55 protein-coding genes (1 of these 55 only partly in view) are annotated in these 57,671 nt (G+C 35.2%); 45 read left to right on the forward strand and 10 right to left on the reverse strand.

The features are described 5' to 3' along the window. Positions 1-48 precede the first annotated feature (48 nt). Positions 49-1,818 carry a sigma-54-dependent Fis family transcriptional regulator gene (locus BTHG_RS00855; protein WP_010280938.1) on the reverse strand — a complete coding sequence of 590 codons (1,770 nt, stop codon included), beginning with the start codon at positions 1,816-1,818 and terminating at the stop codon, positions 49-51. Positions 1,819-2,092: 274 nt separating this feature from the next. On the opposite strand from BTHG_RS00855, the gene fdhA reads away from it, so the two are divergent. Further along, positions 2,093-3,307, forward strand: a complete 1,215-nt coding sequence (gene fdhA, locus BTHG_RS00860; protein ID WP_010280941.1) for a formaldehyde dehydrogenase, glutathione-independent — start codon at positions 2,093-2,095, stop codon at positions 3,305-3,307. Between the two features lie 12 nt (positions 3,308-3,319). Next, positions 3,320-4,084, forward strand: a complete 765-nt coding sequence (locus BTHG_RS00865; protein ID WP_010280944.1) for an MIP/aquaporin family protein — start codon at positions 3,320-3,322, stop codon at positions 4,082-4,084. A 207-nt stretch (positions 4,085-4,291) separates the two neighbouring features. Here BTHG_RS00865 and BTHG_RS00870 read toward each other — a convergent pair whose 3' ends face one another. Further along, complete coding sequence (locus tag BTHG_RS00870) at positions 4,292-4,540, reverse strand: hypothetical protein (protein WP_010280946.1); 249 nt, start codon at positions 4,538-4,540, stop codon at positions 4,292-4,294. A 331-nt stretch (positions 4,541-4,871) separates the two neighbouring features. Between BTHG_RS00870 and BTHG_RS00875 the strand changes: the two genes are divergently transcribed. From BTHG_RS00875 to gucD, 25 genes are all read left to right on the forward strand, one after another. Then, positions 4,872-5,846: a Gfo/Idh/MocA family protein gene (locus BTHG_RS00875; RefSeq protein WP_010280948.1), complete on the forward strand. Its 975-nt coding sequence runs from the start codon at positions 4,872-4,874 to the stop codon at positions 5,844-5,846. A gap of 400 nt (positions 5,847-6,246) precedes the next feature. Next, on the forward strand, positions 6,247-6,963 hold the full coding sequence (locus tag BTHG_RS00880) for a ferredoxin reductase domain-containing protein (protein WP_010280950.1): 717 nt from the start codon (positions 6,247-6,249) through the stop codon (positions 6,961-6,963). A 114-nt stretch (positions 6,964-7,077) separates the two neighbouring features. Beyond that, positions 7,078-7,533, forward strand: a complete 456-nt coding sequence (locus BTHG_RS00885) for a GNAT family N-acetyltransferase (RefSeq protein WP_010280952.1) — start codon at positions 7,078-7,080, stop codon at positions 7,531-7,533. A 478-nt stretch (positions 7,534-8,011) separates the two neighbouring features. Continuing rightward, complete coding sequence (locus BTHG_RS00890; protein WP_010280954.1) at positions 8,012-9,331, forward strand: ABC transporter substrate-binding protein; 1,320 nt, start codon at positions 8,012-8,014, stop codon at positions 9,329-9,331. 60 nt (positions 9,332-9,391) lie between these two features. Then, a complete protein-coding gene (locus tag BTHG_RS00895; RefSeq protein ID WP_010280957.1) occupies positions 9,392-10,312 on the forward strand; it encodes a carbohydrate ABC transporter permease in 921 nt (306 codons plus the stop codon). Beyond that, positions 10,312-11,130: a carbohydrate ABC transporter permease gene (locus tag BTHG_RS00900; protein ID WP_010280963.1), complete on the forward strand. Its 819-nt coding sequence runs from the start codon at positions 10,312-10,314 to the stop codon at positions 11,128-11,130. Before BTHG_RS00895 ends, BTHG_RS00900 begins: the two co-directional genes overlap by 1 nt. 29 nt (positions 11,131-11,159) lie before the next feature. Then, positions 11,160-13,349 carry an ADP-ribosylglycohydrolase family protein gene (locus BTHG_RS00905; RefSeq protein ID WP_010280965.1) on the forward strand — a complete coding sequence of 730 codons (2,190 nt, stop codon included), beginning with the start codon at positions 11,160-11,162 and terminating at the stop codon, positions 13,347-13,349. A 156-nt stretch (positions 13,350-13,505) separates the two neighbouring features. Beyond that, a complete protein-coding gene (locus BTHG_RS00910; protein WP_010280968.1) occupies positions 13,506-14,588 on the forward strand; it encodes a response regulator transcription factor in 1,083 nt (360 codons plus the stop codon). After that, the gene (locus tag BTHG_RS00915) at positions 14,589-16,382 is read left to right on the forward strand and encodes a sensor histidine kinase (protein WP_010280971.1); all 1,794 of its coding nucleotides are present in this window, start codon (positions 14,589-14,591) and stop codon (positions 16,380-16,382) included. Further along, entirely contained in the window at positions 16,379-17,302 is a 924-nt protein-coding gene (gene rbsK, locus BTHG_RS00920; protein ID WP_010280975.1) for a ribokinase, read from the forward strand. Before BTHG_RS00915 ends, rbsK begins: the two co-directional genes overlap by 4 nt. Before the next feature lie 748 nt (positions 17,303-18,050). After that, positions 18,051-18,995: a DNA/RNA non-specific endonuclease gene (locus BTHG_RS00930; RefSeq protein ID WP_010280978.1), complete on the forward strand. Its 945-nt coding sequence runs from the start codon at positions 18,051-18,053 to the stop codon at positions 18,993-18,995. A gap of 152 nt (positions 18,996-19,147) precedes the next feature. Then, complete coding sequence (locus tag BTHG_RS00935) at positions 19,148-19,726, forward strand: hypothetical protein (RefSeq protein WP_010280981.1); 579 nt, start codon at positions 19,148-19,150, stop codon at positions 19,724-19,726. 90 nt (positions 19,727-19,816) lie between these two features. Beyond that, the gene (locus BTHG_RS00940; RefSeq protein WP_010280985.1) at positions 19,817-20,515 is read left to right on the forward strand and encodes a nucleotidyltransferase domain-containing protein; all 699 of its coding nucleotides are present in this window, start codon (positions 19,817-19,819) and stop codon (positions 20,513-20,515) included. Positions 20,516-20,844: 329 nt separating this feature from the next. Beyond that, positions 20,845-22,077 carry a Zn-dependent hydrolase gene (locus tag BTHG_RS00945; protein ID WP_010280987.1) on the forward strand — a complete coding sequence of 411 codons (1,233 nt, stop codon included), beginning with the start codon at positions 20,845-20,847 and terminating at the stop codon, positions 22,075-22,077. A gap of 367 nt (positions 22,078-22,444) precedes the next feature. Then, positions 22,445-23,203: an SDR family NAD(P)-dependent oxidoreductase gene (locus BTHG_RS00950; RefSeq protein WP_010280989.1), complete on the forward strand. Its 759-nt coding sequence runs from the start codon at positions 22,445-22,447 to the stop codon at positions 23,201-23,203. 24 nt (positions 23,204-23,227) lie between these two features. Further along, positions 23,228-24,391 (forward strand): mandelate racemase/muconate lactonizing enzyme family protein, encoded by a 1,164-nt coding sequence (locus tag BTHG_RS00955; RefSeq protein ID WP_010280990.1) that lies wholly within the window; start codon positions 23,228-23,230, stop codon positions 24,389-24,391. 160 nt (positions 24,392-24,551) lie between these two features. Beyond that, positions 24,552-25,220 (forward strand): GntR family transcriptional regulator, encoded by a 669-nt coding sequence (locus BTHG_RS00960; RefSeq protein ID WP_010280993.1) that lies wholly within the window; start codon positions 24,552-24,554, stop codon positions 25,218-25,220. Positions 25,221-25,248: 28 nt separating this feature from the next. Continuing rightward, the gene (locus tag BTHG_RS00965; protein WP_010280996.1) at positions 25,249-26,157 is read left to right on the forward strand and encodes a dihydrodipicolinate synthase family protein; all 909 of its coding nucleotides are present in this window, start codon (positions 25,249-25,251) and stop codon (positions 26,155-26,157) included. 42 nt (positions 26,158-26,199) lie between these two features. Beyond that, the gene (locus BTHG_RS00970; protein WP_010280999.1) at positions 26,200-27,366 is read left to right on the forward strand and encodes a mandelate racemase/muconate lactonizing enzyme family protein; all 1,167 of its coding nucleotides are present in this window, start codon (positions 26,200-26,202) and stop codon (positions 27,364-27,366) included. A 30-nt stretch (positions 27,367-27,396) separates the two neighbouring features. After that, a complete protein-coding gene (locus BTHG_RS23950) occupies positions 27,397-27,786 on the forward strand; it encodes a cupin domain-containing protein (RefSeq protein ID WP_010281001.1) in 390 nt (129 codons plus the stop codon). Between the two features lie 72 nt (positions 27,787-27,858). Then, a complete protein-coding gene (locus BTHG_RS23955) occupies positions 27,859-29,175 on the forward strand; it encodes an ABC transporter substrate-binding protein (protein WP_010281004.1) in 1,317 nt (438 codons plus the stop codon). A 65-nt stretch (positions 29,176-29,240) separates the two neighbouring features. Continuing rightward, the gene (locus BTHG_RS00985) at positions 29,241-30,188 is read left to right on the forward strand and encodes a carbohydrate ABC transporter permease (protein ID WP_010281006.1); all 948 of its coding nucleotides are present in this window, start codon (positions 29,241-29,243) and stop codon (positions 30,186-30,188) included. A 22-nt stretch (positions 30,189-30,210) separates the two neighbouring features. Continuing rightward, positions 30,211-31,041 (forward strand): carbohydrate ABC transporter permease, encoded by an 831-nt coding sequence (locus BTHG_RS00990; RefSeq protein WP_010281009.1) that lies wholly within the window; start codon positions 30,211-30,213, stop codon positions 31,039-31,041. 20 nt (positions 31,042-31,061) lie between these two features. Then, positions 31,062-32,021, forward strand: coding sequence for an MBL fold metallo-hydrolase (locus BTHG_RS00995; RefSeq protein WP_010281011.1), 960 nt, complete (start codon positions 31,062-31,064; stop codon positions 32,019-32,021). A gap of 19 nt (positions 32,022-32,040) precedes the next feature. After that, positions 32,041-33,504, forward strand: coding sequence for an alpha-ketoglutaric semialdehyde dehydrogenase GucD (gene gucD / locus BTHG_RS01000; RefSeq protein ID WP_010281014.1), 1,464 nt, complete (start codon positions 32,041-32,043; stop codon positions 33,502-33,504). A 157-nt stretch (positions 33,505-33,661) separates the two neighbouring features. Here gucD and BTHG_RS01005 read toward each other — a convergent pair whose 3' ends face one another. Then, the gene (locus BTHG_RS01005) at positions 33,662-34,006 is read right to left on the reverse strand and encodes a hypothetical protein (protein WP_010281017.1); all 345 of its coding nucleotides are present in this window, start codon (positions 34,004-34,006) and stop codon (positions 33,662-33,664) included. 341 nt (positions 34,007-34,347) lie between these two features. On the opposite strand from BTHG_RS01005, the gene BTHG_RS01010 reads away from it, so the two are divergent. From BTHG_RS01010 to BTHG_RS01020, 3 genes are all read left to right on the forward strand, one after another. Then, the gene (locus BTHG_RS01010; protein WP_010281019.1) at positions 34,348-34,587 is read left to right on the forward strand and encodes a helix-turn-helix transcriptional regulator; all 240 of its coding nucleotides are present in this window, start codon (positions 34,348-34,350) and stop codon (positions 34,585-34,587) included. Continuing rightward, positions 34,577-34,930, forward strand: coding sequence for a hypothetical protein (locus BTHG_RS01015; RefSeq protein WP_010281021.1), 354 nt, complete (start codon positions 34,577-34,579; stop codon positions 34,928-34,930). Before BTHG_RS01010 ends, BTHG_RS01015 begins: the two co-directional genes overlap by 11 nt. 205 nt (positions 34,931-35,135) lie before the next feature. Next, positions 35,136-35,909 (forward strand): hypothetical protein, encoded by a 774-nt coding sequence (locus BTHG_RS01020; protein ID WP_010281024.1) that lies wholly within the window; start codon positions 35,136-35,138, stop codon positions 35,907-35,909. Positions 35,910-36,032: 123 nt separating this feature from the next. On the opposite strand, the gene BTHG_RS01025 is transcribed toward BTHG_RS01020, so the two are convergent. Both BTHG_RS01025 and BTHG_RS01030 read right to left on the reverse strand, forming a co-directional pair. Beyond that, positions 36,033-37,217 carry an NAD(P)/FAD-dependent oxidoreductase gene (locus BTHG_RS01025; RefSeq protein ID WP_010281027.1) on the reverse strand — a complete coding sequence of 395 codons (1,185 nt, stop codon included), beginning with the start codon at positions 37,215-37,217 and terminating at the stop codon, positions 36,033-36,035. A 42-nt stretch (positions 37,218-37,259) separates the two neighbouring features. Continuing rightward, positions 37,260-37,679, reverse strand: coding sequence for a DUF1641 domain-containing protein (locus BTHG_RS01030; RefSeq protein WP_010281029.1), 420 nt, complete (start codon positions 37,677-37,679; stop codon positions 37,260-37,262). Positions 37,680-38,177: 498 nt separating this feature from the next. Between BTHG_RS01030 and BTHG_RS01035 the strand changes: the two genes are divergently transcribed. Together BTHG_RS01035 and BTHG_RS01040 are read left to right on the forward strand one after the other, a co-directional pair. Beyond that, positions 38,178-39,089: a DUF4349 domain-containing protein gene (locus tag BTHG_RS01035; RefSeq protein WP_010281032.1), complete on the forward strand. Its 912-nt coding sequence runs from the start codon at positions 38,178-38,180 to the stop codon at positions 39,087-39,089. A gap of 253 nt (positions 39,090-39,342) precedes the next feature. After that, on the forward strand, positions 39,343-39,663 hold the full coding sequence (locus BTHG_RS01040; protein ID WP_010281033.1) for a hypothetical protein: 321 nt from the start codon (positions 39,343-39,345) through the stop codon (positions 39,661-39,663). A gap of 218 nt (positions 39,664-39,881) precedes the next feature. Here BTHG_RS01040 and BTHG_RS01045 read toward each other — a convergent pair whose 3' ends face one another. Further along, a complete protein-coding gene (locus BTHG_RS01045) occupies positions 39,882-40,184 on the reverse strand; it encodes an EthD family reductase (RefSeq protein ID WP_010281035.1) in 303 nt (100 codons plus the stop codon). Positions 40,185-40,364: 180 nt separating this feature from the next. Here BTHG_RS01045 and BTHG_RS01050 point away from each other — a divergent pair, with 180 nt between their 5' ends. The 4 genes from BTHG_RS01050 (at position 40,365) to BTHG_RS01065 (ending at position 45,535) form a co-directional block, all read left to right on the forward strand. After that, complete coding sequence (locus BTHG_RS01050) at positions 40,365-41,291, forward strand: restriction endonuclease (protein WP_010281039.1); 927 nt, start codon at positions 40,365-40,367, stop codon at positions 41,289-41,291. A gap of 246 nt (positions 41,292-41,537) precedes the next feature. Next, positions 41,538-42,020, forward strand: a complete 483-nt coding sequence (locus BTHG_RS01055; RefSeq protein ID WP_010281041.1) for a hypothetical protein — start codon at positions 41,538-41,540, stop codon at positions 42,018-42,020. A gap of 425 nt (positions 42,021-42,445) precedes the next feature. Next, positions 42,446-43,747, forward strand: a complete 1,302-nt coding sequence (locus BTHG_RS01060) for a DUF262 domain-containing protein (RefSeq protein ID WP_010281044.1) — start codon at positions 42,446-42,448, stop codon at positions 43,745-43,747. A gap of 3 nt (positions 43,748-43,750) precedes the next feature. Then, the gene (locus BTHG_RS01065; RefSeq protein ID WP_010281045.1) at positions 43,751-45,535 is read left to right on the forward strand and encodes a DUF262 domain-containing protein; all 1,785 of its coding nucleotides are present in this window, start codon (positions 43,751-43,753) and stop codon (positions 45,533-45,535) included. 110 nt (positions 45,536-45,645) lie between these two features. On the opposite strand, the gene BTHG_RS01070 is transcribed toward BTHG_RS01065, so the two are convergent. Continuing rightward, entirely contained in the window at positions 45,646-46,659 is a 1,014-nt protein-coding gene (locus tag BTHG_RS01070; RefSeq protein ID WP_010281048.1) for an alpha/beta hydrolase, read from the reverse strand. A gap of 471 nt (positions 46,660-47,130) precedes the next feature. On the opposite strand from BTHG_RS01070, the gene BTHG_RS01075 reads away from it, so the two are divergent. The 4 genes from BTHG_RS01075 to BTHG_RS26575 all read left to right on the forward strand — a co-directional run bounded on the left by BTHG_RS01075 (position 47,131) and on the right by BTHG_RS26575 (position 49,962). Next, the gene (locus BTHG_RS01075; RefSeq protein ID WP_010281051.1) at positions 47,131-48,432 is read left to right on the forward strand and encodes a DEAD/DEAH box helicase; all 1,302 of its coding nucleotides are present in this window, start codon (positions 47,131-47,133) and stop codon (positions 48,430-48,432) included. Between the two features lie 75 nt (positions 48,433-48,507). After that, positions 48,508-49,119 carry a hypothetical protein gene (locus tag BTHG_RS01080; RefSeq protein WP_010281053.1) on the forward strand — a complete coding sequence of 204 codons (612 nt, stop codon included), beginning with the start codon at positions 48,508-48,510 and terminating at the stop codon, positions 49,117-49,119. 70 nt (positions 49,120-49,189) lie between these two features. Beyond that, a complete protein-coding gene (locus BTHG_RS01085) occupies positions 49,190-49,561 on the forward strand; it encodes a nucleotide excision repair endonuclease (protein ID WP_042341379.1) in 372 nt (123 codons plus the stop codon). Positions 49,562-49,806: 245 nt separating this feature from the next. Next, positions 49,807-49,962: a hypothetical protein gene (locus BTHG_RS26575; protein ID WP_010281055.1), complete on the forward strand. Its 156-nt coding sequence runs from the start codon at positions 49,807-49,809 to the stop codon at positions 49,960-49,962. 123 nt (positions 49,963-50,085) lie between these two features. Here the strand turns inward: BTHG_RS26575 and BTHG_RS26455 are convergent, their stop codons facing one another. From BTHG_RS26455 to BTHG_RS01105, 3 genes are all read right to left on the reverse strand, one after another. Beyond that, the gene (locus BTHG_RS26455) at positions 50,086-50,910 is read right to left on the reverse strand and encodes a carbohydrate ABC transporter permease (RefSeq protein WP_010281056.1); all 825 of its coding nucleotides are present in this window, start codon (positions 50,908-50,910) and stop codon (positions 50,086-50,088) included. Beyond that, on the reverse strand, positions 50,911-51,849 hold the full coding sequence (locus BTHG_RS26460; RefSeq protein WP_010281057.1) for a carbohydrate ABC transporter permease: 939 nt from the start codon (positions 51,847-51,849) through the stop codon (positions 50,911-50,913). A gap of 67 nt (positions 51,850-51,916) precedes the next feature. Continuing rightward, positions 51,917-53,278 carry an extracellular solute-binding protein gene (locus tag BTHG_RS01105; RefSeq protein ID WP_010281058.1) on the reverse strand — a complete coding sequence of 454 codons (1,362 nt, stop codon included), beginning with the start codon at positions 53,276-53,278 and terminating at the stop codon, positions 51,917-51,919. Positions 53,279-53,645: 367 nt separating this feature from the next. Here BTHG_RS01105 and BTHG_RS27565 point away from each other — a divergent pair, with 367 nt between their 5' ends. From BTHG_RS27565 to BTHG_RS01125, 5 genes are all read left to right on the forward strand, one after another. Beyond that, positions 53,646-54,437: an ROK family transcriptional regulator gene (locus BTHG_RS27565; RefSeq protein WP_026021638.1), complete on the forward strand. Its 792-nt coding sequence runs from the start codon at positions 53,646-53,648 to the stop codon at positions 54,435-54,437. Continuing rightward, positions 54,326-54,868, forward strand: a complete 543-nt coding sequence (locus BTHG_RS27570) for an ROK family protein (protein ID WP_269719486.1) — start codon at positions 54,326-54,328, stop codon at positions 54,866-54,868. Before BTHG_RS27565 ends, BTHG_RS27570 begins: the two co-directional genes overlap by 112 nt. A gap of 267 nt (positions 54,869-55,135) precedes the next feature. Next, positions 55,136-56,656, forward strand: coding sequence for a glycoside hydrolase family 38 N-terminal domain-containing protein (locus tag BTHG_RS26965; protein WP_198420967.1), 1,521 nt, complete (start codon positions 55,136-55,138; stop codon positions 56,654-56,656). Further along, the gene (locus BTHG_RS26970) at positions 56,653-57,603 is read left to right on the forward strand and encodes a glycoside hydrolase family 38 C-terminal domain-containing protein (protein ID WP_232284423.1); all 951 of its coding nucleotides are present in this window, start codon (positions 56,653-56,655) and stop codon (positions 57,601-57,603) included. The genes BTHG_RS26965 and BTHG_RS26970 overlap by 4 nt, the downstream gene beginning before the upstream one ends. Before the next feature lie 28 nt (positions 57,604-57,631). After that, positions 57,632-57,671, forward strand: partial view of a D-sedoheptulose-7-phosphate isomerase gene (locus BTHG_RS01125; protein WP_042341489.1) — the beginning only. 590 nt of this gene lie beyond the right edge of the window; the window shows 40 of its 630 coding nt (coding positions 1-40); the start codon lies at positions 57,632-57,634; its stop codon lies off the right edge, out of view.

Here is a 57,671-nt window from a genome sequence, read left to right on the forward strand (position 1 = left end):
GAGCGGTATTCCTTTACTGTATTGGGGTCAGGCCCTTTTTAATAAGAGTTATTTCTGTAATTCATATTTTTTAATTTTGAGATATAGCGTATTTCGACTAATCTGTAAGATGTTGGCTGCTTTCGTAATATTCCATTCTACAGAATTTAATGCTTGTAAGATAGCCGTTTTTTCAGTGTTGGTCAGAGAATGTGGAGAGTTTCCTTCAGTATGCTCATGAGTAGGTTTACGCTCAAACTCATTTTCGAAATGTAAATCCTCACCGTTAATGATTTTATCTTCTGCAAAGAATGAGGCTTGCATAAGAACACTTTTTAGCTCCCGTACATTACCAGGCCAATGGTATGAAATTAGTTTTTCCTTCGCATCATCAGATAACGTAATAGAGGGGGTATCTAGTTTTGTCATTAAATGTTGTGCTAGTTCGATAATGTCAGTCCTATTTCTTAAAGGAGGAAGCGTGATAAAAATCCCTCTCAACCGATAGTATAAATCCTCTCTAAACCTTCCGGCTAGTACTTCCTCGCGTAAATTCTTATTGGTTGCAGCGATTACTCTTGTATCAATGACTTTAACCGTATCTCCGCCGATTCGGGTTACTGTTTTTTCTTGTAACACACGTAGTAAGGCTGCTTGTGCCTTCAAAGACATATCTCCAATTTCATCTAAGAATATCGTTCCGCCGTCAGCAGCCTCGAATTTACCAGGAGCACCTTCCCGCCTTGCACCTGTAAAAGCTCCACGTTCGTAGCCAAATAATTCACTCTCAATCAGACTATCGGGGATGGCACTGCAATTAACCGCAATAAATGGTTTCATTTTTCGTGTACCTGAAGTATGTAAGGATTGTGCGATTAATTCCTTACCTGTTCCGGTTTCTCCATAAATGATAATAGGATATTCAGATAAGGCAGCTTTTTTAACAACTTTCCTTACATTTGCTATTTTTGCACAAGAGCCAATAATATCAGAGGTTGTATAAAGCTTTTTTTCCTGGGAGGATTTAGTGTTAGTTCTATGTAAAGAAACAACAGAACGAAAAACTTTATTTGAGTAATCGTCTATGATATCGACCGAATAGCCACCCTTCATATGAAACTCCTGTCCTATACAATCACTGCCTAATACTTGCTGGGCAGGTTTGTTTGCGCGAATAATTCTTCTTTCATGATTGAGTGTAAGATGGGGAGTTGAGCTTAGATTTGCTGTAATTTCTATTTCTTTTAACGCTAGTAGCTTTTCTCGCTGTACATGATCCATAAGCAATCGATTTTGGACAGCTTCTACAATCATACTTGCTAAGGAAACCATGGAAGGATGAAATAATTCTTTCCTTGCACTTATATTAACTGCTCCGATAAATTCGCCACTTGGTGAAAAAATGGGGCTTGCTGCACATGTGAGAAAGTGATTCTTAACATGGAAATGGTGTTCTGCGTGGGTGATGATGTTCTTTTTCTCATAAATGGCAAGTCCAATTGCATTTGTCCCTTTCACTTCCTCAGACCAATTTGTGCCAATTGAAAAATAGTCAATGGATGCATCAATATCGAGATTGCCTATTTTATGAATGATGGTCCCATTACCGTCAGCGACCACTGTAACAATGCCACTTGAATGAATGGTAGGATAAAGTTTTTCTAAAATGGCCGTAGTATGGTTGATCAAATTCTCATTCTCTGTTAGAACCTCTTGCAATTTCTTGCCCGTAAATTTTATATCCTGAATTGGGCCGGTGGGTGAAAGTCCAAACATTTGACAACGCTTCCAAGAAAGATCAATAATGTTCCTCTGATTGAAAAGATCGACGGATGACATGAATATACCTATCCCCCTTAAATACTTTCCTTCCATATTACGCGTAAAAAATAATATCTAGTTATTATTATACTATTAATTAACTATTTTGAAAGTAATGAATACTTGTATTGCAATTATGTATCAAAATAGGACAGTTGGTGCTCAAGTTCTGAACAGCATTTTTATTTATCACTCTTAAAAAGGCCAATTTTAAAAGAATTTAAGATTGGCACGATACTTGCAAGTATATAAGTTGTCTGAATCATATTCATTTTAATGGAGGGGAAAAACGATGGTAGGAAACAGAGCGGTAGCTTATATGGGACCTGGTAGGGTAGAGGTAATGGATATTGGTTATCCAGATTTAGTTTTAAGAGATGGGCCTGGAGTAAATCCTTTGAACGTAGGCCGTAAATGTGAACACGGTGTTATCTTAAAGGTAGTTACAACCAATATTTGTGGAAGTGACCAGCATATGGTTAGAGGGAGAACAACCGCTCCCGAAGGACTTGTGCTGGGGCATGAAATAACCGGAGAAGTAATTGAAGTTGGGCGCGATGTGGAATTTATCAAAAAAGGGGACTTGGTATCTGTTCCGTTTAACATTGCGTGCGGACGATGCCGAAGCTGTAAAGAGCGTAACACACATATTTGTGAAAATGTAAATCCTGATCGTCCTGGTTCAGCCTATGGTTATGTAGATATGGGTGGATGGGTAGGAGGTCAGTCCGAATATGTGATGGTACCATATGCCGATTTCCAATTATTGAAATTTCCGGATAAAGATCAAGCGATGGAAAAAATTAAAGATTTAACAATGCTCTCTGATATTTTTCCAACAGGTTATCATGGGGCAGTAAGCGCAGGTGTTAAGCCAGGATCTACTGTCTATATTGCGGGAGCAGGTCCAGTTGGGCTAGCTGCTGCACATTCGGCACAACTATTAGGGGCATCTGTTGTTATTGTAGGAGACTTGAATGAAGAAAGGCTTGCTCAAGCAAGAAGCTTTGGCTGTGAAACTGTAAATCTACGTAAACATCCTGATTTGGGAGAGCAAATTGACCAAATTCTTGGTGTTCCTGAAGTTGATTGTGCTGTCGATTGTGTTGGTTTTGAAGCATCTGCACATGGTGCAAATGCGATTGAAGCACCAGCAACGGTTTTAAATACAATTATGCAGGTCACACGTGCTGGAGGACGATTAGGGATTCCAGGACTATATGTAACGGGAGATCCCGGTGGAATTGATGAAGATGCTAAAATTGGTACATTGAGAGTTCGTCTAGGATTAGGTTGGGCGAAAGCACATACGTTCGTAACAGGGCAAACCCCAGTCATGCAATACCACCGTGACTTAATGCAAGCAATCTTAAGTGGAAAAGCGCAGATTGCAAAAGCTGTTAATGCAACTGTTATATCTTTAGACGAAGCACCAAGGGGCTACGCTGAGTTTGATAAAGGTGCATCAAGAAAATATGTAATAGACCCTCATGGACTTGTGAAATAATGGTGTCTGCCGATGGAGACACCCAGCCTGTTCAAACGGTGTTTTGGTGAAGGTATTGGTACTGCTTTATTAGTTCTTATAGGTCCTGGAACAGCTGCTTTTAATGGAATTATTACGGCTACTAACAACGAATCAACAACATTGGCAGATATTGGGGTTATCAGTTTTGCCTTTGCAATCATTGTAATGGCCATGATTTATACAATCGGTAGATTAACAGGGTGTCACATAAACCCAGCGGTTACAATCGCATTAGCTTCGACGGGTCACTTTCCATGGAAAGAAGTAGGACCCTATATATTTGCCCAATGTGTAGGCGGTACCATTGGGGCGTTTGGAATTGTAACGGTTTTAGGTATGGACGGAGTCTTGTTAGGTAATTTAGGGGCTACTGTACTTGCGCCATCTACCGGATATTTACAGGGGATGATTATTGAAGCCATTGCAGCGTTTATACTAATGTTTGTGATTATGGGAATTGCAGTGGACTCTAAGGCTCCACAAAATTGGGGAGGATTAGTAATTGGTTTAACAGTCGGAGGGATTATCATGATGACGGCCGGTAGTACAGGAGCATCTTTTAATCCCGCAAGAACCTTTGGTCCCTATATTGTAGATAGTTTATTAGGTGGCAATATTAACTGGATCCAATTCCCTATTTATGTTATTGGTCCAATCATAGGTGCAATAGCAGCTGCGGTTATTTATAGTTATATGACTAGTTCGAAAAAACTACCGGTAACAAATGAAACGTCTCATCATGAAATAGTTAAATAGTTTATTCCGAAGCCTGACCCTCAGCGCAGTAATGCTTTACTGTGTTGGGGGTCAAACCTTTTTTATATAACCTTAATACCTATAAAAAAGAGTACTACGACAATGAATAAAGCCAGTATGACGGTCCACCATTTCATTTTCACTTTTGATAGTAAACGGTCAACGATAAAAAAGAGATGGCTGAAACAAGACTAAGAATTAGAAACACTAAACCGAAAAACAATGGAATAAAAAGGAACTAATTTCACGAGAGTATGTTGATGTAAACATCTTTTTACTCATCCAGTCACTCAATATGGATGTAATAACCCCATATGAAATAACGATCATTAAGTTTAAATAATACAAGTTCGCAAATCCATTCAGGTTAAATCCACCTGGTACCATAAAAATGATTGCAACTATCAAGCTACTAATGATGGCCGTTAAAATTTTTCTTCTTATTATAATAGACATGGGCCGCTCCCTTATTAAAATACAAAAATATACATACTGAACAAAACTCATAGTTTTGAAGATTACTTGCACGGCAAAGCATTCAAATTTGAAAGTAATGTTGGTTTCTCTGTTAAATTGTACAATACTCATTAAGCAACTTAAATAACTTTGTTAAATCTTATTTAATATATGTAACATAAAGTATCTATAACAGTTCTTCTTTTGTTTGAAGATAAACAAAACGCCCATCGTAAAAGCAAAAGATGACTTTAGTCATGGAGGTCGTTACTCTTCAATAATTAAAAACAAGGGTATCTGTAAAAATAGTTGATGAAAGGGGAGATGTGATATGAAAATAGGAATCATCAGTTTTGCCCATCTGCATGCATATGGTTATGCAACTGCACTAAAGGGGATGAAAGATGTCACATTAGTAGGAATTGCCGATGACAACGAAGAACGGGGGAAGAAGTATTCAAACCATTTTGGTACAATGTTTTATAAAAACTATCAAGATTTATTGGATACAGATATTGATGCAGTTGTGGTAACATCAGAAAATTACTTACACCATAAGCATGTCTTGGCTGCAGCTTATGCAGGAAAACATATTCTATGTGAAAAACCATTAGCTACGACTTTAGCTGACGCGCAAGAAATGATTCGAATATGTGAAGAAAAACAAGTTCTATTAGGAACGGCTTTCCGTATTCGCTTCAATACACCGATTCAACAAGCTAAAAGAATAATGGACCAAGGAGCTTTAGGCGAAATACTTGCCATTAAAGGAACCAACCGTGGTACGAATCCTGGAGGATGGTTTATTGACAAAGAAAAATCAGGTGGCGGAGCGATTATTGACAATACTGTTCATGTTGTCGATCTTATGAGATGGTTTACAGGTGCTGAAGTAACAGAAGTGTATGCGGAAATTGGAAGTGTCTATACAGGTAAACCAATAGATGACTGTGGAATCATTACGATGGAATTTAATAATGGAATGTTTGCGACACTTGATTGCAGTTGGTCACGGAATAGTTTTTATCCTACATGGGGCGATATAACAATGGAGATTATTGGGACGAAAGGGACATTAAAGGTGGATGCTTTCACCCAGAAAATTGATGTATATTCAAAACAAAACGGTTTCAAATGGGTTGGTTGGGGTGATAGCGTGGACCCAGGATTTATTGAAGATTTTATTACGAGTGTAAGAGCAGGAAAATCTCCACTTGCAACAGGGCATTCGGGAATGAAAGCGGTGGAAGTCGCACTAGCAGCCTATCAATCTTTTGAGAAAAAGACACCTGTAAAACTGCAATAATAAAGAAGGGAACCAAGAATTCACTTGGTTCCTTGATTGTCTTCATGGATAATGAGCAAGTGAAAATGGCAAGGTGGAGTTCATAGGGATATCTTAAAGTCACAAGAACTGTTACCCTTCCTAAAAGAATGGCTTTGAAGACTTCCCTTTACGTTCGTAAAATCATCTCTTACGTTAGAGCATGCTGACATGGTTTTCCGTGAATCCAATGGCATTCATTGTTTGATAGATCATAACGATACTGAAAACCGTCTCCATTTTCTTACTGAAGAGGGGAACAAAGAAAAAACTACGTTTCAAACTAAAGTTGAAAATAACAAACCTTTTAATTGAGAATTATTATCACTTATTGTATATTAGGTAGTAATGATCCATAATCCATTGAGAAGGAGATTACTACATGCGAATATATTGGACAAAAATAAAGAAGATTATTGAGGAAACTCCTGAGGTTAAAACGTACCTGCTCGACTGCCCGGAAGACTTTACTTGGGAGGAAGGCTCTCATACACACTTTGCACTTGAAGGTTTCAATGCTGGAGATAAACCAAATAAGAGTCTGGTTCGTCATATGTCCATCTCTACTTTGCCTGACGAAAATGCAATCGGTATCACAACGCGGATCAGAGAGAAGTGCTCTGAGTTTAAAGCGATTTTAAGAAATCTTGAAGTCGGTAATGAAGTTGCACTATTTAAAACACATTCGAATGTACCGCTGAAAAGGGAAGACAAAAATATATACCTGCTGTCATCAGGTGTCGGCCTGGCAACTTTTAGACCGCTTGTACTTGAATATTTCGAGCGTGCTACCAACGTCAACCAAATCCATTCCCTAAACATCGATTCATCAAAAGAATTCCTATTCACAAATCTTTTTAAATCTACACCTGACAAGAAGTTCACGGCACGATTCGTAGATAACCGTAAAGACTATTATGAAGCAGTACGAAATCTTGCTGCAGATAAGAATGGACTCTTCTATGTTGTTGGTAGCGACGCGTTCGTTGTCCAGAACATTGAAGTACTTCGTGAGCAGGACATCAAGCCAGAACAAATTATACTCGATAAGCGCGAAAAAGAATTGCCTAAGTTTTTTTCATCTAATGTATCAATTTAAGAAAGACAAAAAATGATCCAGGGAAATATCAATTGCTAATTCGGTATATTCTATCTGGACTTTGGGATACGCCGAATTTAAATACCAGATTTAAAAATGGGAAGGGAATTAGATATGTGGATTTCTAACGGATTTTCAATTTCTACGAATAAAGAACATTTAGATATATCATTCATACATAACTTCTTGAGTAAAGAAGCATATTGGTCAAAGGGGATACCCGAGCAAATAGTAAAAAAGGCAATTAAAAATTCACCTTTATGTTTTGGTATATATAAAGGTGATGTAGGTAATGATGATTTTGAACAAGTTGGTTTTGCAAGAGTAATTACTGATACGGTGACGTTCGCTTATCTTTGTGATGTATTTATATTACCAGACTATCGAAAATTAGGACTATCAAAATGGTTAATGAATATTATTACAAACCATACTGACCTAAAGGGAGTTCGTAGATTTATGTTGGCTACTAATGATGCACATTCATTATATAGCCAATATGGCTTTGAACAGAATGTTAATCCCGAACTATTTATGCAAAAGGTACTTAAAAACCCCTATCAACAGTAGAGTTTCTTCGAATAAATGCGGCAACGTGAAGGAAGCATTGCCTTCTAAAATTCATGAAAAAGATTGTGAAGGAATGTACTTAAATTAATATTCTAAAGAAATTGCTTTACACTTTGTTAAATTACAAGTTATACAGAAAAGGATAGATGTAAACAGGTTTCATCTCTGTTCATCTATCCTTTTTTCTTTGCTATAAAATGTGTTATGACTAATTAAGTTCCCAAAGGTAATATGAAATTCACTTAAACTTTTATAAAAAGTCTGGAACCATGACCTATGCCTGCGAAATCGAATCTAGTAAAATCTGAAATCAATATGTACGATTCAGAGATAGAATTATATAAAATGAAAAAAACAGAATTTCCAATATGTCATTTTTGTACATGAAATTGTGCAGATTTGTGTGGTGTACAAACTATTAGAAAAGATTGATAATTTAAATAGTAAACGTTTTCATAAATGATTAAGGGGGAAGAGTATGAAGAAGTCAAAGTTTTTAGCTATGAGTCTTATCTTGTTATTTTCTATTCTATTAACTGCTTGTAATAGTGACTCAAGTAATGGGACAAGCGATAGCGATGCAGTTGAGCTTGTTTATATGAGTCATACTCCAGAGAATGATGTTCAAAAGAAAGTGATTGAAGAGGATGTGATTGGATCGTTTGAAAAAGAACATCCAAATATCAAAATTAAATGGGTACAAAATGAAGATCCTGTTTCATTAGTAAGGCAACAATTAGCTGCTGGTGCGGGACCAGATATCGTGCTTGTGGACGGTCCAACACAAGTCGTTCAATTTGCTAAATCCGATTATTTATTGCCACTTGATGATTATGCTGCAGAATATGGCTGGTCCGATCGCTATTTTGATTGGGCATATGATACAGGGTTTGTTGAGGACAAACTGTATAGTTTACCTGGTCAATATGAATCATTAGTAGTTTGGTATAACAAAGATCAATTTAAAGAGCATGGTTGGGAAGAACCAAAAAATTTAGATGAATTCTTACAGTTAAATGAAGATATCGCAAACGCTGGGTTAATCCCATTTGCATTTGGAACAACGGACTTTAGACCAGCAAATGAATGGTGGCTTTCAGTTGTCTATAACTCATATTTAGGTAAAGAGGAATTTAAGAAAGTGTTAAGTAATGAGGTTCCATGGACAAGTGACCTCGTTCAAGAAGCGACAACGATTTGGAAGGATATTTGGCAAAAAGGCTATATCAATGAGAAAAAATCACACGCTATTTCTGGTGACGATGCTTGGACATTATTCCGAAACCAAAAAGCAGCAATGAAAATGGAAGGAACCTGGGCGAATGCAAACTTTACGACAGACCCGGTTGACTTCGAGGTTGATTTCTTTGTCATGCCAGGTTGGAGAGATGGCGTTGAACCAACTTTACCATTAGCGTTGGGTGAGAATGTTGGTATTAATGCAGATACGAAACATCCTGATGAAGCTGCGGAATTTATTGACTGGTTATTTAGTGATGAAGTTGGAACCATTATGTTCAAACAAGGCTACTTCTATCCTAACAAGGGCATTGAAGCGGTTGAAGGTGTAGATCCAATCGTTACTAGTGTTCATAAAGAACTAGATGCCTCACTTGAAAAAGGAAATGCTGGATTTGCATCTTGGACATATTGGGGTCCAAATGTTGAGTACTATTTATGGGACAACATTGATAGCGTGTTCCTTGATCAATTATCTGTTGAAGAGTACTTAAAAAATGCTCAGAAACAAGCTGAGAAAGATGAAGAAGAAGGTCTGCTCTTTAATTTTAATGAGTAAATAAAATGATAAGGGGACTATATTTTCATTGTCCCCTTTGTGCAAGGAGTGTGAGGATCAATGGAGGTTTCAACCGTCACATCTACAAAGACCATAACGAAAAATAACAAGAGAAAATGGAAACAAACGATTCTACCTTGGATTCTATTATCTCCTACTCTCGTACTTTTACTTCTTGTTGTAGGAGGACCACTCGTTGGAACCTTATGGTTAGCGTTCACCGATTGGAATGGTATCGCGAATCCTGAATTTATTGGGTTTGAGAACTTTATTCGCCTATTTTCCGATCATGTTTTCTTTGCTGCCCTGTTAAACAATGTGAAATGGATGGGATTCTTTTTAACTGTCCCAGTAATCCTTTCATTAAGTGTAGCGCTCTTAATTAGTAAAGTGAAATTCGGAAAAATGTTTTATCGAATGATTGTATTTATTCCTTATATTGTTGCAACTGTTGTAACAGCGAAAATATGGTTATGGATGTACAACCCATACGTTGGCTTGAATGTGAAATTTGAGGAGTGGGGGCTTGATTGGCTTGCATTACCATGGCTGGAAGACGGGAAATATGCACTATTCTCCGTTGCCCTAGCGGATGGTTGGCATTTCTATGGCTTTCTAGTTGTATTATTCTTAGTCGCTTTACAACAAATTGATAAAAGTTTGGAAGAGGCGGCACTTGTTGAAGGCGCTAATAAAATTCAAATCTTTTTCCATGTTGTTTTACCACAATTACGACCAACACTTGTTTTAATTTATATGTTGCTAATTATTTGGTCATTTGCTGCCTTTGATTATGTATTTGTCATGACACAAGGTGGACCTGGTAATGCATCTGAATTAATTGCCACGTATATGTATGACCTAGCAATCTACGGCCAACAACCAGGGTATGCGAGTGCCGTTGCTTTAACTATGGGTCTCTTTAGTATTCTAGTTATCGTTGGATTTGGTTATTTGAAGAAAAAGGGGTGGGATGTGTAATGAAAAAGTTCTTAGACTGGAGGCATATCCCTCTAATTATTATAGCTGCTCTAACCGCTGCACCACTTTTTCTTTTATTTAGTAATGCATTAAAACCAAAAGATGAGTTTCAAGTAAACCCATTTGGAATCCCGTCTAGATTAGAGTTCCAAAATATCGTGGATGCTTGGGAGAGGGGTGGTTACGGGGAAGCGTTCATCAATAGTCTTATTGTAGGTGTAACCTGTATTGTGATTATTTCATTGAGTGCTGGCTTTGCTGCCTATGCATTATCAAAGCTCCAATTTAAAGGATCAAATGCAATTATGGGAATCCTTTTATTCATTCTATCTGTTCCTGTCGGTTTGTTCCTTGTCCCATTATTTTTCATTTGGAAACAGCTAAATTTAATGGATAGTTTGTTAGGGCTCATTCTAATCTATTCAGCTATTTTTCTACCATTTAATATTTTCTTATTACGTTCCTTCTTTGTAGCGATTCCTAATGAGTTATTGGATAGCGCTCGAATTGATGGATGTAATGAATTTCAGGTGATTTATCGGATCATGCTTCCATTAGCCAGTCCTGCATTTTTAACGGTTGTTCTTCTTGTTGGATTATGGACGTGGAATGAGTTTTTCTTTGCCAATGCGTTTATTCAATCAGAGGAGTTAAAAACAGTTGCTACAAAGTATTTAGCCTTTACGGGTAGATTTACCTCAGATTGGTCAATGTTATCAGCTGCTGGGGTAATCACGATATTGCCAATTACCATCATTTTTGTTATTTTACAGCGCCGTTTCATTGAAGGTATTGCAGAAGGTAGTGTCAAAGGATAATTTTATATGAAAAAAGAGGAGGAATATCAATGTCAGTTACTGAAAAGAAAAATGTTTTTAGCCAGCAATCATTAGATGTATTTGCAAACGATTACGTCGAAAGAGTTTATGCAGGATGGCTTGGGAAAATTATAGGTGTTAGACATGGAGGAAATATTGAAGGATGGACTTACGAGAGAATAAACAAGGCTTTTGGTGAAGTCACTGGGTATCTCCATGAATTTAAAAACTTTGCAGCAGATGATGATACGAATGGTCCATTATTCTTTTTACGATCGTTAGAAGATTATACTCATACAAGTGAGATTACACCAGAACAGATGGGGCTAACATGGTTGAATTATGCGCCAGATGGCCATGGCTTTTACTGGTGGGGTGGATATGGGAAATCAACCGAACATACGGCTTATTTAAATATTAAAAATGGGATAATGGCTCCACGTTCTGGTTCGATTGAACAAAATGGTCATGCAGTGGCAGAGCAAATTGGTGGACAAATCTTCATTGATGTATGGGGATTAATTACACCAGGCAATCCAACATTAGCTGCTGAGTATGCTGAAAAAATAGCATCTGTTTCGCACGATGGCAATGGAAAATATGGTGGTATGTTTATTGCAGCATGTATTGCGGAAGCATTTGTTGAAAATGATATCGAAAAAATTATCGAAGCCGGCTTAGCTGTGATTCCAACAGACTGCGAATATGCTGAAATAACAAGAGATTTAATCAGATTTTACCATGAGCACCCTGAGAATTGGAGAGACTGCTTCCAATATGTATATGAAAACTATGGTTATGACAAATACCCAGGAAACTGTCATATCATTCCAAATTCCGCAGTTATCGTTTTATCCATGCTTTATGGTCAAGGGGATTTCTCAAAAACGATTAATATTTGTAATATGTGTGGCTGGGACACAGATTGTAATGTCGGGAATGTTGGATGTATCTTAGGTGTAATGAATGGCATTAACGGAATTGATCAAAAATGGATTACTCCAATCAATGATTTCCTATGCTGTTCAAGTGTAATCGGTACATTAAATATTCAGGATATTCCTTGGGGGGCCTCATACATTTCAAAACTCGGGTATAAAATTGCAGGTGTGCAAGCGCCAGAAAAGTGGGCTAACCTAATCGTAGAAAAAAATAGAGTTTTTCACTTTGAATACCCGACGTCTACCCATGCCTTTCGAGTTGAATGTGATGCTGCTGAACAAGTAACGGGCGTCGTTGAAAACACAACAGAAGAAGCACATACGGGTGATCGTTCATTAAAAGTAATATTTGATTATAGTAATGGAGGAAATGGCTATCGCACATTTGTAAAAACCTACTATACTCCAGAAGACTTTAATGATAGTAGATATGATCCTAGCTTCTCACCAATTCTTTATCCAGGTCAAACGATTGAATGTCATGTGAAGATTCCTGTTGGGGATATAAAAGATGTTAAAGCTAGACTATACGTCAAAGATCGGAATACGAATCAAAGATATTATGGAGATAAAGTTCAATTATCAGCGGGTAGTTGGGATCATTTAGTGTTTGATATCCCTTCCTTAAAAGGAGTATGTATCGAAGAAGCAGGTATTGAATTGATACCAGTACAAGAAGAGAGAAGATTAGGTGCTCTGCCTTCCTTAGTCGCGTATGTTGATGACTTTAGTTTCTCAGGAAAACCTAACTATGAAATTGATTTTGAGAATGAAAGATTAGAAGTATGGAATGGTTTACACATCGAAGTAAGTCAGTTCACCTACCTACGAGGAATTTGGACACTAGAAGATGGGTACCTAAGTGGAAGTTACTATGGTGAACAAGCAGAAGCCTATACAGGCGATCTCAATTGGGAAAACTATGAATTTGAAGCCACTGTAAAGCCAATGCTTGGAAATGATCATTATGTAAATTATCGAGTTCAAGGTGGTATTCGTTCTTATGCAGTCGGTTTTTCACCAAATAACCAACTAGCCCTTTATAAAAATGATAATGGATATAGTAAACTAGCATCGTCTGATTATGTTTGGGAAGTTGGAAAAGAATACACTCTCAGAATAGAAGCGAATGGAAACCACTATAAAATTTTTGTAGATGATCAAGTAGCACTAGAATATACCGATACAGAAAATCCATATCTAACTGGACAAATTGGTTTTTCAAATGTGAATGGTAGCCACACACATTACAAAGGATTTAGAGTAAAAGGTTTATAGGATGGATAGGGAATTTCCTTTCAAAAAAGAGGAGGGGAATTCCCTTATTGAAATTATTTCCAATAATCGGAATATTGAATGTTCTTCTTGCTTTTTTCCACTGATTGAAAACATAATGTAGAAAATATGCTTTCAATTATATAGGGGGGAATTCTGTTGAAGATTAATCTTTTACTTGCTGAGGACGAAGGGAATGTCCGGAGGGGTATCACACAATATATTCACCAACTAGGTGAACCCTATTTTTTAGTTGGAAGTGCTGCCAATGGGGTAGAGGCTATGGAAATAGCGAAACGTACGAACATCCATATCCTCGTAACAGATATTCGAATGCCAAAAATGGATGGTCTAGATTTGGTCAAACAAGTGAAACAGCTATATCCGGAATGTAAAACAATCATTGTCAGTGGCTATGATGATTTTGAGTATGCGAGAAAGGCCATTCGCCTAGGGGTTCAAGAATTCTTACTTAAACCGATTCAACAAGAAAGTCTATCAGAAACCTTATCGAAAGTAACCTCTACTTATTTTTCAATATCTACTCATAATCAACTGATAGTGAATCAAGAAAAATGGGACATGGCACTCGTTCGTCTTGAATCGCATTTATTTGATGCCATTGAAATTGGAAATAAGGATACGACGAAGGAGGCATTTACAAAACTTTACCTTGCATTCTTAGCTCGTGTAAAAGATGATCCCTTCCGCTTACTATCATTTGTACTAGATAGTCTCAAGTCATTAAGAAAAAGGCTCTCATCCAATGAATTAATTCAATTTTATTATAATAAAGAAGGAAACATGTTATTTGAAGAATTAAACCCAAAACTGACCACTCAAGCCGTTAGAACAAGAGTGGAGGAGTTCTTCATACAATGTTCAGATATCGTGAGGGATAGCAGACAACAATCTTGTCCAGATATCCTGTTTCACTGTAAAGAGGTAATCAACAACCATTACAAGCAAAATATTACATTAAATGAAGTGGCCCATATTGTCGGTGTGACTCCTTCCTATTTAAGTAGAGTGTTTAAAAAAGAAATCGGGATTAATTTCATTGATTATTTGAACAACGTCCGTATCGAAAAAGCGAAACTTCTACTTAGAGAATCAGATATGAAAGTGTTGGAAGTATCTGAAAAGGTTGGGTTCAATAGTACGGAATACTTTACAAGGATCTTTAAAAAGCACACAGGTGAATCACCGCTACACTATCGAACAAAAAGAGTGGCAAAATAAATGAGAAGACCTTCAAACAGGACACTTTATCAGAAACTTTTGTTTATATTAATAGCGCTAACGATCATTCCTGTTTTGATAATAAGTATATATGGTTATCATACGTTTAGTCGTGTTCTTTATAATATGATTGCAGAGTCCAATTACAACAATGTCAATCAAATGGGAGAGTTTTTAAGTGAAATCTATCAAGATATGGATAGTATTCTAACAAAGATTACGATACATCCAGATATTCAAGATTCTTTAAAAAAAGAATCAAAGAATGATTGGAACTCTTATCAAGAAGCTAGATTCTTTACCGAGTATACAAATCTTCTCATGGTAGGTCATCCAGAAATAAAAGAAATATCCGTCTATAATTTTGAAGGGAAACGGCTAGATAGTGAGGGTCATTTTTTACCAGGATTTGAAGAGCATTTTGCATTTGATGAATTAAGGAGTAACCTTGAAAATCAATTCGTTACAACGAGTAAGGTATACACCGTTGATGGCGATAACATCATTTCGTTTGGAAAAAAGGTCATTGACTTACATACAGGCAAATACATTGGAATTGCCATTTTGGATTTAAATCTTGATTACTATTATCAAGAACTAGGAGATGCAAAACTATTAAAATCAGGTTATTTCATTTTAATGAATCAACATAATGAGTATCTGTTCCACCCTACTAAAAAATTAGGAACAATATCCAACCACTTTTGGATTGAACAAACTGAAAAATACAAATTATACAAAGATCAAAACGGAAACCAAATGCTGTACTTTATGAAAGAAGTACCACAAACAGGATGGAAGGTATTTGGGGTTGTTCCGTATGATGAAGTTGTCGAACAATTTAAACCGATTCGTTTAGGATTCTTAGTTTTTATTGTTATAATCCTTTGTTTTATCTTTTTATTGGCTCTTTCCATTCGAAAACTATTTGTGAAACCCATTCAAAAATTACAAGAATCGTTAATTGATGTCCAAAATGGAGATTTTCAAACAAGGGTTCATTTTAATCGGAAGGATGAAATTGGGATCTTAGGTGCTCATTTCAATGCAATGGTGATGAAAATTGAAGAGTTAATCAAACGAGTCTATCAAAGTGAATTGAGAGAATCAAAGGCCCTTTTATTGCAAAAACAGGCAGAAATTGATGCCCTACAAGAAAAAATAACACCGCATTTTTTATACAATACTCTTAATTCAATTAGTTGGTTTGCAAATCGAAAAGGAATACGAGAAATTCAAATTGTAGTGGATTCCTTAAGTCAATTATTACGATACAGTTTAAAAGATGATACAAAATTCGTGACGTTGAAAGAGGAGTTCAATTACTTGAAGTTATTTGGGGAAATCATTGATTTTCGTTATGATGGAGAAATTGAGTTTATCTATCATCTTCCATCAGCTATCGATCACACATTAGTACCTCGGTTTCTTATACAGCCGATTGTTGAGAATGCGATTAAATATGCTTTTGATACGACAAATTCATCAAAAGTAATTGAAGTCATCTGTTTTCAGCAAAATAAAAACGTGGTGATTGAGGTGAAAGATAATGGAATTGGTATTGAGGACGAACGCCTAAAAGAAGTGTATTCAATGTTGGACTCATCCGTAGGCACAATGATGAAAGAAAAAAGAAACCCAGAGAGTACGGGAATAGGCTTAGCAAATGTGCACCAAAGAATAAAATTAACATTTGGCGATGAGTATGGTGTAAAGATTGAAAGTGAACCTGATCAAGGAACAAAGGTAACACTCATTCTACCTTATTATCGAGGAGAGGTGTTTTTTAAATGAGTCAAATTGTAGTAATTGGTAGTATCAATATGGATATTGTCAACCGAGTGACCCGGCACCCTCTGCCAGGAGAAACGATGAAAGGATTAAAAACGGAGTTTAATCCCGGTGGAAAAGGGGCCAATCAAGCTGTATCTGCATCAAGAGCCGGTGGAGAAGTAACAATGGTGTGTGCATTAGGTAATGATTCGTTTAGCTCCGAATTGCTTGAAACCTTGAAAAATGAAGGGATTTCGAGTGATTTTATTGTAACCAAACCCTCTAGTTCGGGACTTGCCTTCATTACTGTAGATGGTAATGGAGAAAATTCGATTATTCTCGAAGAAGGAGCCAATGGTTTACTACATAAAGATGACATTAAAAACATTCTCCCAGTTGTTTCAAAAAAAGCTGATTTAATCCTATTACAAAATGAAATTCCTTGGGAAACGACTACGTATGTGCTTGAGCAAGCTGATAAATTAGGTGTACCTGTCTATTTTAACCCTGCACCAGCAGTTCAGGTTCCCAATGATGTATTGGCAAAACTAGGTGGTCTATTTGTGAATGAAACCGAAACGGAAATGATTACAGGAATTCATGTTTCTAATCCAGATTCAGCAGAGAAGGCAGCAGACCTCCTACTAGAAAAAGGGGTCAAAGAAGTCATCATTACGCTTGGTAGTCAAGGATCTTATTTTAAGAATAACAATGGGGTACGCATCTTTACACCCGCATTTACAGTACAAACTATTGACACCACTGCAGCGGGGGACACCTTTATAGGGGCATACCTAGTAGCAAAAAGCAGTGGAAGCACCATTGAAGATAGCCTCACATTTGCAACTGCTGCTTCGGCCTTAACCGTATCAAAGGAAGGGGCCCTAAAGTCTATCCCAACCAAAAAAGAAGTTTTAGAGTTTTTAAAAGTACGGGTTTGAGGAGAAGTAATACAAAAGGTTTCCCTGACTGGAAATTCATAAGTAAAGTCATGAAAACTTATTGAAACTGAAAGAGGAAATGTAAAAAAAGCCAATCCATTTTAACAGGCAGTTGTTGAGTAGAAAAACCCGAATTAATATACAAATTGGAAACTAATTAACATATAATCCAATTGTTTTAATTAAACTATAGTAAGGAATTTCCAGGGGGTGCTACAATGAGTGAAATCGTTTGGGGTAGTCCAGCTAGTTTGTTTTGTTTAGGGTTTTTCTTAGCGGGTTTAGGAGTTTTTATTAGACTTTCAAGAATTACCAAATAATATTGGTAATGTATTTCAAAAAGCAGATAGACACTAATTAATGGGTTCGTTTGACGGAGAGAAAACATAACATAACAAAGGAAATGGAGTATGAATTCGCAATAATCTCATACTCCCTTTTTATTGAAATGACAATAAATTCTTTGTTTTAACGAGCTTAATGACACTTGAAAATTAATCTACGGTTGCTTAGTTAAATAACAATCATCAACAATCGGGCGCAATTCTTGAATTGGAATTGTGCCTTTTTCAGTGCAATGGACTCTTCTAATCTTTATTGGAATTTAACTACATACTTCGAACTAGGTATCTACTATAATAAAGATTAATATTGTAAAATACTATTATTAATAAGTTTACAATGTTAATTATGTTTTATTCAAAGATTTCTAGAATGTTCAGTAAAAAATACGATAAGGAGTCCGAAAATGAAAAATAAAATAAACTATTTAATCTTACTTTTAACTGCCATCTTAATAGTTGGTTGTACTAACGTAGAAGATGTATCGAATACTGATGGGAAAGCTGTTTCACAAGAAGTAACTACAAAAAATAGTGAAAAAGAAAAAACGACGACTGTAAAACAAGTAGTTGAGGAAACATCAACTGAATCAAAAGATCAACTGTTTAAAGATTACAAATTAATTAAAGTTGATGGTGGTGATATGTCTGGATATCGTGAATCTAACGTCGTCGTTGACATTGGTTATGGGGAACGTGAATATTGGGCATTCACGAATGAATACGGGCAACTAGTCCGTGTCGTTGCCGATGAAATCATTCTACAAGATGACCGTACCGAATCTGTAACATCGTCAGGCAGATACTACGCTGATGAAGCAAAAGTTCCTGGTGTCGAAAGAGCAGATTTAGATGAAGGACATATTATTGCAGATTCTCTTGGTGGGGTATCAAATGCTTATAATATTACTCCACAAGATAGCACGCTTAACCGACATGGTGATCAAGCATATTTGGAAGACGCTATCCGTAAAGCTGGTGGAGCTACTAATTTTGAAGCAATTATCACATATCCGAATACGGAAACACAGATTCCTTCAAGTTATCAGTATACCTATACCATAATGGGTAACATGATAGTTGACAAATTTGATAATGTGAACCCTGATAAAGTAAATGCAGCACTAGGTTTAACAGGTAGTAAGTCTTCAACCTCAACTAGTTCAAATTCAAACACAAATTCAACTAGTCCAAATACAAACGTTGATATTTCTAATATTGATACAAACGGTAATGGTATAGTGACGATAAAAGAAGCGAAAGCAGCAGGATTTAGTATGCCAATAACAAGTGATCATTGGTTATACCCCTATATGCGAGATAATGATAATGACGGTATGGTGGGTGAGTAGACAGCTATATCCCTGTGAGGAATAAAAAACATTTTCATCATGGACAATTTTAAAGCTTACCGGGGATAAAAGACTAATGAATGTATAATACCTTATATACTAATATTGAAGAATTGATTTTGAATTTAGTTATAGTTTTAGGGGGTATAAATGTGGGGCAATCTGTAGAGAAAACATTACCTAAGTTGCCAGATGGGATTAAGGCTATTTTAAATGATAGTTATGATAAGTTCATTTTTACCGATAAAGTAATCAATACCATTTCGGAATATTATATAGTTTATAGGACATACGAAAAATTTGATGAAATGAAGTTCAGTTTATTGGCTATAGATGCAGTTAGAAAAGCTAAGGACGAAAATACCTTCCCTTTTGTTTTTAGATATGCGTTATCAGATGAATTATTTAAGGAAAAAAGAGTTGTCCAGGAACAAGAATTGACAAACTTTGCCCTCAAGCACCGTTTAAATGATGTTATAGGAAAGTTTTTAGAGAAATCTCCTGATTTTCGTGAAATGAGAAAAGATTATTATTCTGGTTTGATAATAGGGTTTGCCAGTTTGGTCACTAAGAACCCATTAAAAATTTGGAAATCAGTTGAGAAATCGATGGAACTACCCTATGAAACTCTACTGGAGCAGGCAAAGATTCGTTCGTATTGTGAAATTAAGGATAGCAAGACCTTCCCTTTTATTGGTACACCTTACGATAGGATTTCTAAACAGAAGTAAACTAGTGAACGGGTGTGTTAATCAATAAGGGTTTTAGTGAAAATGAAAATAGAGAAGGAAATAAAATGGTGAGGAGGGATTGTATTGAGGATGTCTGGAATCGATGCTGCCAACATATTTGTGAAAGAAAAATTTCCTAATTGTGATAATGCATTTTTAGCAGGAAGTGCTTCTAGAGGTGAGGAAACTGAAACTTCTGATTTAGATATTGTAATATTTGATAACTCAACGGAAAGTAATTATCGAGAGAGTTTTGTTCTATATAATTGGAAAATTGAAGCCTTTATTCACAATTACACATCTTATCTAAATCAGTTCAAAATAGATATAGAATCAGGAAGACCAATTTTAGCCAATATGTTGGCTGAAGGAAAAATCATTAGAGATAATGGTAAATCCCAGGAAATAAAGGATAACGCTATAACCTTTATAAAAAGTGGGCCCACACCTTTAACTGAAGACTTTATAAGAGCATCTAGATATTTCATTTATGACCTTCTAGATGATTTTAAAGATTCTTGCAATCCTCCAGAGGCTATAATGACTTTACATACAATCACAACGCAACTAGCAGATTTTATTCTTCGTGTTAACCAGCAATGGAGTGGAAGGGGAAAAGGTCTTGCAAGGGCTTTACACAAATTTGATAAAAAAATTTATAATCAATTCTTCGATTCTCTGGATTGTTATTATAAGGATGGAAACAAACAACCATTTATTAAATTTGTGAACGGCATCTATGAACCGTTTGGTGGTCCTTTATTCGATGGTTTTTCACAAGGAAAATAATTTTTATTCTTCAATTATAGGGTAGTTTTAGTTGTACAATAAGGCATATACAGAAAAAAGAGTTGGATAATGTAAAATCCTACTCTTTTTTTCTGAGTTTATAATTAATGTTGCTAACTTTTAAGGTTTGTTTAATAAAACTGCTTAAAATGAGATATAATAAAAGAAACGGAATATTACAATAATTAGTTTAATAGGTTGATTGAGTCATGGGGAAGCTTTGAGCCGATTTTCAAACTGTTGCATTTGCCAATTGTTTATTTTTTACTCCATGTTTTACATAAAGGGAAGAACATTGTTTATCATTTTTAAAAGGGGAGTGTAAAAATATGCAAAAACAAAAGCTGTTGATCAATGGGGAAAGATTAAGGGAAGAATTGGAGCGATTTGCCGACTTTGGCCGGACAGAAAAGAATGGTGTCACAAGGTTAGCACTATCAGATGAAGACCGCCGTGCAAGGGATTATTTCCGATTCTGCTGTGAGGAATTAGGGTTGGATGTAAAGGTTGATGATTTGGGATGTATGTATGCGACACTTGAAGGAACGGAGAATAAACCTCCTATTCTCATTGGCTCCCATTTAGATTCAGTCAAAAAAGGTGGCCGGTTTGATGGTGTTTTAGGGGTAGTTGCTGGCTTGGAAGTAGTTAGAACCATTATAGACCATAATATTACGCCGAAAGTTCCAATTACGGTTGTGAATTTTACAAATGAAGAAGGTGCAAGATTCGAGCCTTCAATGATGGCATCAGGAATACTTGCTGGTAAATTTGAAAAGTCCGTTATGCTGCAAAAGAAAGATTCAGATGGGATCACTTTTGGTGAAGCTCTGAAGGGTATTGGATACGAAGGGCAAGTGGAAAACCGACTAAAAGAAGCGACAGCTTTACTTGAGATGCATATTGAACAAGGACCTATCTTAGAATCAGAAGCGCTTTCGATTGGCGTTGTGGAATGTGTTGTAGGTATGGCTTGTTATGAAATCGAAGTGACAGGGGAGTCCGACCATGCAGGTACGACGCCAATGAACATGCGTAAGGACGCCCTGTTTGCAACGAATAATCTCATTAACGAGATACGGAGCTACTTGGGCTCTTTAGATCAGGAATTAGTTTATACGATTGGAAGGGTAAATGTGTACCCAAGCATTCATACGGTCATTCCGAATAAAGTCGTCTTTACGCTTGAGGCCAGACACAAAGATATGGGAATCGTTAACAATGTGAAAGAGTTCATTGAGGCACTTCCTAAACTTGAAGAGAATGAAGGCTGCGAGATAAAAGCAACGAAATTATGGGATCGAGATACAGTTTGGTTCGAGCCGGAACTTTGCAATCTGTTAGAGCAATCCGCAAAATCCCTTGGTTATAGTCATAAACGAATGGTGAGCGGGGCAGGGCATGACGCACAGTTCATCGCAAGCTATGTCCCTACCACCATGCTGTTTGTTCCGAGCAAAAATGGAAAAAGCCATTGTGAAGAAGAACTAACCACATGGGAAGAATGCGAAAAAGGTGTCAACGTCATACTAGATACTGTGCTGAACCTATTATCGAAGTGAATTGAAAATCATTAAGAATTTTAAATGTAAAAAGTAGTCCTGATTATGAGGACTACTTTTTGTGGTTTCCCAGTGAAATTTATACACCAGCATCTTTTCACAAATCTTTTTACTTTTAATAGATGCCACATTTTTCTCCTTTTTAACATTTCGATGGGGGAGCACATCCGAGTTCTCACACTGAAATTTGTGATTCTGCCAATTCGTTTCTTAAGTAATTCATCTTCTGTTAATAAATATTGTCAAAGATTGGAGAGAAATTTGTGGAAAAAAGAAGATGAAATAAAATTGCCTATATTCTAAATAGTGTTATAATTTAGTTGATATATCAGATTTCATATCTAATAAATAGGTAGGAGGATATGCTTTGAAAGCAGCAATTGTTACTGGTTCAGGTTCTGGAATCGGTCGGGCTATCGCAAAATCCCTTGCAAAAAATAATTATTTTGTCACAGTAACAGATATTAATTTGCAAAATGCAAAGGAAGTTGTTCAAGAAATCATAAGTGAAGGGGGGGAAGCAATAGCAGAGTATGTAGATATTAGTAACGAAGAAACAATTAAAAATATGATTTCCAGTAGTATTTCTAAAAATCGCAATTTAGTTTTATTAGTAAATAATGCAGGTGTGAACTTTACGACAACAGTTGAAGATTGTACACCTGAAGAATTTGATAATTGCATTGCCATTAATTTAAAAGGTCACTACCTTGTAACAAAACATTCCATTCCACTTTTAAAAAATAATCCTGGTAGTAATATCATAAATATTTCTTCCACTCATGCCTTCAGGACTCAACCTAGATATTTTCCATACAGTGCAGCAAAAGCTGGGATACTTAGTATGACTCGAAGTATGGCAATAGATTTAAGAAATTATTTGATTCGAGTAAATGCAATATGCCCTGGGTTAATTCAAACTCCAATTATGAACTCATCCTTATTTGAAGAGACAGACCCATATTATCAAAAGGTTATTAAATATCATCCAGTAGGGAGATTAGGAAAACCCGAAGATATAGCGAATGCTGTTCTATTTCTATCTTCTGAGAATGCTTCCTTTATTAATGGTGAAACTCTCGTTATTGATGGAGGAAGAAGTTGCATTACATATGAATTAGACTAAGAGATTACCTAGGAGGTGCCAATATTGAAAATTGTAGATTTAAAATTAACCCCAATCGGAGTACCGAGACATACTGGTTTTGTTAATAAGCATGTAATTGTTGAATTGTTTTCAGATGAAGGAATTGTTGGGATTGGTGAGATGTCTGATTTTTCACATCTACCTCAGTATTCGATAGATTTGAATGACTTAGCACATGTTTTAAAATCTTTTCTCCTTGGAAGAAGTCCATTTGAATTAACCAAAATTAACAAAGAACTATTGGATAACTTCCCTGAAGCCCTTTACTATTATGAAAAAGGAAGTTTTATAAGAAATGGAATTGATGCTGCCTTATACGATTTATGTTCGAAATTTTTGGAAATACCTGCAGTAGATCTTTTAGGGGGAAAATATAGAGAAAAAATCAAGGTTTGCTATCCGATTTTTAGACATAGGTTCGTAGAAGAGGTCGAGGAGAATATTAATATTGTACGAAAAAGATTAGAAGATGGTTTTGATACATTCCGACTTTATGTTGGTAAAAATATTGAAGCGGATGAGACTTTTCTTGATAGGATTCGGCAAGAATTTGGTTCTCAAGTTACAATAAAATCCTTAGATTTTAGTCATTTATTGGATTGGAAGGATTCCTTAAGAGCAGTGAATCGATTTAAAAAATATGAATTTCAAATGATTGAGAGTCCTGCATTTCGAAATGATTTTGAAGGTCTTCATAATTTTAGAATGAGAACTGAGTATCCAGTAAGTGAACATGTTTGGGGATTCCGTCAACTACACGAAATGATTAAATATGATTCAGTAGACATATTTAATATCTCACCTATATTTATTGGAGGGTTAACAGCTGCAAAGAAAGCGGCTGCAGCAGCAGAAGTAGCGGGAAAGGGCTGTTTATTAGGAACTACCCAAGAACTTTCAGTTGGAACGGCAGCTATGGCTCATTTTGGCTGTTCATTAGTTAACCTGAACTATATTTCTGATCCTACTGGCCCTAAATTGTATGTCGATGATATCGTCAAAAATCCAGTTAAATATGAAAATGGTTATCTTATTCTTCCTAATAATGGACTTCACGGTCTAGGATTGGAGCTTGATTGGGAAAGAATAAATAAACTTAAGGTAAAAGATTTAAGCTGGGGAAATGTGACAGTTCATCAGCTTCAGGATCGGACATCAATTAATTAGAAATCTTAGTAAAACATGCAAAATGTATTACACTTTCACATAAAACGAACTGATGATGTCGAATCTTATTGTTTAAGTCATTTATTTCGCATTTTATGATATATCAGATTTGATATATTGAAAGTAGGTGATACTTAAAATTGAAAGGAATGAGAATATCTTGATAAATGAACCTTTTAAAAAGCGCTTAATTTCACAAACTAGATCTGTAAGAGACGTTATTTATGAATTTTTAAGAGATTCTATTTTATCAGGAGAATATGAAACTGGTAAACATTTAAAGGAAAGAGAACTTTCAAAGGAGTTTGGAGTTAGCACTACGCCAATAAAAGAAGCGATTAGGCGGCTTGAACAAGAGGGATTGGTATCGACTCAGGCAAGAAGAGGAACTTTTGTTTCAGAGGGTATCATGAAATCAGTTGAAGAGATAACTCTAGCAAGATCTTCCCTTGAAGGTGTAGCAGTACGAATTGCTACCAATAAAATTACAGATGTTGAGATTGAAATATTAGAGGATATAATCCGAATGATGAAGGAAAACACTATTCAAAAAGACAAAGAAAATTTAATTCAATTAAATGAAAAATTCCATAAAACTATTACTCAGTTTGCTAAAAATAGTTATATCCAAAAACAGATTGAAGCAATCCGTGGGTTTGATCGATTTATTAGAAAAAAAGCCTTATCATATACGGATGAACTAGAACGAGCATTTTATGAGCATAAGTCAATTTTTGATAAAATTGTTGAACGTGACCCAGAAGGTGCAGAAATAGCCATGATTAACCATATTAGGAGAACTTCAGAAATGATACAAGATCGACAATAATAACTATTGAAAGGGTGGGGCATTAAAGATGTTTTCAAAATTCAAAGAGATAATTAGGGGCATAAATGCCATTAATACGACGCCTTTTACAGAAAACAAAGAAATTGATTGGGAACTCTTAGGACAAAATATTGATTATTTACTTACAAATGGAATCAAGGCAATTTATCCATGTGGGAATACGGGTGAATTTTATTCCTTAACGATAGAAGAAGCGAAAGAAGTTACAAGATTCGTTGTAGAACGTAATAAAGGTCGTGCAAAGGTAATCGCTGGCATTGGCTATGATTACAAAACAGCTTCTCATTTAGCAAAATATTATGAAGATATTGGGGCAGATGGCATTATGATCCATCAACCAATCAATCCATTCATGCAGGAGAATGGATTGATTGAATATTATAATTCGATTGCAACTTCAACACATTTACCTATTCTACTTTATGTAAGGCAGCAAAATATAACAATTAATGTACTTAGACAGGTAGCCCAACTTCCAAATGTTGTCGGTATAAAGTATGCCGTTAATGATTTAATTAGTTTTGCGAAAACGGTTCAAGAAGTCAACGAAGATGTTGTTTGGGTCTGTGGAAGTGCGGAGATGTGGACACCATTCTTCTTTATTGCTGGTGCCGAAGGATTTACGTCTGGATTAGTTAATGTTGATACGAAACGATCTTTTCAACTACTAGATGCATTAAAAGATAAGCGTTTTACCGAGGCAATGCAAATTTGGAATGAAATTAGACCTTTTGAAGAATTAAGAGAACGGTATATGAATGGAAATAATGTAAGCGTTGTCAAGGAGGCGATGAACCAACTTGGCTTGTCTAATGGGGTAGTAAGAGCCCCATTATCAAGATTATCAACTGAAGAAGTAAATGAACTGAAGGTTACTTTGAAAGATTGGGGTATATTGACTGAACTAACGAAATAATTAACAGGTAAAAATTTATACTAAATGAAAAGGAGAAAGAATATGAAAATTACAAATGTAGAACTATTTCCAGTGAAAACAGAGAGACGGTCAGGAGCAATTAGTAGACATGTAGTTTTAAAGGTTTACACAGATGAGGGTATTATAGGACTTGGTGAATTTTCAGATCTGGGAATTTATCGGTATATGATGCCAGATATTGAGAATTTAAAAATTGCAGTTAACAAATTAATGGTCGGTGAAGACCCTTTTGAAATTGTACAATTTCATAAAAAGGTCAGTAAAGTTCTAAAATATTATGGGCATCATTCTATGCCAATCTATCCACCTTATACATTAGATTCACAGCTGGTAGCCGCGATGGAAATGGCTATGTATGATATCAGTGGAAAATATTTAGGTACTCCTGTTTACAATCTTTTAGGTGGAAAGGTAAGGGATACATTCGAAGTAACTTATCCATTATTTTCTTGTAAAAAAGCTGAAGATATTCCAGTACGGTTAGATTGGGTTGAGGAAATGTACAATGAAGGGTGGGACCGAATGCGATATTATGTCGGTGAGGACCTAGAGGCAGATGAAAGATTTTTGGAAGCGTTTCGTGATCGTTTTGGTAATAAAATTACTCTAAAAGCAATCGATTTTCAAAGAAAATTATATTGGAAAGATACATTAAAATGGATTGAAAGATTAAAGCATTTCGATTTCCAATTGGCAGAGAGTGTTTCGTTTGGTGAAGATTATGAAGGTATGGCTGAAATTAGAAGAAAAGTAGATATACCTATAAGTGAACACATTTCAAGTTATGCAAATGCATTACGAATGGTTAGACATGAAGCAATTGATATTTTCAATGTCTCTATTCAAATTGGCGGAATTCAAACAGCGTTGAAATTTTATAACATAGCAGAAGCAGCAGGTTTACAGTGTCTCTTAAGTACAACTCAAGAGATGAGTATTGGAACAGCAGCTACCTGTCATATGGGAGCAGTAGTTCCAGAACTTCATTATGCAGGTGACGTCATTGGACCTGTGCTATATAAACAAGATGTAACTAAAGAGAGAGTAAAATATGTCGGACCTAGAATGTTCTTACCAGAAGGAGTCGGTCTTGGTGTGGAATTAGACGAGGATAAGTTGCAAGATATCGCGAGTCCACTATACGAATGGGAAGAATTAGGTTCACACTCTGGAGTAATTGTACAATAGTTAATTTATTATCTGAAGGGGTGGTAAAAAATGGTGGATGTATTAAAGTCTGTTAACTTAGAAGAGTTATTAGCACATCAACAACCTAGAAAAAACTTTAACATTATTAAACTAGATGAGGAAAAATATGCAGTAAGGGTTGCAAAAATTCATGATAGATTTCCATGGCATTCACATCCTCATGGTGATGAAGGTTGGTTGGTGTGGGAAGGACATATGACAATCGATACTGAGGAAGGTAGTGTCGAATTAAAAAAAGGTGATTTTACAGTTATTCCAAAAGGAATTAAACATTCACCTATTGCACACATTGACAATACTATTGTGGTTATTTTTAATCTTACAAAATTAGGAATGGATTTAGTAGATGAAAATGTAGATCTGGGTGAATTCGAATTACCTAAGGAGAGCCGATCATAGAAATAAGTAGAATTGTCACATTTGTTATCAGACTTTCTGAGTGTAAAAAAGGTTAAAGGGAGGTTTTAATTGATGAGAAAAAAGTTACTACCAATTTTTACTATGCTATTTGTTCTATTAGGAATGGCTTTAGCAGGTTGTAGTGGTGATGAGAAGACAACAAACGAAGGACAGGCAAATAATGAAAATGGTGATGGAGATCAATGGAGTGGTAAGACATTACGAGTTTCAGCTCAATCATGGATAATTGATAAATGGCCACTTGAGGAAGCAGCTAAACAATTCATGGAAGACCACCCAGGATCAAAAGTAGTAGTGGTTCCTGCAGTAAATAAAGGAACAGGTGATTCATATTTACTCCAATGGTCTCGGGGAAACTCTGATGTTGACCTAGCCCTTGGAGGATCACCTGCAGATATTGCTATTTATGTAGCAAAAGATTTATTGGTAGAATTTGATGACAATTTCTTTGAGGACTATTCACGTGACAAATTTGTAAAGCCTTTCTTAGATCTTGGCTTATATAATGACAAACAATTTTCTATCCCTTTACTTGGAGAAGTAATAGCATTAAATGTTCGTAAAGATTTAATGAAGGAAGCGGGTCTTACTGATAATGAAGGAAACCCAATTCCACCAAAATCATGGGATGAATTATATGACTATGCGAAAAAACTTACGAAAAAAGAAAGTGGTAGTACGACATATGGGTTAAGTGTCGATCTAGCTACGAATTTTGTTCATTTAAACTATTATTCTGGTTTACAATCAAAAACAGGAAATTTCTTAGATGGTGATTTCATTGATTTCGAAAGTCAAGATGCAAACGATTTATTAAATTTTTGGAAAAAGGTTAGTGCCGATGGATTTGCACAACCTGATACTTTACAGGACCAAAATGCTGGTAGAAATGCATTTTTATCGGGTGGTGTAGCGATGTTATGGACTGCTGCATCAAGAACACAGGAGTTTGCTGAAACGTTTGGTGCTGAAAATGTAGCTACTCTTCCTCTACCAGGATCAGAAAATAACGGAAGTATCGCATTTACACATGGAATCTTTATTCCAAAAGCAGGAGCAGAACCAGATATGGCTAAAGCATTTATAAAAGAACAATTATTAAACGAGTATGGTCAACAATGGTCAGCTACTAAATATGGAAAACTACCAACTGTTTCTGCGAACTATGAAGGATTGCCAGAAGGTTTATCTTCTTTATTACAAATTGTAGAAACATCCAAAGGAGAACCATTATATAAAGAGCAAGCAAAATTAACTGATTTAGTCCATAAGCAGATTTCGAATATGCTTGTGAATAATCAAAGTGTAGAAGACACCTTGAAGAACATAGATAATGGTATGAGGGAATTAGATTTGGAAATGGATTAATAAATATGGTAGATGAATGGTTCTGTCATTCATCTACCTTTACAAATAGGAGAAGGGGGATAAAAGTGAGCCAGATAAATATCGATTCAAATCGGGAACTGAAAATAGAAAGTGTAATAGGTAAATCACGAAAGAAGAAAAAATTCAATCTTAGTATCTATCTGTTTCTAATACCTTCTATTATTTTTGTCGGTGTCTTCATGTTATATCCACTACTTTATTCTTTTGGGCTAAGTTTTATGGAATATAACTTTGTCTATGATGATAAGGCAAAATTTGTTGGATTTGGAAATTACATAAAGATGTTTACTGATAAAACCTTCCTTACGTCACTATATAATACTTTATATTTTGCTGTTATCTTTTTTGTATTATTGATCGGATTTTCTTTAGGAATTGCATTATTACTAGAATCAAAATTAAAAGGAATGATTATCTTACGTACAGTAGTATTTTTACCGGTAATTGTAGCTATGGCTTTATCGGGAGTAGTTTTTCAATGGATATTAAATGAGAACTTCGGTGTACTCAACCATATTCTAACATCCATTGGTTTAGAAAGATTCGCTCTAAATTGGCTTGGAAATCCTAATGTAGCTATTTATACAATTATTGCGGTAAGTTTATGGAAGTATTGTGGAATTATTTGCATTATGTTTTTAGCTGGTTTACAAGCTATTCCAAAGGAATTATATGAGGCAGCAAAAATAGATGGGGCAGGATCATGGTCCTCCTTTATCCATATTACACTACCAAATCTAAAGGAATCTTTTATTATTACTGGTGTATATGGAATTATGCAATCGCTTAAAGTCTTTGAACAGCCATTTGTTTTAACATACGGCGGTCCAGCTGATTCAACATCAACACTTTATTTTTATGCATGGAGAAATGGGTTTGAATTCTATGATATGGGATATGCCTCTTCCATTGCTTACTTTATTGCAGGATTAGTATTAGCCTTTAGTTTGTTACAAATTATGCTCTTAAATAAAAACAAATCAATGAATTAATTATTTGAAAAGGAGGGAAAGTATGACTTTCATAAAAAAATCGGTACTATACTTCATTACAATTTTTGTTGGGTTTGCTTTTGTATTTCCTTTTATTTGGGTATTGTTGACTTCATTAAAGACGGATGATGATATTTACCAGCAACCAATAAAAATACTCCCAGAGCAATTCACATTAGAACAATACACTTCAATATTTACCAAATCCCCAGAGCTCTTAACTTTTTTTTGGAATAGTACATTAATAACAATAATTTCAGTTGCATTAGTGACAATTTTTAGTGGAATGGCAGGTTATGTAATTGCACGATACAAATTTGTAGGTAGTAAATCTTTCTTCTTCCTTTTGTTATTAGTAATGTTTGTACCTTGGGTTATTTTTTTAATCCCTATTTATATATTGGAAGATACATTAAATCTTGTGAATACAAGAGTGGGCTTGATCTTACCTTATATTGCTTTAAACTTACCACTCGGAATATTTATTATGAGAGGAAATTTCAATTTAATTCCTAAGGAAATAGAAGATGCAGCACTTGTAGATGGATGTAATGTATTTCAAATGTGGTATAAAATTATGCTTCCTATGGTAAGACCAGGTCTTGCAACTGTAATTATCTTAACAGGTATATCCGTTTGGGAAGAATTCATGTATGCAAGGTCATTAATAACATCTCAAGAAGCATGGACTGTTCCAGTTGGGATAACTATGCTTCAACAAGAAGCACAAGCCTGGGCATTTGGAACGCTAAGTGCTGCAATACTACTTTCTTTAATTCCATTGTTAATACTATTTTTGGCATTTCAAAAGTATTTCATCAAGGGTATTACAGATGGATCTGTTAAAGGATAAACAAAAAGGAGGGATGATGAGTGGAAGTACATCAAGGCTTTCATAGAATTGAGGTTCCATACCAAAATCGGTATTTATATCAGCATATCTTAATAGGAAATGAGAAACTTCTGATTATAGATACGGGTATAAATTCAACACCTGAAGAAGTATTACTTCCTTATTTAAATGAAAAAAATATTAATACGAATCTAGATATCTATATATTGATAACGCACTGTGATGCAGATCATTGTGGGGGTGCTTCGGTTCTAAAGAAATACTTTCCAAATGCTAAAATTATGGCACATCAAAGAGAAGTGCCATATCTTGAAAATCCTACTCTAAATCTTTCATATAGGTATGGAGAATTTGAATCCATTGGTATTAAGCGTTCTCCCAAAAAATATGAGCAGCTTCTTCAAGCATTAGGAGAAGGAGTTAAGGTTGATATTGAACTTAACGGTAATGAAAAAATAAGTTTATCAAAGGATTGGGAGGTAAAAATCATCAATTCACCTGGCCATACTGCAGGCCATGTTTTAGTGTACGATTCATTAAATAAATGTGCAATCATTACTGATGCAGTTCTTGGAAATGCAATCCTTACAAGAACTGGAAAGAAAGCACTCTGCCCTACTTACAGGTATACAAATGAGTATTTAAGAACAATTGAAATAGTAAGAGAATTAAATGTAAATATTTTGTACACTAGCCACTTTCCAATAATAGATGGCAAGCAAAGGATTTCGGATTTTCTTAACGAAAGTAGAGAATACGTATTTTTGGTAGAAAAGTATATACATGAAAAAATGAAACAAAACGGAGAACTAACTTTGAAATTACTTATTGAAGAGGCTGATGATTCATTATCTCCTACTGATCGAAAGATAGATTTATATTATTGTCTACAAGGGGGGCTTGAAAGGATTAAAGAACAAGGTTTATTCGAATTAATTAAATTAAACGGCCAAGAAATATGGAAAAAATGCGAAAATTAAAAAGCAGGAGGGTTTGACAATGACAATAGGTATTCTAAAAAAAACGTATTTGAATTTTATAAATGGTGAATGGATAGTTTCTTCATCAGGTCAAGTATATAAGAGTTTTAATCCTGCAAATACTGATGAAATTATTGGATATGTTCAAAATTCAACAACAGATGATGTGAATTTAGCTGTTGCTTCGGCAAAAAATGCTCTAACATTTTGGGGGAAATTAGCCGGAAGTGATCGTGGAGCTTATTTATATAAAGTTGCAGACATTTTAGAACGAAGACTTAACGAAGTTGCTGAATGTATGACACGTGAAATGGGGAAAACATTTCCCGAAGCAAAAGGTGAGACATCTAGGGGCGTTGCTATCTTGCGTTATTATGCTGGTGAAGGTATGCGTAAGGTTGGTGATGTAATTCCATCAACAGATAGCAAAGCTTTAATGTTTACAAGCCGGGTACCATTAGGGGTAGTTGGTGTAATAACCCCATGGAATTTCCCTGTGGCTATTCCTATCTGGAAAATGGCTCCAGCCTTAATTTACGGAAATACAATTGTCATAAAGCCCGCACAAGAAACAGCTGTCACTTGTGCAAAAATTATGGAGTGCTTTGAAGAAGCTGGAATACCAGCAGGTGTAGTAAACATGGTTACAGGATCAGGTTCAGTAATCGGTCCTGCACTTACAGAAAATCATGATGTTAATGGGATTACATTTACCGGATCAAACCAAGTAGGTAAAAGAATCGGAAAGAGTGCTTTTGAGCGAGGTGCCAAGTATCAACTTGAAATGGGAGGAAAGAACCCAGTAATTGTTGCAGCAGATGCAGACATCGACTTAGCTGTAGAACAAACAATTAATGGAGCTTTTCGTTCAACTGGTCAAAAATGCACAGCAACAAGCCGGGTAATTGTCCATAGGAACGTATATGAAACGTTTAAAGAAAAGCTATTAACAAAGACAAAAGAAATTACTATTGGGGATGGTTTAGAAGAAGGAATTTGGATGGGACCTAGTGCGAGTGAAAACCAGTTAAAATCAGTTTTGTCTTATATAGAAAAAGGAAAACAAGAGGGAGCAACACTGCTTCTAGGGGGAAATCGAATAACTGGTGGATCTTTTGATAAAGGATTTTTTGTAGAACCGACCATATTTGAAAATGTAACTTCAAGAATGACAATTTTCCAAGAAGAGATCTTTGGACCAGTAATCGCTCTCGTAAAAGTAGACACTTTAGAAGAAGCAATAAATGTAGCGAATGATGTTGAATTCGGATTAAGCGCTTCGATTTTTACAACTAATATTCAGAATATGCTATCCTTTATTAATGATATGGAAGCAGGACTTGTACGAGTAAATGCTGAAAGTGCTGGCGTGGAACTACAGGCGCCATTTGGAGGGATGAAGCAATCAAGTTCTCATTCACGTGAGCAAGGTGAAGCAGCAAAAGAATTTTACACATCAATCAAAACCATATTTGTTAAATAATTTTAGCCATAAAAATTATGAAACTCTTCTTGATATAGAATATTTAAATTTATATGTTGCTTCAACTTCACGTACTTAAAAGCAGTACGATAAATTTGAGCATATGAAAGTAGTCCTGATTATGAGGACTACTTTTTGTCGTTATTCAAGCATTTAATTATTTTTTCACAACTGCATCATCATTTTGGAGGTTTACTGTATTGTTCGTTACATATCCATTAGGGTTTGGATGAAGCCTTCTCCTTTTTAGGAGTTTTCCTATTAACTCAATGTTATTATCAATATAATCAAGCCTTTCCCTTGCGATAAGGGCCCATTCCATATTTCCTGTCATAGTCGAAAAGATATGTCTATATCCAAAAGAGTATTGTTTATAAAGCTGATAAATAACATAACTGGGTGTAAATGTTTGCTCTCTTTTTTTAATGATTTTCTCTATGTCCTTGTTTAACCATTCTGAAATCATTTTGGTTGATAGATTGATAACCTTTTTGTTAGACATGAACAAACTCCTCCTGTAATAAGTGAAATATCTATTGAACCATCAATTTCTTAAGTAATCCATGAATCTGCTTTTTTATGTACCTTTTAGCTGCATGAAAACCCTTCCAAATGGTTGTTACTACTAATAATTCAAGATAAATGTTTTTTATCCTTTTAAAAAATGTTGAATTTTTTGATTTGAGCCTGACGGAATCCTGAATTTCGGCAGGTTCTTTTGTATTTTGTCACTTATTAAATAAAAGTAATCTAAGGAAATGTAAAGTGATTTTATAATTTTGTATAAGTATACTTTACTTTTATAAAAATTAAGTTTATAATTTCAATCAAGAGGTGATGGTCATGAAGAAAGATTTTGGTGATTCGATCTCAAATAAGGTTTATGAATATCGTGTACTCGCCAGAATGTCTCAGCAAGAATTAGCAGAGAAGGTGGGGGTTTCCAAGCAAACCATCTTCGTCATGGAAAAAGGAAATTATGTTCCGACTCTGCTGTTAGCCTTCCGTATTGCCGAATTTTTTAATGTGGATGTAACCGATATTTTTACGTATGAGAAAGGAAATGATCAAAATGGGAATTAATAAGTTTTTCTCTGAAATTCATTACGCAGTTTTTAACCCATTAAAAACATGGGCTGAACAAACTCCAGGAAATTGGAATATTCTCCTTTGTAGCGGTTTAGCATTACTTTTAGTCGGAGGGGTTTTAACATACGTATTTCACAAAAAAATGGGTGAAGCTGACGAAAGAACAACGCAAATATCTTTAAAAAGTGCCTTGATTACCTTATGTGTAGTCATTTTATGCGACATCATTTTTCCGAAAGAATATATGTGGCAAATTTTCTTTTTATATAAATATTCCCTTGCATTCCTCGCTTCAGGAATCTATTTAGCTGTTCGCTACAAAAAAGACTTTTTTTGACGAAAGAGCCAAAAAGGGATTCGAAAAATGCTTGTTCTTTCAATTAGGAAGATGGCTTTGAAGTTTTATGGGATCTCTCAATAGATTAGAATTCGATCTGGGTAAATGATTAAAATGGGGAGAAGGGGAGGGGCAACAAATTAGGACAGTAATCAAAAGTCGGTCGCCAAAAAAGATTGCGACTCTTTTTCTTATCGTGATAACGATGTCGATCTATGGATACCTTCATCTGGAAAAAAGCATCAAATACCCTTTTGTTCAAGTAGATATAGAATCTGACTTTCTATCAGAGGCATACTTTACTGAACTCTCAGAGCAGTATGATCAAATTCGTTCTGATTATCGAAAATGGTATATCTTTGATACGTCCAAAGCAATTGCATCACACGCAATTTTAACTGGGATGATGGATGATTTGGTGGAAAATCGAGAGCTTTTGAAAGGGCATAAACAATTTGATCTGTTTTTTGAGACATTTGATCAACATGTCAAACAACTTCCTTCTATCACGAAAGAGATTCATTATTTTCGAAATGAACTGAATCGATATGGGGAGGCACCTGAACGATTAGAAGATATGGTTGAACTAGCGGCATGCGGGAAATGGCAGCTATTCAGTGCGAGATACCACCGATATGAAGTAGACAAATATGACGCTGGTTATAATGTAAAGTTTATATCATCAAATGGTCGCTTTGAAGTTGTCTATCATGCTGAGACGGGTTTAATGGTAACCGATTCGGTTAACATGGGCACCTATAATTATGCGCCTGGCAGCATCATTCCATGGAAATATTACCAGCATCATCAATATGACAAAGTGCCCTGGAAGAAATGGGGCAATACCAAGCAGGTCTCATACGAGGATATTACACAAAGACAGACGAGACACGGCTCAATCGAACAAAAGGATAGTTCTGCAGCACTCGAAATGCTGATTGAAAACAAAATGCAAGAATCAGAGACTTGTGATCAGTAATTGGATTATGGTAAACACAAATAAAAAACTGAATCTACTATTGGTAGACTTTAATACGATACACATAGAAAAAGCCAACTTTCAATGATAGAAAATTGGCTTTTTGGTTTATTCAAGTAAATTTTAGTATGCTAAGCCGAAAAGGGCTTTGATATGAGTTAAGTAACGAACATGACTTGCTTCTTTCATTAATGAAGCAGGAAGACCTTTTAGTTGAATATTGTTGCTACCAACTGTTGCTACACCGTCTTTACGGCCAAGACTTGCAAGTGTACCAGAGTTGATTGGGCTAAATTCTTCAAGCTTTTGGCCTTTAAGGATTGCAAAAAGGTTGTATCCACAAGTTTCTCCCATTTGCCATGCATTTTGAGCAGTAGGCGCATATAATGGACGTCCTCCATCAGCTGGAAGTGAAACAGACGCGTCACCAACCACAAATACTTCTGGGTGTGATTTAGAACGTAAATATTCGTCAATCACTGCTTTCCCACGATCACATTCAAGACCAGATTCTTGAACGACTGGAAGGGCTGCAACACCACCAGTCCAAACAAATGTGTTTGCTTCGATTGTAGAACCATCTTTGAGGGAAATTTTATTTCCTTCAACGCCTGTAACAGGTAGGCCAGTTAAGAAATCAACGCCACGTTTAGCTAAGCTTTCAGTAGCACGTCCGATTAAGTTATCAGGAAGGACTGGTAAGATTTTAGGACCAGCTTCTACCAATTTGATGTCTAATTCATTGAAGTCAACGCCGTATTTTCTTGCAACTTCAGGGAAGTGGTCAACGATTTCACCAACTAGTTCAACACCAGTTAATCCTCCACCACCAATTACAATCGTTGCATCTGCTGGGTTTTTAGATTCCGCATAAGATGCAATTTTACTTTCAATGTGTTTGTAAATGCGGTTTGCATCTTCAACTGATTTTAATACGAAACTATTTTCTTCAAGGCCTGGGATACCAAAGTAACCAGTTTGGCTACCAAGTGCAACAACTAAGTTGTCATAACTCAAGACAGCACCGTCTGCTAGGTGAACTTCTTTTTTGTCTACAGAGAAAGAGGTCACTTCGCTGATTACCACATTGATATCTTGATTTTTGAATAGTTTTGTTAAAGGGAAAGAGATTGCGCGTTCGGTTGTTGAACCTCCCGCAAGACGGTGTAATTCCGTAATAAGTTGGTGAGTAGGGTATTTATTCACCACTGTAATTTGTGCTTCAGCTTTACTTGCATATTTACGTAACGTTAGAGCAGTCAATAAACCTCCGTAACCTGCACCTAAGATGACGATTTCTTTTGACATGATTAATCCTCCGTCCATACTAGTAATAGAAAAGATATAAAATTATTTTGCTTTATTTTCAGCTTGTACTTCTAAAAATGCGCTAACGAAGCGTAACATTTTTTGAGCTTCTGGATCTTTCAATAATTTTAACACACCAAATAGACCGATATTTTCATGTGAAGCTTCTGCACGGTCTTTTGCTTCAATAGCTGTTGCAGCAATTGTTTTAACTGAACCGATTACAGGTTCGGAAAATTCTTTGATGGCATGTACTGTATCATTTTTTAGTACTTCATCAGTTGCCACTAACTGAGCGAAGTCATATGCTTTTGTTAATAAATTAACAGCCTCTGTTAATTTTGGTAGCTGCTCCACTAAAGTAGTAAGTGATTCTTGTACTTCAGGTTTTAATAATTGATCAAGTACGTCTGTTTTCTCTTTACTTAGTTCTTCTTGAGCTTTAGTCAATACTTCTGGCATTTCAATTCTCCTTCAAAGTTGAATTTCTACAAGCAAATCTTGTTGAGAATGCTGGTAGATTTTGAGTCATGTTTCATATTCACATTTAATAGGGCAACATATCCAAGATTTCTAGCTACACATATATAGTTTCATAAACTTGTAATTTATTAAATATACATGTAAAAAAATCAAACTTGTTGTAACTCGTTTTTACACGTATTTCCCCATAAAACGTTATTTATATGTGATATTCATGTGCCATATAATACTATAACGCTAAATTCGTAATTCGTAAAATGTATTTTTAAATAGGAAATATATTACTTATATTAATAGGAATTGGGATGCTTGCCTATTTGGATAAATGGCAACTAAAAAGGGCAAGAGATTTCGGTACCTGTCCACTGCAGAGTAATTGTTACGATTGTCTAAATCACCATATAAAATGAACAAATGTAACTTGCGATTGCCTTGTTACGTCATATATATAAAGCTTTCTAAAAGGGGCGAAATTCATTGAAAAGATTCATTATTGGAGGATTCACATTTTTACTCTTATTTTTAACGGCATGTAGCAGTAGCAGTAGCCAAGAGGATAGTGCAGGTGGTTCTGCGAAAAGTGATGATATGTCAGTGCGTGAGAGTGCGAAGATGGAAGAAAAAGCCGAGATGGAAAATAATGTGGATCAGAGTACCAAAGAAACAGCTGCAACGACTGAAGTAAAGGCAACAAATCGGATGGTTATCTACAATGCAGAGTTAAATCTTGAGGTAAAAGATTTTAAAAAGGCACAAACCACGATTGAAAGTCTGGTTAATCAAATGGCAGGTTATATTGTAAATGCTCAAATTTATGATAGTGAAGAAGGGCAAATGGGAGGTTCTATAACAGTAAGGATTCCTCAAGATAAATTTCAAACGTTTTTAGAGAAGGCGGAGGACATAAGTGTAAAGTTGCATAATCGAACTGTATCTGGCCAGGATGTAACAGAGGAATATGTTGATTTAGAGGCAAGAATCAAGTCAAAAAGAGCTGTTGAAGATCGACTACTTGCATTTATGAAAGAAGCAAAGGAAACGAAGGATTTACTGCAAATATCTGCTGACCTTGAACGGGTTCAAGTTGAAATTGAAAGCCTGGAAGGCAGAATGAAGTACCTCGAGAATCAAACAAGTTTATCAACTGTTACACTTACTTTGTTTGAAAACAAAGTGGAGATTCCAGGAATTGATAAGGAAGAGCTAAATACGTGGGAGAAAACAAAGAAACAATTTATGGACAGTATTAACTTCCTGCTTACAGCGTTTTCAGGTTTTCTCGTTTTTCTTCTAGGAAATTCACCGATTTTACTTTTACTTGTAATTGTAGGTTTGATTGTATGGTATGTCAGTAAAAAAGTAAGACGTAAAGGAAAGAAAGAACAATAACATTATAGAGGGAACTCGAGTGAATGTGTAATTAATGTTAATGTCAGATGCACCAATCTTACTATAGAAAACATTCAAGGAGCGCCTGGAAAAAACAGGCGTTCTTTAGCTTTCATCTCATAATATGTTTTGCTTTGGATATTATTTTGTATTTAGGTTGAATATCCATTTAATTAACCATTTATTATTACATAAATTAACATGAATGATATCCTTTCTAACGAAAATAGTAGGTAGAGAGGAGGTAATGAATATGATAAAAGTTTTACGGGGTGTAGGTATTTTATTCATTTTGGTAGGTATTATCTTTGGAATGACTCAAATTTCGGATTTAATGGACCAATACGACGATGTGAAGTATTGGGAAGAAGCGGCTGAAGAAAATTATGACAATTCTCTTATTGAAGATAGGTATTTAACATTAAATGAACTTTATAAATCAAGTCTAATTTTTACATTTGCTACAATAGTATCCAGCATTGTATCAGGAATATTTTTTTTGGCATTAGCTACAATTATTGATCTACTACAAAAATTGGTAAGAAAAGAATGTTTACCATCTACTAGCGAATAATAGTTGATTTTATTTAAGCTAAAACATCTCTTTCAAAACGCCAACAATCAAATCACACAATTTAATAGCACTTTTAAGCTGATGTATTTTAGGTATACCTCCTATAGAAGTCCTTTATTTACAATTGGTCTTTCCTGCGATAGCGCGGTATTACAAAAGATTGAGCAAAACCATGAATTGTGAGATGAGGGGGGCAGTACCTCCCCCTTGTCCCTTGTCTATTCGACAATGGTGATAATGGGTGGTTTATGTAAGTAGTGAAAGAAGTTTGCACCGTCTTCTTCTGCTTGTTTAGCCTCAGGGCTGTTAAAAGCCTCCATTAATTTTTCCATGTTCTCAAATTCCAAGATGGTAACCAGATAGAGGTTTAAATCACTCCCTTGGGAATTCACTACTCGATGAACAGAATTGTTAATGAGGTTTGGTATTTTCCTTCCTATTGGGACATGAACATCGAAATAATGTTTATCAAATTTTTCTTTATCCTTCGGTTTTTCATACATAATAATCATCTTCGCCATAATCCACACTCCTTTTACATTCTAGTTGACTATATTCTTTTTACCAGCAATATATGCTGTTCTTGACTTTATAAAGTTACTGGTAAAGCATCTTTCTAGTAAAAAGTGATTATACTACATGCCTTTAAAATAAAGGTTTTGGACACACTACTAACGATATAAAAAATGGAGGTATGTTTAATGGCTGTACCTGATTATCAAACGATTATGCTACCTTTACTAAAAACATTACAAGATGGAAGTGAACATATTTTAAAGGATATTTATCGACAACTAGCTGAGGAATTCCAATTAAGTGAAGAAGATTTAAATGAATTACTACCGAGTGGAACGCAAAAAACGTTTCATAATCGTGTGGGATGGGCGAAGACCTATTTACAAAAAGCAGGGTTACTCAGAACGGTTTCACGAGGGAAGTTCGTGATAACAGCACGGGGATTAGAAGTATTAGCATCCAATCCCCAGTACATAAACAATAAATATTTAACGCAATTTGAAGAATTTAAAGAATTTCGGTCTATATCAAGTTCTGAAGATACAGTAGTAAATCCATCTACAACAGAAGTTCACAATAACGATAATGATACACCTGAAGAAGTTTTAGAAAAAAGTTACCAACATTTGCGGAACGAGTTGTCAACTGAATTATTGAATACCGTTAAACAATGTTCCCCTTCCTTTTTTGAAAAGCTTGTAGTTGATTTATTGGTTGCAATGGGATATGGAGGTTCAAAAAGCGATGCTGGCCAAGCAATTGGAAGAAGTGGAGATGAGGGAATTGATGGCATTATCAAGGAAGATAAATTAGGGTTAGATGTAATCTATATTCAAGCAAAAAGGTGGAGCAACACAGTAGGTAGACCTGATGTTCAAGCCTTTGCTGGAAGTTTAGAAGGACAAAGGGCTAAGAAGGGCGTATTTATTACGACTTCCAGATTTTCGAATGAAGCAAAAGAATACGTGAAGGTCATTGAAAAAAAGATTGTTCTAATAGATGGAGAACGCTTAACACAACTTATGATTGATTATGATATCGGCGTTTCTGAATACAAGAAATTTATTATGAAACGAATAGATACAGATTATTTTGATGATGAGGAAATCTAGGAATTGATTCGTACATAGAAACAGAGGTATTTATTTTATCATCTTGTATAAAAATAAGAGACAAAACAATTACTAAGCGTTTAATATTTTGGTTGAATTATTTTATAGAGGTTAGGTTATGGAGATACAAAAGTATAATTTTTTTATCTTTAAAATCTCCGTTAAAAATAATAAAAATTTGTATTCAAGATATACTATCTAATTCTACAACTATAAATACGTTAAAATTATTTTAGAAGGATAAGTATGGACTCGAAACTTAAAGGAATAGGAATAATAATTTTAATATTATGCTCATTATACGGGTTTGTGCCCTTGTTTGTGGATATACAAGAAATAGTCTATTCAATATTTGATGATGGGTATAGATATGAAAAAAAATCAGATAGGGATCTTGATCAAATCGGAAATATTTACGAGTTAGGAATAATATTTGGAGATGATGCGGCAAAGATGTTCGAAATCGATTCCTACCAAGGAGTGAATTTCGATGATATGAAGACAAGAGAAGATGCTGTTCAGATTGCATCCTTTTTATATAGAAACAGAGTGAACGATTTTATTTGTCTTGGACCACAGGAGGGTGACTGTATGAGTATGCCTACTGATAAGGAATTGATAGAGAAATACAGAAATAATGAAATATCAAAGTATAATAGTGAGAGATCAACAGTCAACGCATTTTATAGTGGTTATGTGGATGGTTTTTTATCGTATTATAATTATTAAGTTCAACCAAATTTTCAGAAAAGATCACGCATACCATATTATCTTTATAAACTTTTAGAGGGACTAGTTGTAGGTAATAGCGAGTTAGCTTAAGAAGCGGTAGAACACTCACAAATGTTGATACATCAATGTTTATGGGTGTTTTTCTGTTTTGAGGAAAACGGGTAAAAAAGGTAGGTTTTTGATATTGTTTACCCATTTTTTACACAAGGAATGAGTAAAAAATCAAAAATGTTAAGTAACCCATATATAACCTAGTAGACTTATATTGCGCAACAATCCTAAGAGGCTCACTTAACAAATGCTGAAGTGGGCTTATTTTTAATATTTATTAATTCCGTAACCGAAAAGCTTTAATCTAGGGGAAAAGAGTTGCTGGTGGTATTATAGAAATAATGTTAAGTATTGTCAGGGGGGATTTAAGGATGGCTCTACTTCAAGATGAATTAAAAATCATGACGCTCCAAGACTTACTTGGGATGAAATTAGCCTTACCATCATATCAGCGTCCTTATACTTGGAGTGTGAAATCTACGAATACGCTTTTTCTTGATACATTTTATGCATATCAAGAAGGTATACAAGAGTACAGAATAGGTTCTGTTATTTTACATAAAGAAAATGATAAATACAATGTAGTCGATGGTCAACAGCGGTTAACAACTCTTTCGATTCTACTATACTGTTTAGGTGATGAGGAGCAGGGGCTACTTCGAGAAAAGTATAATCAACTATCTAATGATGCGATAGTGACTAACTTTGAAATATTATCAAAGCGGTTAAGCGAACTTTCGAAAGAAGTGCAAAGTAAATACAAAGAATATTTACTCCAACATTGTAGTGCAGTTCAAATTGTCACAGATAGTGAGCAAGAAGCTTTTCAATTTTTTGATTCACAAAACTCTCGCGGCAAAGAGTTGGCACCACATGATTTATTGAAGTCATATCATTTACGTGAGATGGATGATGCAGACGAGCATCTGAAAGTAAGAATTATCAACCAATGGGAAGATAGGAACCAGGATGATTTGAATGAATTATTTAAAAGTTATCTTTACCCATTGACGCAATGGTATAAAGGAAAGAATGGTTTAGGCTATTCTTCAAGTAAAATCGATGTATTCAAAGGAATTAAAACTACAAATGTGTATAATTATGCTATTTATCATAAAGCAAGTAACCTTTTTGTAGAACAGTTTAATGCAAATGGAAGCAGTGAAATACTTGCAACTCGAGCACTAAATCAATTTCAATTAACACAGCCATTGATGGCTGGAAAGCGATTTTTTAATTATGCTCTTCATTATGGAAAGCAGCTTGAACAAATAAAAAATCGAATAAATAAGTTTCACAATGATAAACAAATTCCGAGTAGACGTTCTGGAGATCTATACATTAAACAGTTATATGAATGTGCGCTATTGTTTTTTGCTGATCGCTTTGGTATTGATAGTCTGTCAAAAAGTGGTGTAATGCAACAACTATATTCTTGGAGCTATTCTTTGCGACTAACTATGAATGCTGTGTATCCTCAGACAATTAATAAGTATGTGCGAGGAAAACATGAACGTTTGAACGAGGGGTTGGATCTGTTTTCAGAAATAAGTGAGATGAACAATCCAGAAGAATTAAAACTTATTGTACTTGAGCAACCCAATATCGAGAATAAAAATAAAGAGAAGTACAAAGGTGTGTATGAATTACTTTGTGAATGGAATAGGTGGTAGGCGATGGATAAGCATTTAAAAATCATTCCTGTATCACGCATTTTTACTGATATTAGTTATGTCGTACCGATTTATCAACGTAACTATGCATGGGGGGAAATGCAAATTGAACAACTGATAGAAGATATTGATAGTTCAATTAACGATTCTAATAAGAACTACTTTCTTGGAAATCTTATCGTTAATCAAACGGATAATAATGTTTATGAAGTAATAGATGGGCAACAAAGGTTGACAACATTATTTCTATTAGAAACCTATCTTGGGATGAACCTCGCAAAAGATGCACTAAAATTTGAAGCACGCGAAAAGTCAAACCGCACCCTTCACATGATTAACATTGGAAACAAGGGTGAATTATTAGAGGAATTAGTTTCTGTTGAAATTATAGAGGGCTCTCAAATCATAGATAACTATTTTAATACTAAAGATATAGACAAAAATGAGGTAAGGAAAAAACTTGAAAAGGTTTTTCTTGTTCGTGTACAAGTTCCACAAGGTATCGATTTAAATCACTACTTTGAAATCATGAATACTCGTGGGGAGCAACTTGAACTTCATGAAATAGCAAAAGCAAAGTTTTTAGAAGTTTTGGAAACAGAACATGATAAAAAAACTGCAGCACTGATTTGGGATAAATGCTCTGATATGGACTCATACATTCAAATGAATTTTGATCCCAAACTTAGAAAGGCTCTTTTTACAAAAAATTGGACTAGCATTAAGGATAATATCGGAGATTTTGATTCAGTTAGGGAATATGTTCCGAATGATGAAGATGATATAAATTCAGTTCCTTTAATTGAAATTCTAAAAAATAAACAACTTCTTAATAACGGAGTAAGTAAGGATGAAGTTGAGAATGAACGATTTGAATCGACTATTTCATTCCCAAATTTTTTACTGCAGGTAAATGCAGTCATTGCAAAGTTGGGAGAGGAAGATTCAACGCTTGATGATAAGCACTTCTTGAATAATTTATCATGGGCTTGGGAGGACGCTGACAGAGCAAAGAACTTTTTATATCATATGCTAAAATGCCGTGTGCTGTTTGATAAATATATTTTGAAACGTGAATTTGCGAGGGATTATAAAGAAACAGGAAAATGGTCGTTACAACGTTTAGAGAAGTATAGTGATGCGAAAGGGGATAAGCCAAAATATGTAGGAACTTTTGGTGATGACGATAGTCAGAAGAATAAACAAATCAGAACGCTGCAATCCTGTTTGCGCGTAACCTACACATCACCTAAGACTATGCATTGGATTTCACTGGTCTTAGCCAAGTTATTGGAGAATGAATCATGTGACATCATTGAAATCCTTGAAGATTACTGCAAAACAAAAGTTCTCAATTCAAATTTTGAGGAAGCTAGTGGATTTGGTTTTGAAAGAATCGTATTTACGTACCTTGATTATCTATTATACAAAGATGGATATTCTTACTTGGATAAGGAAATTATTTCGCCAATGCGTGATGACTGGCAATTTCAATTTAGAAGTTCCATTGAACACTTTCAACCACAAAATCCAGTTGTAGGTGAAGATTGGGAATCGGATGATCTTAATGGTTTCGGAAACCTTGCATTAATTACTGTATCAGGAAACTCGAAGTTTTCTAACTTGCCACCAGCAGGAAAAATCAGCTCATACCCAAGCATTATCGAGCAAAGTTTGAAACTTAAAATCATGAAAGAATTAGTCACTCTTGATGATGAAGGATGGACTGAAGCAAAAGCAAGCAAACATAAAGAAGAAATGTTTCTTTTGCTAAAAAAAGAGTATTAAGTAGTACATACACATAACGAAAAGGAAGATTTGGTTTATAGGTGAATTAAAATGAATCAAAGGGACATTGATATTTCAAGTGTCCCTTTTCTTAAAAATCAGCATTAACGTTAAGAGATGCTTTTAATTAAAATTTCTTCAATCTTTTTTGTGTCGATTGGATGAAAAAGATGTGATGAATTGTTGAGTAAAATGCACTCCGCTTTTTCTTTTTTTGACACACTTTTTAAAAAATCTTCTAGTAACTCAAAATGGACATGAAAATCTTTAGTACCATGAATAAAAGTGGTGGGAACTTTTATTTCTTTGACTTCTTCCTTTACGTTTATATTTGGTATATCTTTAATAAATTCATCTGAGTAGATTAATTTAAATCCTTTGTAAAAAGTATTTACTAAATCTTTAAATGTGTAATCTTTTGAAAAATACATATCTAATGTAATTTTGAATAGACCAGGGTGTTTAATTTTTTCATCAGAATAAATCATGGTATTATACTTCATTTGATATTTTCTAAGTACGCCCCATTGTTTATAACTATCTGTATAGGGCGGTTCTCCAACTTCTTCTAATTCCTTTAAGGCTTTTTTATCATTTCTTTTTAACGCTTCTTTCTTAATCTGTTCATAAGAAAGCTTATCATTTTCTGTCCAATTGATAATTTGAGATAAACCAGTATAGGAATGGAATTTATTTGGATGTCGATTCACTAGATATATACCAATTAACGTTCCAAACGAATGAGCCACTAAATGCACTTTTTCCACCTTGAACTCACTTTTCAAATAATCTACCATTTCGTTTGCATCTTGTAAAAATTGTTCAAAATTCATCGTATGTTGAGGAATATCTTTGTGATAGGATTTACCTGTACCACGTTGGTCCCAAAAAACAACGGTATAATGTTGCACAAGTTCCTTTATATTTGAAACGATGGTGTAATCTTTCCCTCTAGAAGATACGCCTGGTAAAGGCATAGAGGGACCTCCGTGAATAAATAACAGAACCGGATTTGAACTATCATAAGATTGAATTGTAATAGTTTGTTTAATACTACCAATAACAATGCTTTTAACGATATCTATTCCTTCTTTTGGAATTATAAAATCTCTTTTACTGAACATAGACAACCTCCTTTTACTTAATTATATTATTTAATTCCGCAAAATGGAGTATATTAACTTTATATTTAATGTGTAAAGCATGATAATTCGGAATGATCACTGATAAAAAAACATACAGACCTTTAACAGAGCCTAGATAAAAAATCAGAACAATCTATAAAGGAATACTAGAGTTAAAGAGAAATGGTGGATAATTAACATTTCATTCTATAGACGAATCGAGAGTATACCATCAAGATAAATACAATTCATATCACTTGATTGAACATTGCGAGTTCGGAGACATCGAAATAGATCTTCTAATGCTTGATGCTTAGCACGGTAATGATTTACTGTGTTGGGTCAGGCCCTTTTTATTATTTGCAACATTAATAATCCAAATGGCTCTGTAAATACTAACCATATGCTATAGTAGATAAGCCTTTGTATAAACAAATGGGCATTATGATAAGAAAAGAGACGTGATGAGCCTTGCTAGATTTTTTACAACTTGGTATTCGAAAAGAGATTAACCATACATTAAAGTCATTAGGTATCGTGAAACCAACTCCCATACAAGAACGGACGATCCCAGCCGTACTTAAGGGTAAGGATGTGATTGCAAAAGCACAAACTGGAACAGGAAAGACGTTGGCTTTTGTTCTTCCGATTCTTGAGAAAATTGATGTGCACAACCCGGATGTTCAAGCCCTTATTTTAACCCCTACAAGAGAATTGGCTCAGCAAATTTCAAAAGAAATTAAGAGAATGATTGAGAACGTAGAGGGTATCAATGTGTTAGCTGTATATGGTGGTCAGGATGTTGCGCATCAATTAAAAAAGTTAAAGGGAGCTCAGCATATTGTCGTTGCAACGCCTGGTCGGTTATTAGACCATGTTCGCCGTGGAACAATTGATCTTTCAAGTATTAAGAGGCTTGTGATTGATGAAGCTGACCAAATGTTGCTTATGGGTTTTCTTCCAGAGGTAGATGACATCATTCAAGAAACATTTCCTTCTAGACAAACCATGCTGTTTTCAGCAACAATGCCTACCGAAATTCGAAGTTTAGCGAAAAAATATATGGTAGAGCCAGAGTTTATAGAAGTGAAAGCAAAAAAAGTAACAGTTGAAGAGATCAAACAAGTTGTCATTGAAACAACTGATCGGAGAAAACAAGCCACTTTATTGCATTTAATCGAGGAGCATCGTCCTTTTTTAGCGATTATCTTCTGTCGTACAAAAGTTCGTGCCAACAAGCTACATGAAGCATTAATTGCCAACGGATTTGAATCAGACGAATTGCATGGTGATTTACCTCAATCCAAACGTGAAAAAGCGATGAAACGATTTCGTGAAGCAAAAACACAGTTTTTAGTGGCAACAGACGTTGCTGCACGGGGACTTGATGTAGAAGGGGTGACACATGTCTACAACTATGATATTCCACATGATGTGGAAAGTTATGTTCATCGGATTGGACGAACTGGCCGTGCAGGTGGCGATGGGGTTGCCTATACGTTAGTAGATCCTAAGGATATGGAGTTCCTCCGTATGATTGAAAAAGGAATTCATCAAAAATTAGACATACAAGTGATTAAGGGAGTCAGTATCCCTGATCGTGAGGATTATCAGAGAGCAAGCGGCGAGCAAAGAAAAGAAGCAAAACGTTCTGCAAGTAGTGGAAGAGACGGAAGGAAGGCTTCACAGTTATCTTCAAACAGAAAACCAAATGATAGACGGTCAAGAAGCAATTCAAGCAATTCACCGAAGGGTAGAAGACGTAGTCGCTAAACGAGTGAATGATACAAAATGGATGCCTTATCTTGTCCACCGGGGATAAGGCACCAAATTCAGGAGGATACACCCATGTTACAAAAACAAATGAAAAATTACATTTCATCAGAGTTGATGAGTGAAGAGAAACAAGTTGCAGTATATCAAGAGGAAAAAGAGTACATTGAAAAATATAAGTTAATTTCGAATGACATTACATTGATAGAAAAAGATCCTACTACGCGTTTCCTTGAAGCTTACATTGAGAGATGCGACAAAGAAACAGAAGAAACGCTCTCGAAAGAATTATTTGGCTTTTTAGAACACCCAATTGACTACCTTCAAAAACACAAGAATGAATTTCTATACTTTGAATCAGAATGGTTGGAATTAATCGGCGTGGATGCAATTGCGTTTGAAATGAATGATGTATTTGGAACATATGACGTCATGGTAGGCTTGAAGTTGCAGAAAAAGTATGGGCCTTCTCTTAAAGAAAACCTACGTAAAGAGTTACAGGGAGACGAAGCAAAATTTGAATTGATGTTCAATCAAAATGATGGCTTATGGGACTTGAATTTCGCTCTGAATTACGTGAATGGGTTCAAAGAGGAGATGTCATTAGAGGAAGCATACCGGCTGATATATCAATTTTTATTTAAACTTGTAGAGTTGACTGAAGAAAGAAGCAAGGAAGTGAATTAACTGTTAAATCGCATTTCTTTCCTACATATGATACCATTTACCTCTATACAAAAAAGGGACGTGATTGAACATGATTAAAATTAGCATACCTACTCCAGATATTACGATAACAGAACGGAAACAAATTCCGAATGAAAATGAACCGAAAATCAAGGATATATACGGATTTATTGACTTTCATCTAATTCCAAGAGATAAAGGTGGCATTTTCTTATTCTTTAATAAAGATGATGAGCTTCTTTTTGTTGGGAAAGCCCGGAAACTACGTCAACGAATTAAAAAACATTTTGAAGATACGGTTTCTCCTATTAAAATGCACAGAGACGAAGTCCATAAAATCGATATTTGCATCGTAGAAGACCCAATGGAACGAGACATTTATGAAACTTACATTATAAATAAACTTCGATCTAAATATAACGTTGACAAAGTATTTTATTAAAAAAAATATGGGTGCCAGACTCCAATTGCGGTTGTGATTTGCCGTTTGGGGGAGCTGGCACTTTATATTTTTTAAACTTCCCGATTAATCCCGTTAACTGGTGGCCTCAATGAATTAAAAATGATTAGAAATCCAGGGAAACTGTTAAGGCAAAGTCAAAAGAAACGAATATTCAAATTTTCGATAGTGTTTAATCAAAACTGTCATCTTATAATGAAACTTTGCCCTCTTGAAGTAGATAAAATGTGAAACGACGCATCTTACTCTACCCAAAACAAGAAGATGAACAAGAACTTCCAATTTGGGAAGTGGTCGATACGGATAAAACAATAGAAATGGCGACTGTCAGGATTGATAAACTTGAACGTACTGTTGAAGAATTAAGGGGAATATTATGCTAGAGCGTGAGCCTAACTGCATTTATACATTAACGAAGTGGGGGGTTAGGCACCCATTTTTTTGATTTGTAAATAAACTCCACCCGAATTTATAGGGTGGAGTTTATTTTACAAATCTATAAGTCTTTATCCTTTAGAAGCTCCGCCCAAACTAAATCCTTTTGACATATGGCTTTGAGAAAGAATATAAAGAATAACAACTGGTAACATGTATATTACAGAAAATGCTGCTAATCTTCCATATTCAACCATTCCATGTTGTCCAAAGAATTGATAAATGGTTACTGATGCAGGAAATTTATTTGGCGATTGTATTAGGATATATGGAACAAAGAAATTCCCCCAACTCCCTATGAATGTATAGATCATAACAGTAAATGTACCTGGAACCATAAGTGGTAATATTACTTTCGTTAGACTTTTTAAGGTAGATGCACCATCAACCCAAGCAGCTTCTTCAAGTTCAAGCGGAATAGAATCCATGAAGTTTTTCATCATCCATATTCCAAAGGGTAAGGCGGACGCTGCTAAGAAAAAGATAGTACCCATCAATGAATCTTGTAAATTTAGATAAATAAATAATTGATAGACGGGGACCATAACCGCTGTGATTGGTAAGCAAGTCATAAATAAAATGGAAAGAATAAATTGTTTCTTATATTTTATTTGATATCGTGAAAGAGGATATGCAGCTAATGCTGAAAATACTACTACCAAAACTGCTTGACTAAGAGATAATATGATTCCAATGATGAAGGAGCGTTGGTTTGATGGATTGGCTAGGATATCAATAAAATTCTGAACGGTAAGTTTGTCTGGAAGCTTAATACCTGCAGCAGCATGTGGATCCAAAGATGATGTAAACACCCATAATAATGGCAGGATAAATAGCAATGCTATAATTGATAGAATCACATAAGGTATTACCTTTGAAAAGTTTCGTTTTTTCATTTAAACCTCCACCTTCATGAGCTTTATATATATCAAACTTGCAAAAATTCCTATGATTAACATGATTAACGAAATTGCAGTTCCATAGCCCAATTGATAGTTAATAAATGCTTGATTATACATAAATACAGGGAGTGTCATCGTTGCATTTCCAGGTCCACCACCGGTCATTGTATAAATTAAGGTGAAAACACCTAGAGTATTTAATGTTACAATTACCATATTTGTTGCTGCAGGACCTTTTATTAGGGGGAGTACAATTCTTACTAAACGTTGCCATGAAGACGCGCCATCAATCATAGCCGCTTCTTCAATATCCCGTGGAACATCATCCAGTGCTGCCTGATAGATTAACATGGAAAAAGCGCTGCCATGCCAAATATTTGCTATAATGACACTAACCAATGGGAAGGTGTACATCCATGTAATGGGTTCAAATCCCAAAATGTTAATGAGATTATTAAGGGTTCCGTTATCGCCTAAGAATGCGACCCAAGCAAAAGCACAAATAATTTCTGGAGTTATCCATCCAGCCATAACACAGATTCCGACAAATCTTCTGAAGTTCACTTTTTTTTGTTTCATTAATAAAGCAATTATAAAACCAAGTACTTGTTGGCCGATGATTCCAGAAAAAAGGAGAAAAATGATTGTTGCTATGATACTTGATTTAAAATTAGGATCAGAAAACATCATCACAAAGTTCTTAAATCCTATAAATTCTACTGCCTGCGAGGCTGTACCTGTCAGAGCAATATTAGTAAATGCAAAATACCCTGTAAGTAAAATTGGACCAATAAAAAACAAGAGTAATAGAACTAAGGAAGGTAGTAGTAACATAAGAGTGAAGAGATTTCGTTTGTTCCTCCGTTGCAATGAATAAGAAGAAATTTGTATGTTGTTATCTACATTTTCTTTTTTATTAACGTTTGAGATCATTTTTTTACCCCCGAATTATTGTGACCATAGCTGTCTTAATGCCATGGTCACATTTTCACTCATTGAATTATCTACGAATTGTATTTTCAGCTCCAACGATTCGTTCCATACCGCTTGCAAATGTTTCCATAGCTTCCTTGGGGGTCATAGAACCAGTTGCAACAGCTTCTACAGCATCTTGGATTTGTGTTGAAACCCCAGGGTACTTATCTACTGACGGTCTATAATTAGTATACTTAAGAATTTCAGCAGCTTCTTCATATTGTGACATTGGTTTATTTAAGTATTCTTCTTCTTTGGCTACATCAGTTCTTACTGTCATATCAAATGATTTGTTAGTATAAGAAAGTGTATGTTTTTTGTTCGTCGCTAGTTTAATAAACTCCCAGGCAAGGTCTTTTTCATCAGAATTTTTAGGAATAGCTAACGTCCACCCACCAGACATTGATGTATAACCTGGATCTTGACCATTTTGTGTTGGTGTAGCAACGAACTCATACGTATCAAGGGCATCTGGCCAAGGATGATTCCCTTGTTCGCGCCAGTTACTAGACACCCAGCTTCCATCTAATACAAAACCTAGTTTGTTTTCAGGCATATATTGTGTTGCTAGTAGAGAGGAGACTTGACCATTCAAAGCTAGTGAAAGCTCAGGACCCAAGTCGTTTGAATAGATTTCATCTACAAATGTTAAGACGTCTAGGATTGCAGGACTCTCAACAACCCATTTTTTCTCATCTGAATCATATAAGGATTCACCAGTCCCACTTAATAATGTTTGGAATGTTCTCATTGAAGTTGCTTCACCAGTAGCCTTTCCTACATACAAGAAGGTAGGAATTACATCATCTGCTGCTTTATCTTTAATTGTTTTTGCTGCATTCATTAAATCATCCCAATTCTTGGGTTGCCAAGGTACTGGGAGTCCCACTTCTTTAAAGATTTGTTTGTTATACCAAATCCCCTGAACATCCGTACTATATGGGACAGCATATATTTTTCCATCTGCAGCGGTTACACCCTGTTTTGTTACTTCTTCAAAATTACTCCAGTCTTCCCAAGCATTTAAACGTTCATCAAGAGGTTCTAAATATCCAGCACTAGCATCTGAGTTAATCATAAATGAGTCTTCTGTAATGACATCGGGAGCAGTTTCAGGTGATTTTACCATTAAAGCCAGTTTTGCAAAGAAGTCTCCTTCATTTGCATTAATTGGTACAAGTTTGACCGTGACGTCACTGTTTTCTTTCTCAAACTCTTCCTTAGCTTCAGTTAGCCAAAGCTTACCTGGAGGATTTGTTCCTCCATTATCCCTAAACGCGATACTAATTTCCTTCTTACCATCATCAGAACTTTGTGAGGAACTACACGCTGTACTAATAACTACAGAGAAAATGATAACTAGAAAGAACCAAAAACGTCTACTCACATACCCAACCCCCTAAAATTTTATGTAAAGAATGTAAAACCAAAAACCTGGTGGATATGAAAATCCACTTCATAGAGAAAACTAAGAAACATTTTAAAAATAATTCAAAAAGTAAACAAAATAGTAGCGCTTTCATTTATACTTACGCTAAAAGAAACTTTTAAAAGTATCTTTAAAAAGAGTATAAACGCCTTGTTTGATTTTTGTCAATAGTTAGAAATCTTAAAATAGTTAGTTTTTTTATAGGGGTGTGAAAACAATTTCTTTCAATCGAAATCAAATTTTAACTATAATAAAAGTGGAATTAGGATCATGAGATTCGTTATGGTGAAAGTATTCTATAATAAAAATAAGGGAGGGAACTTTTGTGGAGAGAAATGTTGGTTCAAATAAGATTCGAACAAAAAATATTAATCGCACAATCGTTTTACAATTAATTAGAAATAAGGGTCCCATAACCAAAGCTGATCTTGCAAACCAAGCGAAACTGACATTTACTACAGTAAATAATATCGTGGATTCCCTCATAAAAGAAAAATTAATTTATGAGTCTGGATTTGAAACATCAAGTGGTGGTAGAAAACCAGTTTTATTAAATCTTAATTCCAATAGATACTTTGCTGTAGGTGTACATTTCAGTTTGTCTCATATCTTTGCGATGGTATTAAATTTTAACAATGAAATTATAGCTGAATACTCTATTCAAACAAATAGTAAAAAGAGTATTGAGATCGTTATTGAACAAATTAAAAAAGTCATTCATGCTGTTGTTGAAAAATCAAAGATTAATAAAAGTGATTTAATTGGTATTGGAGTTGCAGCACCAGGTCCGTTAGATCCACAAAAGGGAATATTACTATCACCACCTAATTTTAAAGGGTGGGAGTCAGTCCCGCTTGGAGATATTATTGAGAGTCATTTCGCTATACCAACCTTTATTGAAAAGGATGTAAACTCTATGGCCATCGGAGAGTATCTGGTCGGTGATTACGAGAAAAAAAGAATTTATTATTTATCGATCTGGATATCGGAATTGGAAGTGGAATTATCCTTAATGGTCAAATCTATCATGGATATCCATTTGGAGCAGGAGAAATCGGGCATGGAACAATTGATATTGATGGACCAAGGTGTAATTGCGGAAACTATGGATGTCTAGAGGCTGTTGCATCTGGTTTAGCTATAGTCAGAAGATTTGGTGAAGAAATAAGAAGGGGATTCCAAAGTGAATTAGTTGAACATTATTTAGAGGACAACCAAAGCATTACTGTGCATGAAATTATTAAAGCTGCCAATAATGGTGATGAATTATCAAAAAGTCTTTTAGATGAATCTGCAAGATATGTTGGAATAGCAACTGCTTCTGTTGTTAATCTGCTTAAACCGGAAATATTAGTAATGGGAGGAGTTCTAGTAAACGAATACTCAGAGTATTTACCTAAAGTAAAGGAGATTGCTCAATCAAGGGTGTTTACTTCTTTCACGAATGATATTGTTGTTCTTCCTTGTACATACAAAGAAAAAGCGGGGGTTGTTGGGGCCGGAACACTTATACTTGAAAAATATTTTAATGGCAGCTTAGAAAAATAATTTGTTGATTCTATTTTAGTAAAAAGTAACTTTTAATTTTTTCATTAAAAGTTGCTTTTTTATTATAAAAAAGGGTATAACCAATGAGCTATAATTCAGAATATAAATTATTTTAAAAAAATGTATACAATACTTTAATTATATGTTATCTTTTTATTACATTTTGAATTTATTTCAAGAAGTATGTAGATTGATTTCTATAATTTGGTATTATTTGCCTTTGGAATGTTAGTAATATTCGTGATATTTCATTAAGGGGGAAGAGAAATGTTGAGTAAAATTGAGTCTATTCAAGAAAAACAATCAACAACAGCTGAGAAAACTATACATATGATTGGAAATGCGCACTTAGATCCAGTATGGTTGTGGCAATGGCAAGAAGGTTTCCAAGAAACAAAAGCTACATTCCGGTCTGCTCTTGATCGAATGAAGGAGTATGATGATTTTTTATTTACCTCTAGTTCTGCTGCTAATTATGAGTGGGTGGAAAATAATGACCCTGAAATGTTTAGGGAAATACAAGAAAGAATTAAAGAAGGGCGCTGGGAAATTGTTGGTGGTTGGTGGGTTCAACCTGACTGTAACATTCCGAGTGGAGAATCATTTGTGCGACAAGGATTATATGCACAGCGATATTTCAAAGAAAAGTTTGGTGTCACTGCTAAAGTAGGTTATAACGTCGATAGTTTTGGTCACTTTGGAATGTTACCACAAATTCTTAAAAAAAGTGGAATGGATTATTACGTTTTTATGAGACCAGCACCGCAAGAAAAGGGTCTTCCTCAAAAATTGTTTTGGTGGGAATCTGATGATGGATCTCGTGTACTAACTTTTCGAATTCCCTTTCAATATAATACATCAGGTAATGATATCGAATCTTATGTTAAACGTTTTGTAGGTGAATTAAAGGATCCATTTAATGATTTAATGCTTTTCTATGGAGTAGGAAATCATGGTGGCGGTCCTACGAAACGAAACATTGAAAGTATTCAAAGACTAAAAGAGATAAAAGAACTTCCGCAGCTAAAATTTAGTACTCCTAATCAATTTTTTGAAGAGATTTCAGAAAAGAAATTACCCTTCCCGGTCGTACACGATGATTTACAACACCATGCAAGTGGATGTTATGCAGCCCATTCTGGAATTAAACAGTGGAATAGACAGGCTGAAAATCTGTTAATTAAAGTAGAAAAATTTTCTTCCTTTGCCTATTTAATTACTAAACAAGTCTATCCCGATAATCTTTTAACTGCATGGAAAAATGTATTATTTAACCAATTCCATGATATTTTAGCAGGTACAAGTCTTGAAGCAGCATATGAGGACGCAAGGAACATGCATGGTGAAGCGATGTCTATTGCAAGTAGAGGATTGAATTACGCAATCCAATCACTTTCGTGGAAAATTAACATTGAACATGTTGATGGTATGAAACCAATTGTAATTTTTAATCCACATTCATGGAATAGTCGAGTTAATGTGGAGCAAGAAGTTGGCGGATTAGGTGAAGATGATATATTAGTTGATAACGAAGGTAATCAAGTCCCTATGCAAAGAGTACAATCATGGGCAACGACGAGAGGAAGGAGTCGAGTAAGCTTTATTGCTGACCTCCCACCAATGGGTTATCGAGTGTATAAAATTTTACCTAACACTTCAAAACAAACTAAAAGCTATATGAAGGCGACAAATTATTCAATTGAAAATAACAACTATCGCTTAGAAATTGATCCTGATACTGGATTCATTTCAAGCCTTTTAGACAAAAAAATAACCAGGAACTCATAGACGGGCATTCAGCAAGACCGGTTGTCCTAGAGGATAAGAGTGACACCTGGTCTCATGATGTTCTACACTTTAATAAGGAATGTGGGGTCTTCACAAAAGATAAAATTACTCTTGTAGAGCATGGACCAGTTAAATCAGTGATACGCGTAATCGGAAAATACAACCAATCAACAATCATTCAAGATTTCACGATGTATCATGATTTAGATCAAATCGATGTTTTTGTAAAAGTAAATTGGCAGGAACAATTTAAAGCCTTAAAACTTAAGTTTCCTTTAAATCTAAAGTTCCGTACAGCCACCTATGAAGTCCCATATGGTCACATTGTTCGTGAAACAAATGGTGAAGAAGAGCCTGGTCAGAATTGGATTGACTTAACAGGAATTCATCCCCTTACAGGGAATAAGTGTGGTCTAAGTTTATTAAATGATTCTAAATATAGCTTTGATATCAATAATAACGAGGTAAGTTTAACAGTTCTTAGGAGTCCAATTTATGCTCATCATGATCCGGAGGTCCCAAATGAAGATAAATACTATTCTTTTATTGACCAAGGTATACAACAATTTACGTATAGTCTTCTACCACACGAAGAAAGTTGGGAACAAGCAGGTACTGTAAAACGAGCAGCTGAGTTAAACCAAAAACCTGTAACTATTATTGAATCATTCCATGATGGTCCTCTACCACAAAGTGATTCATTTCTTTCAGTTGATGTAGAAAATATTATTGTAAATGTTGTAAAGAAAGCAGAAGATAATAACGACTTTATCGTTAGATGCTATGAAACTTCCAATGTGAAGACAAATGCTGTTATCGACATACCGAAACTAAACAGAAAAATTGTAACCGTATTCAATCCGTGCGAAATCAAAACGTTCCGTATACCATTAAATTCGAACGAACCAGTTACCGAAACAAATTTAATAGAATGGGAGTTGGAATAGAAGAATAATGAGGTGATTAGTAGTGGAGATGATCCTTCGTAATTTAGAAAACAAGTATCCTGAATTAA

It is taken from the genome of Bacillus timonensis (assembly GCF_000285535.1).
GTDB lineage: Bacteria > Bacillota > Bacilli > Bacillales > Bacillaceae_L > Ferdinandcohnia > Ferdinandcohnia timonensis.

Bases quoted from the DNA above. Each gene is read 5' to 3' on its own strand.
- BTHG_RS00855 (WP_010280938.1), bottom strand. From the start codon at position 1,818: ATGTCATCCGTCGATCTTTTCAATCAGAGGAACATTATTGATCTTTCT.
- fdhA (WP_010280941.1), top strand. From the start codon at position 2,093: ATGGTAGGAAACAGAGCGGTAGCTTATATGGGACCTGGTAGGGTAGAG.
- BTHG_RS00865 (WP_010280944.1), top strand. From the start codon at position 3,320: ATGGAGACACCCAGCCTGTTCAAACGGTGTTTTGGTGAAGGTATTGGT.
- BTHG_RS00870 (WP_010280946.1), bottom strand. From the start codon at position 4,540: ATGTCTATTATAATAAGAAGAAAAATTTTAACGGCCATCATTAGTAGC.
- BTHG_RS00875 (WP_010280948.1), top strand. From the start codon at position 4,872: ATGAAAATAGGAATCATCAGTTTTGCCCATCTGCATGCATATGGTTAT.
- BTHG_RS00880 (WP_010280950.1), top strand. From the start codon at position 6,247: ATGCGAATATATTGGACAAAAATAAAGAAGATTATTGAGGAAACTCCT.
- BTHG_RS00885 (WP_010280952.1), top strand. From the start codon at position 7,078: ATGTGGATTTCTAACGGATTTTCAATTTCTACGAATAAAGAACATTTA.
- BTHG_RS00890 (WP_010280954.1), top strand. From the start codon at position 8,012: ATGAAGAAGTCAAAGTTTTTAGCTATGAGTCTTATCTTGTTATTTTCT.
- BTHG_RS00895 (WP_010280957.1), top strand. From the start codon at position 9,392: ATGGAGGTTTCAACCGTCACATCTACAAAGACCATAACGAAAAATAAC.
- BTHG_RS00900 (WP_010280963.1), top strand. From the start codon at position 10,312: ATGAAAAAGTTCTTAGACTGGAGGCATATCCCTCTAATTATTATAGCT.
- BTHG_RS00905 (WP_010280965.1), top strand. From the start codon at position 11,160: ATGTCAGTTACTGAAAAGAAAAATGTTTTTAGCCAGCAATCATTAGAT.
- BTHG_RS00915 (WP_010280971.1), top strand. From the start codon at position 14,589: ATGAGAAGACCTTCAAACAGGACACTTTATCAGAAACTTTTGTTTATA.
- rbsK (WP_010280975.1), top strand. From the start codon at position 16,379: ATGAGTCAAATTGTAGTAATTGGTAGTATCAATATGGATATTGTCAAC.
- BTHG_RS00930 (WP_010280978.1), top strand. From the start codon at position 18,051: ATGAAAAATAAAATAAACTATTTAATCTTACTTTTAACTGCCATCTTA.
- BTHG_RS00940 (WP_010280985.1), top strand. From the start codon at position 19,817: ATGTCTGGAATCGATGCTGCCAACATATTTGTGAAAGAAAAATTTCCT.
- BTHG_RS00945 (WP_010280987.1), top strand. From the start codon at position 20,845: ATGCAAAAACAAAAGCTGTTGATCAATGGGGAAAGATTAAGGGAAGAA.
- BTHG_RS00965 (WP_010280996.1), top strand. From the start codon at position 25,249: ATGTTTTCAAAATTCAAAGAGATAATTAGGGGCATAAATGCCATTAAT.
- BTHG_RS00970 (WP_010280999.1), top strand. From the start codon at position 26,200: ATGAAAATTACAAATGTAGAACTATTTCCAGTGAAAACAGAGAGACGG.
- BTHG_RS23950 (WP_010281001.1), top strand. From the start codon at position 27,397: ATGGTGGATGTATTAAAGTCTGTTAACTTAGAAGAGTTATTAGCACAT.
- BTHG_RS23955 (WP_010281004.1), top strand. From the start codon at position 27,859: ATGAGAAAAAAGTTACTACCAATTTTTACTATGCTATTTGTTCTATTA.
- BTHG_RS00990 (WP_010281009.1), top strand. From the start codon at position 30,211: ATGACTTTCATAAAAAAATCGGTACTATACTTCATTACAATTTTTGTT.
- gucD (WP_010281014.1), top strand. From the start codon at position 32,041: ATGACAATAGGTATTCTAAAAAAAACGTATTTGAATTTTATAAATGGT.
- BTHG_RS01005 (WP_010281017.1), bottom strand. From the start codon at position 34,006: ATGTCTAACAAAAAGGTTATCAATCTATCAACCAAAATGATTTCAGAA.
- BTHG_RS01010 (WP_010281019.1), top strand. From the start codon at position 34,348: ATGAAGAAAGATTTTGGTGATTCGATCTCAAATAAGGTTTATGAATAT.
- BTHG_RS01015 (WP_010281021.1), top strand. From the start codon at position 34,577: ATGGGAATTAATAAGTTTTTCTCTGAAATTCATTACGCAGTTTTTAAC.
- BTHG_RS01020 (WP_010281024.1), top strand. From the start codon at position 35,136: ATGTCGATCTATGGATACCTTCATCTGGAAAAAAGCATCAAATACCCT.
- BTHG_RS01025 (WP_010281027.1), bottom strand. From the start codon at position 37,217: ATGTCAAAAGAAATCGTCATCTTAGGTGCAGGTTACGGAGGTTTATTG.
- BTHG_RS01030 (WP_010281029.1), bottom strand. From the start codon at position 37,679: ATGCCAGAAGTATTGACTAAAGCTCAAGAAGAACTAAGTAAAGAGAAA.
- BTHG_RS01040 (WP_010281033.1), top strand. From the start codon at position 39,343: ATGATAAAAGTTTTACGGGGTGTAGGTATTTTATTCATTTTGGTAGGT.
- BTHG_RS01045 (WP_010281035.1), bottom strand. From the start codon at position 40,184: ATGGCGAAGATGATTATTATGTATGAAAAACCGAAGGATAAAGAAAAA.
- BTHG_RS01050 (WP_010281039.1), top strand. From the start codon at position 40,365: ATGGCTGTACCTGATTATCAAACGATTATGCTACCTTTACTAAAAACA.
- BTHG_RS01055 (WP_010281041.1), top strand. From the start codon at position 41,538: ATGGACTCGAAACTTAAAGGAATAGGAATAATAATTTTAATATTATGC.
- BTHG_RS01060 (WP_010281044.1), top strand. From the start codon at position 42,446: ATGGCTCTACTTCAAGATGAATTAAAAATCATGACGCTCCAAGACTTA.
- BTHG_RS01065 (WP_010281045.1), top strand. From the start codon at position 43,751: ATGGATAAGCATTTAAAAATCATTCCTGTATCACGCATTTTTACTGAT.
- BTHG_RS01070 (WP_010281048.1), bottom strand. From the start codon at position 46,659: ATGTTCAGTAAAAGAGATTTTATAATTCCAAAAGAAGGAATAGATATC.
- BTHG_RS01080 (WP_010281053.1), top strand. From the start codon at position 48,508: ATGTTACAAAAACAAATGAAAAATTACATTTCATCAGAGTTGATGAGT.
- BTHG_RS01085 (WP_042341379.1), top strand. From the start codon at position 49,190: ATGATTAAAATTAGCATACCTACTCCAGATATTACGATAACAGAACGG.
- BTHG_RS26455 (WP_010281056.1), bottom strand. From the start codon at position 50,910: ATGAAAAAACGAAACTTTTCAAAGGTAATACCTTATGTGATTCTATCA.
- BTHG_RS26460 (WP_010281057.1), bottom strand. From the start codon at position 51,849: ATGATCTCAAACGTTAATAAAAAAGAAAATGTAGATAACAACATACAA.
- BTHG_RS26965 (WP_198420967.1), top strand. From the start codon at position 55,136: ATGTTGAGTAAAATTGAGTCTATTCAAGAAAAACAATCAACAACAGCT.